Consider the following 56,668-nt stretch of genomic DNA (forward strand, 5'->3'; position numbering starts at 1 on the left):
ACAAATTCTGCACCTGCTTCTTTAATAGTAGGAAGCAATGATTGATAGAAATCAGTTGGAAGGCTTGGAGTAAGAGAACCGCTCATTACTACAATGTCGCCCTTCTTTAAATCGTTTAAACGATCCTTAAAAGCAGTGATTTCTTGGTCGGTAATGTTAGGACCAGCCGCGTTAATTTCAGTTTCCTTTTCAGCGTGGATCTTAACATTCACACGAGTGTTATCTGAAATAGTAACGAAGTCACTTTCAATTCTCTTTTGATTCAATTGACGAACCAATTCCTTACCAGTGAAGCCACCTACGAAGCCCCATGCCGTATTATCAACATTTAATTGGTTAAGGATTTGAGAAACATTAATTCCCTTACCCCCTGCTAAAAATGAATCATTGTTAGTTCTGTTAACTTCTCCGCGGTTAACTTTTTCTAATTGAAGAACATAGTCAAGCGCTGGATTAACAGTTACTGTATAAATCATCCTATTTTGCCTCCTCTAATTCAATACCGACTGGTAATGACCGTTTTTGACCTGGTTTTAGTTGATCAGTTACCACAATCACGTCACTTGTATTGGCAAACACAGCAAAGTTACGCTCACCGATTTTACTATTATCAGTTAATACATAAGCGTGTCTTGCCTGTTTGATTTCGGCTGCCTTAACCGCAGCTTCCTCTGGATCAGGTGTAGTTAGATTGCCATTTTTTTCAATTCCATTAGCACCAACGAAGCTAGCTGAAAAATTCATTGCCTTAATCTGACTTAAGGCGGTCTGACCTATAACAGCATGCGTATCGTCCTTAACTTCACCGCCAATTAGAATTGTGTTAATCCCGTGATTTAAACTGCATAAAGCAGTCTCTACACCATTAGTAATAATCTTGACGTTAGCAACTTCTGCTAAAAATGGTACCATCTCATAAGTTGTTGTTCCTGCATCAATGAAGACATTGTCACCTGGACGAACAAAATTCTGCACGGCATATCTAGCAATAGTGATTTTTGCGTCATGATTCAAACTGAAGCGAACGTTTTGTGATACATCACGAGAAAAATGTTTAACTGATTGGGCACCGCCATGAACACGCTTAAGGATCCCATTTTTTTCCATCTGAATTAGATCTCGACGGATAGTTGATTCAGATGTTGCGGTTAAGTCACATAATTCACTTACGCGACATAACTCGTGTTGATTAACATAGTCTTCGATTAAGCTTTGGCGCTCCTGAGTCAGCATCATTTCTCACCTCGATAAATATTGTATTCGCTTTCTCCTCCAAAATCAATCATTTTTCTTCAAAAAGTGTCATTTTTATTTATTATCGTTCAATAAAATTCATTTATATGCAAAAAAGATGCCGTTTTTTGATTGAAACGACATCTTTTCTTCATCATTTTGAATTATTCTTAGTCATTTTACCCCATTTGACTAAGAATCAGCAAAGATGACTAAGAAAGAGAACCCAAGATCTATTAACCTTGCTAAAACAAAACACGCCGAATCATTATTGATTCAGCGCGTTTTACTATTAAATATATTTTGTCTAGCCTTTCAAGCTACGCTTAAAGTTTTGCCATGGGCCGACATCATCTGTTTGCAAAATCAAGTTTGGATAGATTTTTCTAATCCAGATAAATGACGCTACTGTAGCGGCTAAAGCAATTAAAGCAGAGATAGCTGCCTCTAAATTAGTTGCGTTACCCATAATTACTCTAGCTGGCATTACAAATGATGATAGAAACGGGATGTACGATAATACTTTAGTAAAAATCGTATCCCCACCTGATTGCATATTGACTGTGAACAAGAACCCGATCAACATCAATGTAGATAGTGGTCCCACCGCTTTGTTGGCATTCTCGCTTTTAGCAACCAAAGCGCCACAGAAAGCTGCAAAGATAATAAACAATACCAAGCCGATTATCGTAAACACCAATCCCCAAGAAGCCAGATTGCCAATTGCTTGATCAATCATCGGCTTATACTGTCCAAATAAATCGCTAAAGCCATCGATGTATGGGGCCGCGCAATAAACTGCCACAAAACCAACAACATAAATTAACACTTGGGTAATAATTTCACCAAAAATACCTAAAATTTTCCCAGTGAAATAATCGCCACCTGGCATACTCGAAAAGATTACTTCCATTATCTTGGTACCCTTCTCCGTAGCGATATCTTGTGCTGTTACTTGCGTATAAGTGATCACAAGCATGTACAAGATAATCAGCAAAGTCCAGAAGGAAATTTGCTTAACAGGATCATTGTCAAAGCTCTTCTTCTCAACATGCTTAACTTGTTGCTTAAATTGCGCCCGCGTAGCTAAAGTCTGAGTCTGTTTTGTCGTTAGCTTGGCCTTACTTAAATTCAATTGTTGCTGGGCGGTGTTTAGGCTCGTTAGCAGCTCTGATTTTAGATCACTGTCCATTTTTTCATCACTATAGTAAGTTGCAGCTAATTGATTATTCTTTTGTTCAATTAAAACATAGCCATCGATATCTTCATCTTTATACGCCTTTTTAGCCTTAGCTTCAGTGCTATAGTTGTCAAAGTCTTCTGACTTTTTAATTGCTTGCTTTAAGGCAGAATTAGAAGTAACTACCCCGACATAGTTGTCATCACTACCGCCAGCTGATACCATTCCGATAACAAATGAAAAGAAGACGAGCAGAAACGGTGCTAAAATCATCAACAAATATGACCAAGTTTTCACTTCTCTACGGTAGGTTTCTTTAGCGACAAGCCAGATCTTATTCATGACGAGCACCTGCTTTCATCTTGAAAATTTCGTCTAAAGTTGGAGGTTCCTGGTCAAAAGTCTGGATATATTGACCGGCCGAAAGTTGGTTAAAAATATCCTTACCATATTTTTCGTCTGCAAGAATAAGCAGCTTCATTCCATTGTTTTGCAAAATTACATCTTTTACACCTGGCAAGGCTGATAATTCAGCAGCACTTTTGTCTGTCCTGACAAAAATTCGAGTTAAACCAAAGCTGTTCTTAATTTCATTTACTGGGCCATTCAAGACGATATGCCCATCATTGATCATTACGACGTCATCGCACAATTCTTCCACGTTACGCATATCATGATCAGAAAAAATGATTGTAGCGCCTTTTCTTTTTTCTTCCAAAATCAGCTGCTTCAGTAGATCGACATTAACAGGATCTAGTCCACTGAATGGTTCATCTAAAATAATCAATTTAGGTTGATGAATTAAAGTCGCAATCATCTGTACTTTTTGTTGGTTACCTTTAGACAAAGACTTAATCTTATCCATGGGGATCCCTTTAACAGCCAAACGTGATAACCAATCAGGTAATTCTTCTTTTACCTTTTTAGCCGGCATCCCTTTAAGGCTAGCTAAAAACACTACCTGATCTTCAATGGTTAACTTAGGCATCAAACTTCGCTCTTCAGGCAGATAGCCAATATTGTCATAATCTTTAGCGTTGAAAGAATGTCCATCAATACTAATCTGACCGTCATAATCAACGAATTTCAAAATACTATGAAAGATCGTCGACTTACCCGACCCATTTTTACCAACCAGTCCAAGAATACGCCCATCTGACACATTGAAACTAACATCAAACAAAACCTGTGTTGACCCGAAGCTTTTATTTAGGTGTTCTATTTTTAACATAATTTTTCCTCAACTTTTCTATGTTATTGATCGAATATCTAAGAATAATTATCGCCAAAGAATGCAAGCACATCCAAAATATTCAGCAACAATTGACGCCAATATGCTTGCCAAAAATGAGGATATACCTTAGTAGATTTCCTAATAAATCTTAGTTGATAACCATCTGATGTTTTGTTCCGCATTACCTGGGGAATAGTAACTAACCAACATAGTGTAATTACTATAACAATTATCATAATTATAGAAATAACTGTATTTTTCATGGCATTCATTCCTTTTTAACTTCTGCTATGGGAATTATGTGGTACATATACTAATAATTGTCGCTATCATTTTCTGCTTTAAGCTTAAAATATCCGATACTTGTATAGCCTAACCAGATCAACAAGATAACAATAACGGTACATAATTTTCAAGTTGTACCATTACCAGTAATACTAAAAATTGCGACAATTAGTGCAATAACAGAGAAAATCACAGCACCAGTGAATTGTTTTTTAGCTTTTTCCAACATTATCTATCCCCTCGGCTTTTTATCTAATGGTTATTAGACCTAGAAGTACACCGTCAAAGAACTGCCATAAAGTATCGGTTGAAAAAATTGTTTTTACAATATCAACTGACCCCCAATTGGTTACTAAAGTAATCACTACACTAGCTGCAGCAACCACTACTCCTGTACCAATAACTTGAGGAGCAAGTTTCAACACTTTCTTCTGCCATGGAATCTTTGATGTGACCGTTTTATTAAGGACTAAACTTGCGGACATAATGCCACCAATCATTAGACCGAAAGCCAATCCAGCTCCCATCGACATAATAATTTGAAAAGGTTGAGGCGAACCAGCGGTCTTAACATACATCATCACAAGAGCTAATATTGGTCCAACAAGTGCTCCAATTCCCATGCCTTCAATAATTCGTTTGTTTTCACGGGCAAATTTTTCGTTATTCATTGTTCTTACCTCAAGGAAATTTGTTTTTCATTTTTAATTAAACAAATCCGAAAACTTAGTCGGAATGTTGTTGTTCTTGGCGAAGTATTTTTTGAATGCATCCGTAAAGCTTAATTGATCTTTTTCTCTATTTTCAAGCAAATCATGAACAGCTAAGAATGCTGTAACGGCATAATTAACAGCTAAAACAATCAGTAAGCCGAGCACAATATAAATTAGGTACAGCATTTTTCTTTCCTCCAATTCAGCGATTATCTCCCAGGAAATAATCTTTTATCCTTTTAAATTAATCATATCCCCATCATTTATGTAAAAGGTAAAACCGTCCAATTCTGTCATTTTTCGGACTGATTTTGCATTTTATTCTTCATCTTTTTTATAAACTAATAAATCCCCTGGTTGACAATCCAAGACTTCACAGATCTTGCTCAACGTGTCGAAGCGAACGCCATGCGCCTTTCCTGTCTTTAGGATTGACAGGTTAGCCGGCGTGATGCCAACCTTCTCTGCCAACTCCTTTGAAGACATCTTTCGCTTCAAGAGCATAAAATCTAGTGTCACTTCAATCATCTATATCAACCTTTCTAAATAATCGAGTCTGCATCCTCCTGAACCTTCGTTCCGTACTTGAATACCAAGTAAACTACGTACAATACTGCTAGGAAAAGCAAGCCGGTTCTCACACCACTTGGATAAAGTACATTATTCGCATATTTAATGAACCAAGCGCGGTGAGTCATGAGCATAATGAAATCTATTATTGAAATGATGGTATATCCAGCAACTGAAATTAGTAACTTCTTGAGTAAATTCAAATTACTATCAGCAAAGTAAACTTCTTGCTTGATATTCTTAACAATTAATCTGGCATATCGACAGATTAAAAAGGCCGCAATGCTCATAAGGATCATTAACAGCAACATAACTATTAATACTCCAACATAGCTATCAACTGATACGCCTTTTACATACATACTACTTTCAAATCCAGCACGAAAATCTGGATTTTTTATGCCAAATAATATAACACCGCCCATAACGATCCACATAATTATTCCTATTACACAGATTATCTGGTAGATCCAAGCAAAAACTGTCAATAAATTCAAAATAAACTTTTTCATTTTTTTATCCTCTCAAAATCTGGATGATTCTGTATATAGCACTGCCAACTACACCCGTTACTCCAATTACTAATAATGTAATTCTAAGAACACTCCACGTTCCGCCAAAGTTAGCAAACACTAAGATTGTCATTATTATCAGCATTCCAACAATTGAGCCTACCTGTCTTTTCTGGAAGCATATCTATCCCTCTCTTCCATGAAACTATCTATCTATCTCTTTCTTATTCCTTTTTATAATTATTGTATTACGATAATTTATAATTGCAATACAGAAATAAAATATTTTTTTAGGATAATAAAAAATACCAGGTCAGTCATTAAACCAACTTGGTATTATGTTTTATCTTCCAAGCTACTGCTTTTTACTTTTCTTCTTATAGTAAGAGTTCATGAAAATATTCATAAAGATAACAAAGGCTACACTTTCAACTATATTCCAAAATACTGTTCCAAAGCTTAATGTTTTGTACTGAAAATAGTCCCATACCAATCCTATTAACAGGGCCAAAATACCAGCGATGATACTTCTGTTTCTAACTTGGCGCTCGGTTAAAATTTTATTTTTCATAATTTTTACCCCATTATTATCATATCGAAAAATAGGAAATCTATTAACCGAATTTTCTATTTTTTAATATTATCTATGTTTATGTTTTTTATGTCTATTTTGTTTGGCGAAATCTTTAACAGCGCCTTCTACACATCCTTTTATCATACCACTTCCGCTAGGGAGCGCGTCAATGAAACCCGATAAACATGATCCACCTACACCAAGCCAGTTAGTGCCACCACTTACTTTTTCTAATTCTTTATAATTCATTTCTTTCATCATAAAAGTTACCTCCTTTTTTACAAATGTGATACACAAGAAACTGATCCGCTAATAATACCCACATTAGCACCAAATATAGCTCCACCTACTGTACCAATTGGAGTACCAAATGCAGTGCCTGCAATGCCATATTTTAGTCCATCCTTCAACGCTCCCATTCCAATAGCTTTAGCACAATTTGTGATTTTTCTACGGCGTCTTGCTTTACCACCGTTACCACCGAAAACAGCTGACAGTTATTCATAAGTTAAAGTTTCAAATTTGTTCATGTTTTTCGCCTTTATAAAACTTCTAATTACAATTTTCATAAGTGAATTAAGTTTTACCTCTCTTCAACTTACACACTAATAATACAAAACAATTTACCTTCATTGGCGTATAATACAGATTTAGCACGAAACAAGATCTATTTGGAAAATATTTACCAAATCGGCCAAGTTTTCGTATATTAGTAATTTACAAAGGGTTCTTATTAATTGTTACGCTAACTTGATATTCTGTTTTATAAATCCGAAAACTAGTAAAAACATAGACACAATGCACTTATTATGAGAATGGCTAACAAAAAAATCTTCTCATAGCCAAGGCTACAAGAAGATTGCCATCACATTAATGCATAAACTGATACGCACGCTCTTTACTTTAATAAAACATGATCAATTATACGACTATAACATAGCCACTCAAAACCAAAAACTTGAGTCGAAATCAAATAATCATTTTTAGCATAGTAACCTACGAAAAAAATCACAAGTTTCATAGGTTTCTTTGCGTTATCTTCTAAGTATTACGATATTTTCTATTGGAGATATTTCTAGCCTATTCGCATCAGTATTTTTTTCAATACTTATCTACTAGTTATTATCTACCTCTATGAAAAGAACTTTGGAAAAACTTAGGATTTTCCAAATAAACGTCTCGTTTATGATTACCACCTTTCTTACTGTATAAAGGTAGCATGTGTTCAGTATCAGTTAGACCAATATCATCTACAGAACCTGACCCACCTAAAATTCCGCTTAAAAGTACTTCATCTTTAGAAATAATGATTCGTTTCATCTACTTTTCCTCCTTAGTTTTCTTTCCTAATGAAATGCCCAAAACTAAACTGATTAAGATACTAATCATTCCAATTAATTGACCCCAGATATTATCCTTCTCACCTGTAGATGGTAAAGACTGAGTAGAACCATTTTTAATAGTGTCATTTTCCAATCGCTTTAACTTAGTAATTCTATTTTGATTGTTCTTAACGGCACTATAAGGCTTGCTTTGCACTTTTACTGAATCAAATTGTTTATTTTCTTTCACACTTCCGTGTTTTTCACTAACTGCTGCTAGAATAATATTCTTTTTATGCGATTTAGCTGTTTTCTTGACCTTAGTGGCTACGATTTTAGGTTTTACTGGCTTCTTCACAGTTTTCTTCTTAGTTTCAGCTCTAGGAGCCGCATACTCTTGATTACCTGTCGTAACTTTAGTCAGATCTGCAGTAGAGCTAGCAACATTTGCAGCATTCTCAAATACGCTATTTTCAACAAAGTCAGTAATAGCAACGTCATTGCTAGACTGTGTTTGATCATCTTCAGCTACAGTCACTTCAGGTATTTCATTACTTTCAGATTCAGTAGTATTATCATCCTTCGGTTGATCCTTAATTACTGCCTGTTCCACTAATTTATTAGCTGCATCAGAATACAAAAAGTTATATAACTCTTGTCCCGTCTTTTCTCCACCGACCCATGCACTAATAATTTTTCCATTAATAAATCTCATTGTAGTTGGAGTACCTGGAATACCAATTTCTTTGAAGGCATACTCATGTGCTCCTTCTTCAGCATCAATATTGAAATAAAGCCGCTTACCTTTAACGATTTCATTGAAATCTTTTAAATCAGGTGAAAATTGTCGACAGTAGTAACATGTTGGACGACCGATATACATAAGATGTTCTTGATTATTTTTCTCTGCTAGAAGATCTTTTACTTCTTGCATTTTTACTCTATGAAAACCTTTTACATTGTTCTCATAATCTTCAACAGATACCTCATCTTCATCATCTTCACTATCTTCCTCATTTGCATTATTAGGATCTTGATTATTAGTATTCTGTGACTGATTATTTTGATCTTCAGAAGCTGCTGGCTCTTCTTCCTGCTTATTTTGAGTTTGAGCTGCTTCGTTCTTACTACTAGTTTTCTGCTCAGATTCGGAAACATTTTTATCATCATTTTCTGTTTTAGATACTACTTCACTTTTATTCTCTTGAGAAGTATTACCTTCATCCGCATGCACAATAGTACTATTCATCATCAATAAGACTGCTGGGCTCAACATTAACATTAATATTTTTTTCTTATTCATAGATCTTCCTCCGTATTTTTTATAACTAAGAAAAATATATCAATTATCAGCTATCTTTTTGGTTATCAGACTTATTCAGTACACTTTTTGACCAAATCAGTTATCAAAACAATTGGAATTTGATTCTAACTAAAAAAGAGCTTTTCAGCTCCTTTTAATTTTGGTTAAGAATTTTATCCTTAAAATATTCAAAATATGTACTCTTACCTGTAATAATAGTTGCGTTGCCTTCCATCCCATATTTCAAATTTTTCTTGGACTTGGCCTTACAGATTACTTCATAGACATTATTTCCACGTAGATTAATGGGGTATACTCCAATTTCTTTCACTTTTCCTACTAATCTATCCATTGTTCCACTAGCATTAGCTACCTGAAAATACAGTGTTTGGCCTTTTTTTATTGCCCCAATTTTATTACCTGGGAAATAAGTAACTACATTGACCGTTCTTTTAGCCTTAATCATCGGAAACAAGTGAACTGTATTCTCCTGTTTATCATCAAGATGAACTAGCCATTTTTCTCTATTTCTTCTAACAATTTGTCCTTCATGATAGTTTCTATTGGCAATATTAAGTGTATTTTGTGGTTCTACAATTCCGGTAGATGTAACTGTACTTTGTCTAGTTGCAAAGAAAGAACCGACTATTAAGATCAGAACTAAAATTGCCATAGGAATAATAATCATAGTTGAAAAATTCTTGAATTTATAGGAATAGTATTCGGTACTCTCATAGTCTTTATTATTCATAACGTTGCTCCTAATTCTCAACTAAGTTATAGTAAAAGCCATGTTTCTGCATTAATTCCTCATGACTTCCTTGCTCAACAATTTGACCATGATCTACAACCACAATATTGTTAGTCCTTTGTGCAATTGCTAAACGATGAGCAATAAAAATAATCGTTTTATCTTTTAATTTCATTAAATTATCTACTACTTTTTTCTCTGTAATCGTATCAAGCCCGCTAGTGGCTTCATCAAAAATTAAAATTTTAGCCGGTGACAATAATGCACGTGCAATAGTTAGCCTTTGCTTTTGCCCACCGGATAAAATCTTGGCATTTTCATCCATCTTGGTTTCAAACTGCAGTGGTAATTGTTCGATTTCAGACTCAATTTCTGCTATCTGACAGGCTTTCAATATATCTTTTTCTGTAATATCTGGTCGACTACCTAAAAGCAGATTTTCTTTGATTGTTCCTGAGAAGATGTATGGTGTTTGGGGAACATAGTTTACGTATGACCGTAAGACATGCTTATCTACTTTAGTAGAATCAAAACCATTAAAAGTTAACTTGCCTTTGCTTGGAGAGAAGAAATCAACTAAAAGTTTGACCATAGTAGACTTACCTGAGCCACTCATCCCTACGATTGCCAACTTATCATTGGGTTCGATTTTTAAATTAATATCTTTTAATACATCAACTCCATAGCCATAATGGTAGTCAACATGATGATATTCAATCTCACCTGCTAATTGCTTGGCATCCCTAATCTGAGCATCTTTCTGGAACTCACTCTTAACCATGTATACTTCATTCAATCGATTTTGTGCTACATTAGCTGATTGTAAAGTTGGTTGAAGATTAATAATGCTCTGAAGTGGATCTACAAAATACGATAGTAATGCGTTGAAGCTCATTAATTGACCAATGCTCATCTGCCCGTTCATTACAACCTTAGCCCCTACCCAGAGGATAATTACATTGAGAGATAACTGAATGAAGGTCTTTAAAGCTGACTGCAAAGATTCAGTTTTACTGTAACGAAAAGATTTCTTGAGGTAATCGACGAATTGACTATCAATCTTACGATAACGTGTTTGTTCGCTATTTAAAGCTTTGATTGTTTCAATTCCCTGAATATCTTCAATTACTGATGAACTTAATACAGCGTTACTCTCCATCTGATCATTGTTCATCTTATCGAATTTCTTAGTAAAGCCAAGAATCACAATCGCATAAAAAGGCAAGGCCAGCAATGTTACTACAAATAAAGTGGAGTTCTGAATCGCCAGCACAATTCCCATCACAATTACAATCGAAAGATCAAGAAATAATGAAATCACCGTACTAGCCAAGGCATCAATTATTCGACTTGCATCTGAAAAACGCGAGGTGATTTCACCAGTTCTGCGAGTGACGAAGAACTCCATAGGTAATTCAAAAAGATGACGAATATACTGCAAGTTAAGGTCAATGCTTAATCTTTGACCTAGAACATTAAGTAAGAGGCTCTGACCATAAGAAAAGATGGAATTAAATACGTAGGCTACCAGTAAACCAATTGCCAGGATAGAAAGAGTCTGATATGTGCCATTAGGAATATATGTATCAATAACCCCTTGTAAAAAATATGAACTACAGATACTAATAATTGTCATTAACAAAGAAGCTAGAATAATATTCGTAAGCAAGCTTTTCTGCTTAAACATATAAGGAAACAATGACCATAAATTACGTTTTTTCTCTTTGATTGGCTCAAATTTATCGTTAGGTGCCATCAGCAAAGCGATTCCTGTCCATTCTTGAGCAAACTTATCCTTTGTCATTTTGGTTAAGCCGACACTAGGATCTGGGTCAGCTATAATCAAGTATTTTTGAGTAGCTTTTAATACCACGTAATAGTGTAATAATTCACCTTGCTTTAGGACATGAACAATGAACGGATATTGAACATCTGTATCTGAATCAAACAATGACATATCAGCTTTAACGGCTTGAGTATTTAAATTAAAAGCTTGAGCCGTCTTTACTAAGCCTAAAGCAGTAGTTCCCTCCAAGTTGGTTCGTGCGCTATGACGCAAATGTGCTAATGATACTCTAGAATGGTACTTCTTTAAAATCATTGCTAAACAAGCAACACCACAATCTGATTCATCTACTTGTGGCACATAGATTGATTTATATTGTATTAACATATTTATCCCACCTCTTTCAGTTCTATAAGCCAATTATGACAGGATTAGTAATCTAAAAGTAAAAAAATACCGAATCAGTCGTTTTTTAGACTGATTCGGTATTTATATTCATAACTAAAATCTAGAAGAGAGGGGAAGCATATTCATTATGTAATACAAATCAACTTTTAGATGCTTTGCGAAAGACGATATATAATGCAAGCCCACAAAAGATTCCTACAATTAAATACATTCCAATTAACAATGCTGTATTTTCAACCATAACTTTACTCATTCGGTTACCTACTTGTAAGATCAGCATCACAGTAAGAATTATCCAGCTACCTATCATGCCAATCAAAAAGTATTTTAAGAAACCGCCATTACCAGTACTCTTTTTAGTACTCTTTTTAGTATTCTTATTAATACTAAGTAGCCAAATCATAAATGCTGTAAATACGATACTTTCAAATATAGTTTCAATAACATAAATAATTGTTATCGGTTCTTTTAGAACTACATTTAATACAATATCTAAAACAAAATATAAACCACCTGCAATAATGCTTCTAGTCATTATTTGTTTTTGTGACATAATGTTATCCCTCCTCATACCATTTTTTATCTATGAGTGGCTAAGTAACCTACACAAGAAGCTGAGCCTTTAATAATCCCAATACTTCCACCAAACATCGCTCCACCAAAAGCACCTACTGCTGCGCCTGCGGCGGTACCAGTTAAAGCACCAGTTAGAGCACCAGTCCCTGCACCTCTTAAAATATAGCCTCCACATTTAGCTACCTTACCATTATGACCATGCGTTCCACCAACTACATCAGTCAACTCTTCTTCGTTTAAAACTTCAGCTTTACTCATTTTTATTACCTCCGGTAATGCACATCTATCTTGTTTTCACAATTTACCAAAACATAGCATTATTTATCTATATTCTAATCAAAAGGTAAGATTACCGATAGCCAACTTAAAACATTTAATTCAATATATTTAAAATACGCTTTAAGAAAACTATCATATTTAAGTTTTACTTTTTTACCTTTATTAAAGCTATTAACTAGATAATAATTATTCGTTTTACTTTTCAGCGTTTGGAGACTGTAAAATAGTTTGTGTAAGGATGAATGATTCCTTAAATTTATTTCTTTAAACATTAGAAAAAGGAGTTCCTTTCTCGTATGATTGGTTTGAACAAAAAAACACATACAGAAAGAAGAACTCCTTCATGAATGATTTTACCAAAGATTTTGCTCAAGCTCTATTCAATCCAGACAAAATAAATGATTTATTGCGCAAAGAGCTACAACAGGCTGTTAATAACTTGCTAGAAGCTGAGTTGACTGCCTTTCTAGGCTATGATCCCTATGCCAGAAATGGCTGGAATACTGGCAATTCTAGAAATGGTGCTTATTTCCGCAAGGTTGATACCCAGTTTGGACCAATTGAAGTGCAAGTGCCTCGAGACCGCAACGGTCAGTTTCATCAGCACACGCTGCCTGACTACAAGCAGCACTCTGATGTTTTGGAAAGCACGATTATCAAGCTATACTCCAAAGGCGTAACTACCAGAGAAATCGCTGACTTGATTGAGAAAATGTATGGCAGTCATTATAGTCCAGCTCAAGTATCAAATATTTCCAAGCAGATGCTCCCCAAGATTGAGGCTTATCACAAGCGCAAGCTAAGCGACAAGTTTTTCTGTGTCTATTTGGATGCGACATACCTTCCTTTGCGCCGAGAAACGTTTGAGCGTGAAGCAGTATATATTGCCATTGGCATTAAACCTAATGGACATAAGGAAGTCATTGACTACTGCATTGCTCCTAGTGAGAACATTGAAGTTTGGACAGAGATGCTTCAAAACATGAAGTCCAGAGGCTTGAAGCAAGTTGAGCTTTTTCTTTCTGATGGTGTTGTTGGCATGAAAACAGCCTTGGCCAGGACTTATCCTAAAGCTCATTTTCAACGCTGCCTGGTTCATGTCATGCGCAATATCTGCGCTAAAGTACGCGTCGACGATCGTGAAAAGATCATGAACGAATTCAAGCAGATACATCAACAGACAAGCAAAAAAGAAGCTGCAGCTGTCTTGCACAAATTCTATGCCAAATGGAATAAAGCTTATAGCCATGTCATCAAAGGTTTGAAGGAAATTGAGCCCGATCTGCTAGTCTTCTACAATTATCCCAAACAAATCAGAGCTTCAATTTATTCAACCAATATGATTGAATCCTTTAACAACGTCATCAAGCGTAAAGCTAAGCCTAAGGCAGAATTTCCAACTGAACAGTCGCTTGATGCATTTATTGGCATCCAGGCAATGAGCTACAATGACCGTTATTTCAATCGAATTCATAAAGGCTTTGGTCAGGTTCAGGACACCTTAGAATCCTACTTTGATTAAATAAATAATTAAAAAATCAATTTACGAGAAAGATCTATTTACACAAAAGATTTGACAGTTTCAGCGTTTGAGCTAATGGTATTAATAATAAAACAATTAATATTATTAATATGTAAATCCATATTTTCATTTTATCTATGACTGGCTACATAGCCAACGCATACCGCTGAGCCAGCAATTACTCCTAAACTTCCACCTAATAAAGCTCCACCTAAGCCTCCAACAACTGCTCCGGCACCACCTACAGAACTGGCACCCATACGAATGTAATTAACACAATTACTAATTTTTCTCTGCCGTGCCCTTTTACCACCTGTTCCACCAACTACGGCACTCAATTCTTCTTCATTTAGCACTTCAACTCTACTCATTTTTATTACCTCCTACAATGAGTAATCAAGAGAAATTCATCTCTTATTTCTTTCTACATTATTAAAGTACCATAAATGGCTTTATTTTCAGGACGCATGATCGATTTAACTTTTTTTCTGACTGATTTAGCACTTGCATCCCGATTCAGTACAGTTTTTGTAAAATCTAGCACTGTTTTACAACTTTAATAGTCTCTTTACTACACTCTGATATATAGTCTTTATATAAAAAATACCAAATTAGCCGTTTTCAGACTGATTCGGTATTTTAGTATATTGCTAAATATTTGAATTTTCATTTCTTATTTTTCCGATGATAAAGAGTGAATGCTTTACCTAAGAAATAAACTGGTATAAAAATACCAACTGCAATGGTAGCAAGATTAGAATAACCTATTGAATTATTATTTGTAACATAAGCCGAAGCCATTACCAATGGTAAAAAAACTCCTAGAGAATCACTTTCAAAGTTTGTTTTCTTTTTTATACTCAAAATCATCCACAATATAAATCCTATAAAAGATGCTACCAATGGAATATACGAAAATACGATATATACTTGAGAAATCATATTTAACAATCTTTCATTCATTAGATAACTATCTAAAACTTTTCATTAATTAGAAAAGTTAGCCTTTACGAACATAACCCGCCAAGCCACAGACTGCTGCACCGCCTACGCCACCAATTACAGCACCCCATACGCCACCAAGTTTTTTTCCATATTTAACTCCAGGGACAGCGCATCCCAAAGCTGCGCTGTATGCATTAGTCCATCTATTTCCACCGATAATATTTTGTAATTGTTCTGAATTCAATTGTTTCATCTTAAATCCCTACTTTCTAATCTTACCAAACGCGCCTGAAAAGCTAGCAACCGCTGTCCAACCAACTGCGCCCCAGTGTGCTCCAACAAATCCACAACCGGGACCACAAATGGCTGAACCTAATGCAGCTCCAGTTGCAGCTGAACTTACTATACCTATGGTATTGCCTGCCCAATTGTTTCTTCCCTTTCCTTTACTACCACCAACAACAGTAGTCAATTCTTCTTCATTTAAAACTTCAACTTTACTCATTTTAAATACATCCTATAATGAGTATTCAAGAGAAATTCATCTCTTATTTCTTTCTACATCATTAAAGTACCATGAATTACTTCATTTTTTTGGTGCATGACCGATTTAACCTTGTTTTAGACCAATTCTGCACTTGCGTTCCAATTCAGTATATTTTTAGTGAAATTTAGTATTAACTTCATATACCAAAATACTAAGCCGGCACCCTCATTCACACCAGCTTAGTATTTTCTCTTTATTTAAAATAGTGAAACTAAGATAAGGATCACACCAATCAAGGTCAGAATACCTGCTCCAATGTAACCAAACCATAAAGCAAAACCACGCCATTGATTATCCTGAACAGTCTTAGAAGTTGTATTTAACTTCAAATAGCCTTGCGTATGACGAAAAGTAAATACTCCACCGATAATCAACAGGATGCCAATTACTAAATAAATTAAATGATACATAATCTTTACCTCGTTTTTTTCATTCTAAAATATCTAAGTTCATCATATACTATTTGCTTAGCTTTAGAATTATCAATTTGATTTAAAATTTCTGATGCTTGATCATACTTACCTTCAGTTATCAATAATTTAGCAAGCATCGGCTTAATTGAATATATTGTTCCTTGTGATTCTTCTTGAACTTCATCCCAATTTTGGGATCCTTGTTTAAGATAATGCTTAATGTAATTAACCGCTTGATCAGCAAGAATTGAATTAATAGCATTAATGGAACTAGCATACAAAGTCAAAAAGTTAACATCATTAGGGAACAATTTTATAGCCGTTTTTGCACATTGGCTTGCTTTATCAAAATCACCTAATGAAAGCCAAACTAAAATATACCTAGCTAATAAATACTTAGACCATTCATTAAATTGAATATTTTTAACCGAAAAGTCATCGACTTTTTCCTTAAATATAAACTTTCTTAATTTCTCAATATATTGTTCTTTAGAAATTAATCCTAAATCAATGTAATCCTGTGATATCATCGCTAGCCATCTCGGATTATTTGGTTCTAGATTCATTTGCTTTATCAATAATCTAGAGTATCTTTCTGGCTTTTTGAATTTTTGGATTTCTGACAGCACTACCCCTTTATTAATTACACTCAAATTTGTATCAATAACGGTCAATGCAGTCTTATCAACTGAAATTAATTCTTCGTGAACTAATCCATGATAACAAATGCTAGAAGATTTTCTGAACAGTACTCTTTTTCTAGTAAAAGCAGTATCATCATAATTAATTGTTTTTACAGTACATACAGGATTATTTTTCTGATTTAACAGCCCCAAAAAATTCTTTAACTCTGTGGCATCACATATTTTGCTGTCGAATTCTTCATCTGAATCTAAAACCAAAATCCAGCCATCTGGAACTAACGACAAGCACTTATTACGCATATAAGCGTAATTTTCTACCCAAGTCATTTTATACAATTTCAAATTTTTTAAAGCTAAACTTTCAATATTTTCTACGGTCTTATCTGTAGAACCTGTATCTACTATCACCAATAGGTCGCAATACTTTTGAATAGATTTTATTGCATTAATAATATTCTTCTCTTGATTTTTGACCATAATTAGTCCTGTAAGAAAAACATCATTTTTATTACTATTCATTTTGTACCGCTGAAAATGTTTAGCACTATGAAACTTGTATTCAATCATTTTACTTATACAAATTCCAATTAATAGAGCCAGGTTCAGCAGCTGACCCAATTAAACCACCAATTCCATTCACCCACTTTACCCAACCAGGTAACTTACGCTTACCACCTACAACGTCACTTAAGTCATCCTCACTAACTACTTTATACAACTTATCAAAATCATTAGAAATTTTCATTTCTATTACCTCCATAATAACTAATAAGAGAAACTCATCTCTCATTTCTTTTTACATTATTAAAATATCATATATGGTATCGCTTTCATTGAAAGAGACTGATTTAGTTAATTTTTAGATCAATTTGGTATCTGTAAACCAATTTAGTCCTTCTTTATAAATTTTTCTGTCAACCCCAATAATCCAGCAACAATCGAGATCATTGTCCCCAAAATAATCAAAATATGGTTATTTTCACTATTTGTCTGAGGTAATTGAGAATATCTAGTTTCAATATGATTAATAGTATTCTTTTTCGCTTCTAATTTAGTAGTATCCCAATTTATGGTTTCTTCATGAGTATCTTTAGTGTACTTACCTTCATAGTTAATCATCAATTTCTTTTTAGCAACTTTTGGTTTTGAACTAGCATTCATTGGTTTTGCTTTATGAGAAATCTTTTTTGATTCTGTATTCTCACTCTTAACAGAAGACGGTTCATCTTCTCTATTCACAACTTGGTTTAAATCATTATTACTACTTGCTACATTATTTGCTTCTGCAAAAATTGTCCCAGGTATAAAATCAGTTAAATTATTATCTTCTTGCATATTATCAGCGACAGGTTGTTCTACTTGTTGATCATCTACTTCATCTAAATTTGAATTAGTTTCTGAATTTTGTTGCGCATCATCTTTGACAGTTACACTCTCTACCAGCTTATTTGCTTCAGAAGAATACAAGAAGTCATACAATTCCTGTCCTGTTTTCTCCCCGCCAATCCATGCACTGACAATCTTGCCATTTATGAATCGCATCGTAGTTGGTGTACCAGGAATACCAATAACTTTAAAAGCATATTCATGAGCACCCTTTTCAGCATCAATATTAAAGTACAATAACTTTCCTTTATCAATCTTATTAAAATCCTTTAAATCTGGAGAGAATTGTCGACAATAGTAACAGGTTGGACGACCAATGTACATTACTCGGTCTTGATTATCTTGCTTAGCTATTAGATCTTTAACCTGTGCCATATCAACACGTTTAAAATCTTTGACGTTATTTTCATATTCTTCAACAGTTACGTCATCCTCATCAGATTCTTCGTCTTCTACTTGATCTTTTTTAGAATTTGAATTATTTGACTGCTTTTGTGAATTAACTGCATCAGGAGAAGTGTCTTCTGTTTCCTTGGATGAATCATTTTCTTTCGTTTGATCATTTTCAGTAGACTCTGCAGTTTGCTTTTCTCCATTATTTGGCTGCTGTTCTACTTGTTGATTAGTTTTAGGTTCTACCTCATCAGCATGAACTACAGCAGAATTCAACATAAGCAATACCACCGGACTGGCCATTAAAGTTAATATTTTCTTTTTATTCATTATTGTCATACTCCTTTTCTTATTTGACCCAAGCATATCATTTAAATATATGAAGTAGGACAAACCTACCAAAGCAAACAAAAAAATGACGGATTCGGTACATGAATAACCAAATTCGTCATTTTTACTCTAAATTGCTTCAATATTCTCAAATCTAGCCATTAACTGCTTAATTACTTTCTTGTAGGCTCTTGAATAGCTGACTTCATTTTTGTTTTCCAATATAATTACCTGATGATGAGTATCAATGGCTCTAATATTATTGGGATTGACTAACGTAGATTGTGAGACTTTAACCAAAAAATCTGCATCCTTAGCTACTTGACTTATATTACCTTTAAATTCCACATCTCCATGATCCGTCACCATATGCACCTTATGCTGCATGGTACCATTCTCAATATAAATAACTTCATTTTCACTAACCTTAAATACATTGCGACCAATCTTGTATTTAAAGTTTCGATTACCATACTTAATCATATTAGTTAGATTATCGATAGCACCACGGAGTGTTTCTTCAAGACGTTGAATAATCTCATCCGAAGACAAGTTTTTACTAATATAGTCAATCGCTCCAATTCGTCTACGATATGTCAGCGGCGCATACTTCTCATATGCAGTAACAAAGATAATCTGCGCATTCTCATCCTGTTTCTTGATGAACTCTGCTAAGTCTACCCCGTTTTTCGCTTCAGATTGCTGACTCAATTCAATATCAAGAAAGTAAATGCCATTCTTAATATCATTAGCTACAATATAGCCAACTGCTTGAGCAAAATCATTAGCTACAAAAGTCACTCTTTCCTTTAATTCACTGTAGCTCGAATTATCATCTGATAAATTTTGGATTGAACTATTAATATTAGTAGCTAATTGATTAGCCAAATCATGATCATCATCACAAACGATAATAGGATAATTAGCCATTATCTTCATCACCATCTTCCATATCAATCACCATGTAGAAGTCAAACCAGCCATCTTGAACCATGTATGAAACTGACATATCAGGATACTTTTCTTCTAGTTTTCTAATATTGGCTAGACCATAGCCCTGATGTCCTTTTTTAGTTGTAAAACCTTGTTCTTGTATTTTGCTAGTAGAGATCTTTTGATCTTTACGCACTCTATTACGAATTTCGAATTCAAAGTTATCCGGTCCATCTGAATAAGCCATAATTTGAATCTCTTCATACTCCGAAGATTTATTCTTTTCAGCCATATCCTTTATAATCTTGCTTTCTTCAATTGCATTATCGAAGGCAATTCCTAGGATTCTAACAAGATCCAATTCATCAATATTAGCCGGCAGTTTTTTTACACTGCCTCTACATTCAAAATTATAAGGAATTTTAAGATTATACATCTCTGCTAACTTGGTAATAATGATGCTTTTAATCGATTTTACATGAACATGATTTACATCCTTATACTTTGATAGCGCCGCAGGATCTAAACTTGAGTTAGTCTCTTTATCCAATTTGTGAATTACTGCTTGAACATCACCCTCTTGGGCATACAATTTTAATGAGTTTAAAACATTTTGGTAGTCATGTTTAAATTGTCGAAGATCATCCTCACTATCTTCAAGATATTTGGTATATTCTTCGAGCTGTCTTTGTTTATCTAGTTTATTTAATTGCTTTTCCCTATTAATAAGTTGCGCTTGCATTCTTAAAATAAAAACATAAGCAACACCCACAAATAGCAACTGCAAAATTAATAATAGCGAAAAAATAGCAGTAGTTAGATAACTTTGCTTTATAAAAATCTTGACTTCCAGAATAATAAGAATTGAGATATAAAAGTAAATTAATAATCCAACTATTATTTTATTATTTTTGCTTTCTAATTGATAACGTATTTTATCACTTAACTTAATTACAAAATAGAAAACAAGAATATAAAATAAGAGAACTACTACTTCCATCCATAAAATTTGTGTAGATGCTATATTAAATATTTGATTTAACACATCCACCATTAAATCAAATATTAGTGGTACAATTCCTGCTCCTGCAAGCACAAAAGGATTCCTAATTTCTTTCCAAAAAAATAAAAATATTAGAGCAAGATAAATTAAATTAGATACCAATACACCTGCATCTAATAAAAATTTTTCTGCAATAAAGCTACTTATAAAGCCAGTAATTACAAATAATAGCGATCTAGTTCTAATAGGCTTTATGTTTGCGATTTTAAAGAAACAAATAGGATCAAAAAGATATGAAACTAAATATAAAACAATAATTATATATTCCATACTATCTATCTTCTAATGCCACTTGACCTTGCCCCAAATTTGCCATACCCATCCCAAGCCGGCATGTCCTGCGACTGTACTGCTACCACCAACAACTTTACTCAATTCTTCTTCCTTCAATTCAATCTTTTTAACATTTTTCTTTTCCATAATTAATCCATCCTTTCATGAATCATTCATTACTCCTTAAATATAGCATGATTTGCCTTCCGATATACAAAAGATACCAAATTGGTCATTTTTTAGACTGATTTGGTATTTTGGTGCCAAAGCATTATTCAATAAATTCTTATCTAACTAACAGCAATAATCCTGCCCACGTTCTCTCCCATGAACGTCTTCCTTTTACCTGTCATCATTAATAAGGCAACTACCAATGGAATTAACAGTATAATAATCGCACTTATCCAGCCATCAGTGATCAGTGGACTAACTATTCTCGTTAATGGCGTTTCGCTTAAAGCGATTAGATCGACTAGACCGTGAATCGATATACTCAACCATAGTTTGCCTGTATATAGATAGATCACTGCAAATAGCATCCCCGCACCAAATGTATAAACTACCTGCTGCAATGTCGTTTCTAAATCAAACTTAATAAGAAAGGTACTTATTCCCAAATTTCCTAAATGGCTTAAACTAAAAAGAATAGAACTAATCACTATTGCAAAAATCATCCTATACTTAAAATTCCGCATAGCAACAAGCAAAATCACTAAATTCAGGTAACGCAACGTTTCTTCAAATATTCCTGCTTCTATTGCTGCCAACACAGAATTTAAAGTCACTTCAAATGTACTAAAATCCCACTGCCAAAAACACAACAAATCAGCCAAGGACGGTGCTAGAGTTACAAAAGAATTGAAAAAAGCAAACCAAACAGAAAAAGTTAACAAGAGAATTAACGCTAGCCATTGAAAGTTTTTACTTTTGCCCAATTTTAGATTCCATTGAAATTTAAGCTGCCATGCCCTAGTTATGAAAAATGCCAAAATAAAAGTAGCAAGGGCAATTATTACACCAGACCTAATAATTGCTTTAATTACACCAGATGTACCTAGAAACCTGTTAACATTGTAGCTATAGTTTAGATACAAAATGAAAATCATGAATAGTCGCATGAACCAATTTTTCACTACTGGAAAGTTAACCACTACTACTGGAATATCAACCAATAAAAGTAACACTATGCCCACAATTGAACTAACCAATACTAGTGGTTTAACCATCAAATTGAGCATAGAAGTAGTCGTGTAAATCAAAAAGTTAAATATCAGGATTAAAGTTAAGCTACCCAGCCATTGACTTGCTATTTTGATAGAATGCTTGTTTTTGCCCCATATTTTCAAAATGAAATTAAGCAACAAAATGGTTAATGCAATCCAACACATTCTAGACCAATAAAGTCGCGGCAAACTTTCACCAACTATTCCAATAATAATTGAAACTACCATGCCGATAATTAATTCTATGTCTAACAGTTTATTCCACACTTTGCTTGTCATTTCGGTCATTCCCTTTTACTACACAATGAAAAATATTTTATGCTAATTCTAACAGTTTTCAAAAAATGAGGTAAAAAGATACCGAATTAGTCATATTTCTGACTGATTCGGTATCTTTTGCTATCTAACTAAAATGAATTGATTGCTTTATCTGCCTAATGGGCTGGATGATAATACGTATGACCAATAGGAGCGCCAGTTCCACCACTGCCTGTCATCCCATCCGGTCCCATTTGCTTCGGACCAATGATTTTCATTCCAACTAGTGAACCACCAATAACTTTTTCTAACTCAACATCTTTCACTTCTCTAATCTTTTTCATTGTTCTTTTCTCCTTTCAAAAGATTACAATCAAATAATACCTTAAATCTCTATTTCAAAGTTAAAGCTGACCAATTTAGCCTTTTTTATACTAAATTAGTTGTACCAATACCAAATTCGTCTTAAAACTCAATCAACAGCAATAATTCTATCCACATTATCCTCCATGAATTTTCGTCTCTTACCTGTTAACATCCACCCGAAAATCAACACAGAAACAACCAATATAATTATTGCAGCCGGCCAACCCGTAAACATAGTTATCGATTCATCAGAGCTTGTCGTTTCCAAGTCGATTAGAAAATGGATTAACATCCCTAACCATAATTTACCAGTATATAAATAAAACACACCAAATATTAAACCAAAGCCCAAAGCATATGTAAGCTGCTGTGCTATCATGTCGATAGAATAATATGTACCATTTGTAATAGTATTCAAGCCACTTAAATGGATTAAACTAAACAAAATTGCTGATATTATCACTGCTGACGTGATTCTGCTTTTAAAGTTACGCATAGCATAAAGCAAAGCTATTATTTCTAATCCACGAATTGTTTCTTCACCAATACCAGCTGTAGCTGAAAAAGCTAATATATCTGCAGTAAAATGATATGAAATTTCATAATTATTCCAATGCCAAAAACTGAGCAATTCTGGCCACGTATCTACAATATTGAGATACGTATTAAAGAAAATAAGCCAGATCATTAGCCCCAAAAGCAACAGCCAAGATCCTAATTGAAAATTACTTGTTTTGACAAACTTTAAATTCCAACTAAATTTTAGTCCCCATGCCTTAGTTATAAAGAAAGCTAACACAAAGCTTTCCAGGGCAACTATCAAGGCATCATATACTAGAAAGTGAAGTGATTCTGGTAGATTAACAAAATTATTGATATTGAATGTCCAACTCACATCAATAATTGCAATACTTAGTACTCGGAAAAAGCCGTTCTTCAATATCGGCATTGCGACCATTACCCAGGGAATATTCACTACAAGTAAAAGAATGCATCCCATAATTGAGAAAAGTATTGCCTCATTCGGAAAGACTTGATTAAAGAAAGAGACACCATTATAAACTAAAAAATTAAACACATATGGTAATACTAAAATACTCAAGCCTTTAGCCATTACTTGGAAATAATGATTTTTGTTCTGCAACAAAGTAAAAACAAAAATCACCACTAACGAACATAATATGATCGGACTCTCTTGTTTTAAGAAAATAAATTTATGACCAATATGCAAACTAAAGCATAATGTCAGCAATATTCCGATCAATAGTTGAACTTTCAAAATCAACTCATACTGTTTGTTTTTCATAATATCCTCTTGCGTTTATACATTATCAATACTCATATTATTTTTACTTGATTTTAGCAAAAATAATACATACAGTGTTAAAAAGTACCGAATCAGTCATATTTCTGACTGATTCGGTACTTTTTTGATTGATTTTTTAACAATGGCAAAATAATGACAATCCAGTCAACCATATTCAGCCAACCATGATACCAGTAGGCTTGCCAGAATGACATGTAAGTTAATTTTTTTCTTTTTCCTCTCCAAAGATAAGTAACAACATATTTGTTATCCTTTTTACCACGTAAAGTCTGAGAAATTGCGATCAGCCAACATAATACAATCAGCAGCAAAATGATTAACAGTATAACCTTCATATCCATCCCTCAGTTCTACTTTTTCCTTAAGAAAATTGCACCCATTGCCATGCCAAACGCTAATGCCCATAACGTGTCATTAGAAAAAATCATGGTTTTTAGACTGCCATTATTCGACTTGGTAATCCAATCAAAGATGAGATCAAGCAGTACAAACACAAGCCCTGTAGCAAGACACTGGAACCAAATATTCCATGAGGAAAGCTCACCCTTATTTGAAATCAAGCTTACAGCAATCAAACCTCCAAATAATGTTCCCATTACCAATCCCAGCGCTAAAGCAATAATGATCTGCATTATGTCTAAATGCCAACCAGATCCACTGCCTATATACCATAATAATAAGGCTACGCTTACGACTGTGCCGATAACCATTCCTAAGATGATTTTCTTATTTTCACGTTCAAATTTTTGATTTTTCATTTAAGTCAACTCCATTTATCTCAAATCACAATTATTTACATTGTATTTTACATTATTGACATGCAAAAAAACTAGCATGGAATATTTTCCATGCTAGCTCTCTTAGTTGATTGATAATGCGATGTGACTTACTACTGCATCGTAGTTAGATTTTTTCTTATTTTGACTCTTAGTTTTCTTTCCAACCTAAATCTTCAAGCATTGATGCCATTGCGTTAGCTGAGATCTTGTTTTCTGCAAAATGCATTGATTCTTGCTTCCAACCGTCTTCTTCAAGCATGTTAATCATGTTTTCAGTTGAAATAGTCTTTACGTTAAATCTTAATTCAGTTTCAGTAGTTAATTCAGTCATCATCGTTATTACCTCTCAATCACTTATTTCTCTCTTCACGTATTATAATAACACCTGTTATTATAAAATTACAGTCTTTTTCGAAAATAATTTTGTTTTTTCTAAATAATATTCGTCACAAAGCTTGATAGATCAACGTTTTCTCCAATAAAGATATTTTTTAAATAATACAATAAAAAACAAAAATAACAGGAATAACCCTGTTATTTGGGGTTATTCCTGTCATTTAAATTATGCTTCTGTATATTCGCCTTCGCAGTAGTTAAATACTACTTTACGATCAGCTAATTCAACTATAATTCGTTGATATTCATGTGCATAGCCATGATGCGCTAATTTGACCGTCACTTGATCATGATCAACTTCAATATCGTACAAGTTATACTCGCCTTTTTGATACTCAAAGTCAACGCCGTTATCCTGATAGTGTCTATACTTGCCGCCATTACCAAATACTCTGAATGTCATATCTTTATCTGGTTCATCAGAAATATAGTCGACTTCCTTACCCCACGGTAGAATCGTATCTTTTTTAATAAATAGCGGTAATTTATCAATTGGAGCATCAACTAAAATTGTATTCCCACCTGAATACTCTACACCGTTCCAGAAGTCAATCCATTCACCTTTAGGTAAGTACACCGCACGCTTAGTTTGACCTTGCTGGACAACTGGAGCTATCAAAATGTCCTCGCCTACCATATACTCATCGTTTAAGTTATACACATGTGGATCATTTTCATAATTTAAGACCAACGGCCGCATAACTGGTAGCCCAGTTTGAGTTTCACGGTAAAATTCATCATATAAATAAGGAATAAAGCGGTAGCGTAACTTCAAATACTTACGGTATATCGATAAGGTTGGTTCACCAAAGACCCATGGTTCTTGTGAGCGCGTACCAAGTGCCGCATGGTTTCTATAAAGCGGACTAAACAATGCTCCCTCAATCCAACGTGTTAATAATTCTGGCGTGGTATCAGCTCCAAAGCCACCAATATCAGTACCAGCAAAGCTGAAGCCACTCAGACCCAAATTACATAATTGCGGAATCATCATTTGCACATGTGGCCACAAACTTTGGTTATCACCCGTCCAGACTGTGGAAAACTTTTGAGTTCCGGCATATGCTGCACGCGTGATTACAAATGGCCGCTTACCTGAATACTTTTTCAAACCCTCATAAGTTGCCTTAGCCATGTTGTGACCATAAACATTGTGCATCTTGTTATGCGTTGAAGCTTCTTCTTCATTATGGAAAACAACATCGCCTGGAATTTCACCTCTAAATGAAGCAGGTTCATTCATATCATCCCAAATGCCACTAACGCCCAAGTCAACTAAGTATTTGCAATTTTTAGCCCACCATTGGCGAACTTTCTGGCGACCGAAATCTGGAAATACCGCATCCCCTGGTCAAACCTCATTTACATAAACAGTACCATCTGCTGCCTTAACGAAATAGCCCTTTTCAATACCTTCTTGATAAATTTTATAATCAGCATCATCTTTTTTTACGCCCGGATCAATAATAGTAATAATCCTGAAGCCCAATTTACGCATTTTTTTAATAAACTCTTCTGGAGCTTCATAAGTATCCTTGCGCCAAGTAAAGACACGATAGCCCTTCATGTAATCAATATCAAGATGCAAGACATCACAAGGCAAATCATATTTACGCAGATTTTCCGCAATTTTTTCTACCTGCTTTTGGCTAACACTATAGCCCCAGCGCGATTGCTGATAGCCCAGAGTCCACTTCTGTGGCATTGGTACACGGCCTGTTAAGTAGGTATAATTCGTGACAACCGCCTTGAGTGAGGCCCCACCAATAACATAATAATCTAAATTACCATTATCAGCTGAATAGTAATAATAATTGTTGCTTTCCTTACCTAAGTCAATATGATTACGGTAAGTATTGTCAAAAAAGATACCGTAAGGATGACCATTTTTTAATCCTAATAAAATTGGAATCGACTTATACAAACGGGTAAAGCTCTCTACTTGCGGATCAGGATTGTCAGTATTCCAATTATCATAAGCATAGTGGCGTTTGTTCAAATAGCCGGTTTTATCACCCAAGCCATAAAATTCTTCGTCATCTGCTAGTGATTTGACCACTTCATAATAATCGCCGTCATGCTTCCCCAGCAATTTATCCACATCATGGCCTTCAGATTCAGCCAACTTCAAATGTTCCTCATCCATCTGTCGGTCAATTGGGGTTCTTTTCCCCCGATAATCTACGACCAATGGATTGCCTTGTTCATCAAAGACGTCAATTTTTTCATCATCATAAGCTTTTACTATCAACTTAGCCGTAGCTATTTCAATATGATCGCCTTTATTTTTAACTGTAAAATCAGTTTTAATTTCTTTATCGCCTTCGATAGCATAAGAATTGCTAGCATTACCTCGATCTTGAAAGAATCGCATAATTTCCGGTGTTAACACGGTCAAAATCATTGGTCCATTCTCATAGTTTAAGGTAATTTTTTGTCCATCTTTAGTAAAATCAGTAAGTTGATTAATCATAATTTACCTCTAAAAAATCAAAAGTTATGTATTCGCTTTCAATTTTAGCACAATAAGCTAATCAATTGGGTAATACCAGAAAAAACACCTTCAGAAATTTTTGTATTTAAATACAAAAAAACTGCCTTACGGCAGTTTTATTTAATTTATTCCATTGGAAAAATCTTATCTGGATTCAAAACATAATTTGGATCAAAAATATGCTTGATCTTTCTCAAAAGTTCAGTGTAATCATGACCATAGAAATCCTCAAACCAATCTTTGCGGGCATAACCAATACCATGCTCGCCAGACATATTTCCATCCAAAGCTTTAGCTGTCTTATAAAGTTCGGTAATCACATAATGACTCTTTTGCTCAAACTCTTCGTCACTCATTGCATCTGAGCAAAGATAAATATGTAAATTACCATCGCCGGCATGACCAAAGTTAGGAATTCGCATACCAACCTCTTGTTCCAATTCATCAACTCTATGCAAAACATCAGGAATATGATTAATTGGCACACAAATATCAACTTCATCCATCTTTGGCGTAGACTTTTGAATAGCCAAAAGCAATGCTTCCCGACAAGTCCAAATCTTCTTTGCTTCCTCTGAATTAGCATCTAAAATTACCGCATCAGCTGCTTTAAACTTCTTCGTTGCTGCAAGGGCAAGCTTTAATTCCGCATCCAATTCCTCTTTAGTTAAAGAATCAAGCCCTAGAATAATGAAGCCATCGCCATTTGCAATCGGGAATTTTTCATCGTAATACTTTTCCCAGAGACTAATGACCTTTCTACCCATGAATTCAACAGTAGTTGGCACTACACCTGAAGCTAAAATTGCTGGCACTGATTTAATCGCATCATCCAAAGTAGGGAACGGGATAATAGCGTTAATTGATTGCTTCGGACGTGGATATAAACGCATGGTAACTTCAGTTACTACACCTAAAGTCCCTTCTGAGCCAATGATCAGGTCTTTTAACGAATAACCTGATGAGGACTTAACTGCCTTAGCACCAAATTTATAGAGCTTACCATCGGTTAAAACAACCTTCAATTCGCGGATATGTTCTCGAGTAACGCCATATTTAATTGCTTTCAACCCACCGGCGTTAGTATCCACATTACCACCAATTGTAGCCCAATGCATTGCTGGAGCTGGCATATAAGTAAATGGTTTATTGGCTAAATATTCTTCAATATCTTTCAACCGAATACCTGCTTGCACAGTCATCGTTAGACTTTCTGGCTCGTATTCCAAAACCTTATTCATTTTCACCATATCCAGTGAAATGCCACCTTCAACGGTTAAATTGCCACCCATTAGACCAGTCGAATTACCACGCGGAACGATAGGAATATGATGATCGCTTGCATATTTAACAACGTTTTCGACTTCTTCATTAGTTTCAGGTTGAATTACCAAGTAAGGCATTGCTCTAACCGTCTTAAATTGGTCATGATCCCAATGAACAGTTGGCTTAGTAATGAATCGCTCTGGATCTGAGATAAATTTACTCAAATTATCTATATCTGTTGCAGTTAATTTTTTAAAGTCCATCTTTGACACTTCTTTCCAAATTGAAACATCCTATATTAACTAATGTATCCGCTTTTGTAAGCGGTGTCAAAAACAAGAACTAAAGATTTTTTTATCTAAAAAAGCAAATTTCCATACTACCTCACTTTAAAATGCGATAGTATCGACTTTCATTTAAATAACTATTACACAAAATATGAAAACAAAAAAACTGCCTTACGGCAGTTTCTAGTTAAATAAATCCGACATCTTAGTTGGAATATTATTGTTTTTCACAAAATACTTTTTAAAAGTAGGTAAATCTGCATTTTCTTTTTTCACATACATATCATGTAAAGCCCAAAATGCAGTGATTAACAAATTAACACCCAAGACAATTAACATACCGATTAAAATATATACTAAGTAAAGCATTGATCTATCCCCCGCTATATCGTCACTTGACCCAGAGTCGCATCTTCAATGAAGTATCTGACGAAAGCTTGATTGAAGCTCATGCCCTGGCCGTTGTAAACATGCCACTCTTCGCGTTTGGCACCTACAGTTCTAATGATTGAAATTACTGTGCAAATTACCAAATATGCGATTAGCACGTTAAAAATTATTTTCATTACCAGCATGTCTACACGTCCTCTCTGTACTACTCAACTAATACACTAATATTTATTAGTCAATTTGTCAACATCTTTTAGTATTTACTTTTTTCTCCCCAGGTATAAAAAGCCATAGATAGCTGGTCCGATCACTACCGCCCCAGCTATAGAAACTATAATCACTGCAATAAAGCGAGGCATAGCAAAAAATTCCGAGCTAAATTTCATACAGGCCCAGGCCCCAAAGAAAAAAATCGCCCAGCCAATTAAAATTGAAATTAGCATATTTAAACCTGAAAATTTAGGTTTAGAGTTTTTATTGTTCATCAAGTTTTCTCTTTCATAAAAATATTGTGCCACAAATTGAAGGTCAATAAACAAAAGTGACAGATTCGGTCGTTTTTTAGACTTATTTGGTAAAAAATAAGGGAGATTAAGCAAAATATGGCGCTTAATCTCCCTTTTGAATCAATAATTATTTGCCCATAAGACCTGAAAAAGCCATTCCTAAGGCAGCACCACCACATGCACCTGCTTTAGCTGATACGGGACGAGCATCACTAGTAATTGCATAATGAAACTTCATCACATCATGTGACAATTTACTTTGCCAGCTTAATGGATCAAGACCAACTCGAATTAAGTTGCAGACATAATTAGCTGATTCACCATTTTCTAACTCATGCTTTGCATCAAGTAGGATTTTTCTTTCTTCTGGCTTAGTATCTTCATTTACTAGTAGGTCAGTAATATTACTTAGTAGCCATTGTTTTAAATCATCTTTATTTTCTTGATACATTTTTATCCCTCTTTTTCGACTTTTTCATTAATATCAGGATGCATCCCTACAACCATTTTAGAATCTTTCATGTTCTTCATCGATTCATTTATTTTAATAAAAAGCTCTGCAAGTAGCAGAGCTTTTTACCTCATTGCAGAGTTACTTATACATATACTTAGCACATGCTTTTTTAGAATCCATACCATTACGAATCTTCAAAGCTAATTCAATCGATACATCCGCAATAATTGATTGTGGGTCAATCACATTGTAAGGATGATCTGGTGCCTTTTCCTGAGCTAACGACAATTCTGTACATCCCAGCAAGATTACGTTGCAGCCATAATCATCATGCATTTTTTGCAAGATCTGGTGGTACAATTTACCATCAACCATTCCCTTTTCTTTAATATCGGAATAAATGAGCTTATTAACCATCGGTTGAATTTCCGGACCACCTAATTCTGCCTCACGGTGAACCGCATGAATTTCATCCACATACAAATGATCATAGATTGACCCTTCAGTCGCAATCAAGCCAATTTTCTTTTCTTGTGGGTATTTTTCAATAAATTGATGCACTGCTATTCTCATCATATGTAAAAATGGAATATCAGTCAATGCAGCCAAATCATCATAAAAATAGTGAGCGGTATTGCATGGCATCACATAGAAGTCTGGTCCCAATTTGGCTTGGCCCAGCACATCGTCACGTAAATCATAGAAAAAGTTTGGTTTAGTATGATCTTTAATATAAGCCGTTCTATCAGGAATTTGTGCATCATTAACCAAAATATAATTTAAATAATCTTGGTCCTTAGCTATTTTTACACGGTGATTAATTAAACGAACGTAGCTTTCTGTGGCAATAGTTCCCATGCCGCCAATAATACTAAAGAAGTGTTTCACTATTTTCACTTACTTTCTAAAGTGTTCTTCTTGACCTTCCAACTCATTAATTACCTGCTGTGCAACCACAATATCAGATGGATATGGGGTATTTACTCCGCGAATCTTTTGGAAAGCGTCAGCCCCCTTACCACAGATTAGCACAACATCATCTGGCGTAGCCATGGCAATCGCATCATGAATGGCCTTCTTACGATCTAACTCAATAGTAACGTCGCACTTAGAGTGATCTATTCCTGAATCAATTTCTTCGGCAATACTCTTTGGATCTTCAAAGCCTGGATCGTCTGTAGTTAAAAATGCTTTATCTGCGTATGCAGTCAAACTTTCACTAAAACCGGGACGACGTGACACGCCTTTATCACCAGGAGCTCCAACAACAACAATAATCTTAGGATCGTTGAATTCGTTACGCATAAATCTCATTAAAGCCATCATTGAGGCCTTATTATGAGCGTAGTCAACTACAACCATGCCGTGCTTCTTTGTTCTTTCGGTTTGCATCCGGCCTGGAATAGTAACATCGCGAATACCCTTCGCACATTGATCATGGTTAAGTCCAGCCAAGCCTGCTCCAATAATTGCGGCAGTACCATTTGACTCGTTGAAATCACCCAGCATCTTTAAAGTATAATCACCATTAATTGGCAATTTACGTGCCTTATCACTAGCACAAACTAAATTGAACCGAGTTTCTTTCATATCTAATTGTTCAGAAGAGAATCTGAAATCAATTGGCTGCTTCAAGTCTGGATTTTCAAAATTATCGCGGGCAAACAAATAAATACTATCGGGGTTGGTAGTAGTTGTTGCGGCAGCGTAGACTTCATCAAAGTGTGCAGTTTCAGCGTTGATAATACATTTACGTGAGTTAACAAGCAATTGTAATTTGCAGTGCAAATAATCTGCAAAATTAGGGTGTTCGTTAGGACCAATATGGTCTGGACTAATATTCAGGAAAAAGCCTAAATCATAAGTTAAACCGAAGACACGATTTTTCTTATATGCTTGACTAGAAACTTCCATTACCAAGTGAGTCATGCCATTATCAACAGCCGTTCTCATGTCTCGGAATAAGTCCAAACTCTCTGGTGTGGTCAAGCTTGACTTAAAGCTATCTTCAGGCTTAGGACCGACCACATCATTAACTGAAGAAATCAGAGCTGTCTTACCACCATTTGCTTGATCAAGCATCCCTTTCAAAAAGTATGCTGATGTAGTCTTTCCCTTTGTACCAGTGAAAGCTACAACAAACAAGTCATCTTGTGGAAAACGGAAGAAAGCAGCTGACAAAAGAGCCATTGCCTTAGAAACATCGCGCACAATTAAAGCGTGCATTCCTTTTCCTTCTGGATATGGTTGTTCAGCTACATAACAAATGGCCCCATTGTCTTTAGCCATTGACAAATAAGTTGGTCTAAAGCCTGCTCCCTTGCAGAAGAACAATGTATTAGTTTGAATATCGCGTGAGTCATAAGACACATAGTCCATTTTAGTAGCTACTGTATCTTGCACTGCGCTTGACTTGAGCAAGTGATGCTCTTTTAAGATTAATATACAGGTATTTAAGGAAATACTCATTAGCTTTTCTCCTCGTTGTATTTAAAACATTTCAGTCAAAATTATAACACAGCTAGTGTGTTGGTGACGCTTTCTTCGGATCAAGTGGCAAACGAATAATAAAACTAGTCCACTTTTCGTTTGATTCACAGCGAATTGTACCATGGTGTAAATCAACCACACCTTTGGTGATAGATAATCCCAGACCAGTTCCGCCTGTCTTAGTATTTCGCGAAGTTTCTACCCGGTAAAAACGCTCAAAGATTTTATTTAATGATTTCTTCGGAATTGGTGCCCCATTATTTTCAACGCGCAACTCTACTTCACGTTTGTTGACTAAATTGGCTACCAATTTAATTTTAGTTGCCCCTGTACCATACTTGAAAGCATTAGAAATCAAATTATTGTAAACGCGGACCAGCTTTTCCGCATCAGCCTTAATCGTTAGATTCTTTGGCCGCGCTTCAATCTCTATTTCAATGCCATTTTTTTCTGCTTCTAATTCAAAGCCGGCCGCTACCTGCTCCAACATTGAATAAATATGCAAATCATTCAGATTTAACTTAGTATTGGTCGACTTTAAAGTAGTATATTCAAACAGATCGTTAGCCAGTGCTTTCATTTGTTCTGCCTTAGTATAGGCAATATTGACATACTTTTTCTGATCTTCTGGCGAAGTCACTCCTGCTTTTAACAAACCAAGATAACCAATAATTGATGTTAGCGGCGTTCTGATATCGTGCGAAACATTAGTGATCAATTCATCCTTAGATTGCTCAATTGCCCGTTCTTCATTAATCGAATTTACAGTACTATCAACCAACGAATTAATCGAATCCACTACTCGTTGCAATTCTGGTCGTACCTGAAAATTAATCCGATGATCAAAATGACCATTAGCAATATAGTGAAGTTCCAAAATAATGTGACGTAGCTGCATTTGGTGATAGCGTCGAATCAAGCGCCAGTACAAAACAACCAAGTCGCCCACTCCCATTAAGACGATGAATACGTTTTGCCAGGACCAGAGATGATAGCCACCTGCAAAAGTGATCGTCTTTTTTAGAAAGTAGATTCCGTTGACCAGGCTTTCATCCTGCAAAATAGCTAAGTGAATCAGAATGATAATTGATAAATTTAATAAAAGCAGAAGGACGACCGTTACGACCCCTTCTGCAAACAATTCGCTCTTTTCGGCGCCAGTTAGCTTGACGCGTTCTTTTTTCATCTTATGCCTCGACCTTGTAACCTACGCCCCAAACAGTTTGGATGACATCCTCACCATCAGTGGCTTTTTGAATTTTATCACGAAGGTGTGACACGTGTACCATGACAGTTTTAGCTGAAACAATTGATTCTTGTTGCCAAACACGTTCAAAGATTTCATCAGCTGAAAAAACACGGTTAGGGTGACTAGCAAGTAAGTATAAGATACCGAATTCTAAGGCAGTTAATTGGATAGTCTTACCATCAATAGTCTTAACTTCATGTGAATCACGGTTAATTACCAATGGTCCTACTTCCAAAATATCTGGTTTTTCATTCTTAACTTGCTTTTGACTTCTTCTCAAAAGTGAACGTACACGAGCCATTACTTCAAGTGGATTGAATGGCTTAGAAACATAGTCATCGGCACCAGTGATTAATCCTTGAATCTTGTCCATATCACCGGTTTTAGCAGAAACAATAATAATTGGAATATCGGAGTCTTTTCTAACTTCCTTAATTACATCGATTCCTGACATATTTGGCATCATCACATCCAAAATCATCAAAACGATATCTGGCGTAGTGGTCAATTTAGTAATTGCTTCCTTACCACTATATGCCGCAACAGGTTCATATCCTTCATTTTTAAGGTAGATACTTAATAGTTCTACGATTTCTTTGTCATCATCAACAACTAAAATTTTCACGAGGAATGTTCCCCCTTCTTGTTTATTATTCTCTGTTTTTCTATCTACAGTTTAGCAGATATCATATAGAATATTTTACACATTTTAGAAAAATATACTGCTTTCATTATCCTTTTTAAACAAAAGCTAAAAAAATACACGTTTCTCCATCATGAAAAACGTGTATTCATTCTATTTGCTTTACCTTATCATCATGCAATCTAGTTTCGACATAAACGCAGACGATAAATAGCAAAGCAAAACAGCAGATCTTAGGTGCTGTTGCATAATCAAGCATGCTAGCAAAACCGAATAAGATACCATCTGGAACAACCCACCAGGAGCCGATCCAAGAATTAAAGGTATCACTAACTGTCGCAAAGAATGCAATTAAAATCGCTAAAACAAGTAAAACTGAAGTTAAGATCATTCCCGGCCGACCAAAATCTTTAAAACCATGATCCCAGTAGACCATCACTCCAAGCAGTACCAATAAGATTGATACCAGCCATAGACTACCCTTTTTCATAATAAAGGCCTTCTTTCTGCCCTTATCCTAACACGATTAAGTAGCAGCTGCCTTGTTTAACGCTTATTGAATTTCCTTCTTGCCAGTGTAGAGTTTGCTTGATTAATTCATCGTGGTTACCATGTTCAATAATATGACCATGATCAAGTACCAAGATTAAATCTGAGTTAACAATCGTTGACAGACGGTGAGCAATAACAAAACTAGTTCTACCAGTAAGCAAGTTGTCCATCCCGGCTTGAACCATTTTTTCAGTTCGAGTATCAATACTTGAGGTAGCTTCATCAAGAATCATTACTGGCTCATCAGCAATCATTGCCCGCGCAATTGACAACAGCTGTATTTGCCCTTGTGAAAGGTCGCCGCCATCACCATCAATCACAGTTTCATAACCGTGATCAAGGTCATGGATAAATTCATCTGCGTGTGATAACTTGGCTGCTTGATAAACATCGTCATCACTGGCATCTGGATTACCAAAGCGGATATTGTCCATAATTGTGCCAGTAAAGAGATGGGTTTCCTGTAAAACAATTGAAAGTGATTTTCTCAAATCATCTTTTTTAATGTTTTTAATTGGAATACCGTCATAAGTAATCGTTCCTGAATCAATATCGTAGAAACGGTTAAGCATGTTAGAGATGGTTGTCTTACCTGCACCGGTTTCACCAACTAAAGCTACCTTCATTCCCGGTTTGGCATTAATGGAAATGTCATGCAAGATCTGATGATCTGGTACGTAGCTAAAGTTAACATGATCAAAAATAATATGACCACGTACTTGAACCTTCTTGGTTGAGCCATCTTTTTGTGGTACATTCCAGTACCACTTACTGCCGACTTCATCGTTTTTCTTAGAAAGAGTAACTGTACCTTGGTCAGCTTCTGACTTTTGATCTTCCAAGTTGAAAATTCTTTCTGCACCAGCTAAAGCCATTACAATAGAGTTTAATTGTTGCGAAATTTGGGCAATTGGCATACTGAATTGCTTAGATAACTGTAAGAATGAACCAATGGCACCAAGTGAAAGCGGAGCCCAACTATTAATTGCGGCAGCACCACCAACAAAGGCGATCAAAACGTAAAGCAAGTTACCCATGTTACCCATAATTGGGAATAAAATTGTAGCGTAAGTGTTAGCCTTACCTGAGGCTTGACGCAACTCATCATTATATTTGTCAAAGCCTTCCTTAGATTGTGGCTCATGGCTGAAGACCTTGATGACCTTCAAACCATTAAGCATTTCTTCGTTATAACCGTTGATTTGACCCAGCTTCTTCTGTTGAACTTGGAAGAAGTGACTTGATCTAACTGTTAAGTAACGCACAATTCCAAATGATAAAGCAAAGATAATGAAGGAGAAGACCGTCAATTGCCAACTAAGTGAGAACATAGCGACAACCACGAATAACAAACTCAAAGCTGAGTTAGTAAACTGTGGGATTGACTGTGAAATCATCTGCATCAAGGTATCAATATCGTTAGTATAACGCGACATGATATCGCCAAATTCATTTTGGTCAAAGTATGAAATTGGCAAGCTTTCCATGTGGGTAAACATTTCGTTACGAACACGGTATTGGACCTTTTGTGCCAAAACACCCATTAACATGTTAAAGAGGTAGTTGGATAAAAAGCCAATAGCATAGATCCCAAACATTACCGCAATTGCAGTAGCTAGAGGGCCATAGTTAGGAACTTTTTCTTTAGTTAAAGGCACAATATAATTATTGATCAAACGTTCAATGAATAACGAGCCAATAACGTTGCTGGCAGCTGCTAGTACAATAGTGATCATGGAAACGATGAGCATCCATGGACTCGTACTATTAACCAGTTTCAATAGGCGCAATAATATTTTGGTTCTGCTACCCTTTGTTTGATTTTTACTTTTTTCCATTGCTTGATCCAAATTGCTCACCTACTTTCCTTGTTCTTCCTGGAATTTAGCGATTGAACTATAAAGTTCGTTAGTCTTCATCAATTCATCGTGGGTTCCAATAGCTTGAATTTGACCATGATCCATGACGATAATCCGATCAGCATCCTTAATTGAAACAATTCTTTGTGAAATAATGATTTTAGTAGTTTCTGGCATATCTTTAGCCAAAGACGTTCTAATTTGTCGTTCAGTACTGGTATCAACAGCTGAGGTGGAGTCATCTAAGATCAAGATCTTCGGATTCTTAAGCAAGGCTCTGGCAATAGTAATTCTTTGCTTTTGCCCACCAGAAACGTTGTTACCGCCTTGTTCCACCATTGTGTCATAACCATCTGGCATTTCACGAATAAAACCATCAGCATGGGCGATTTTAGCAGCGGCAACAACTTGTTCATCGGTTGCATTTTCGTTACCCCACTTGAGGTTATCCTTAATCGTTCCTGTGAACAGCACATTCTTTTGTAAAACCATCGCAACGTTATCACGCAAGGTCTTCAAGTCATATGACTTAACGTTGTGTCCTGCAACCCGAACGGCACCAGAAGTAACATCATAAAGACGCGGAATCATTGAAACCAAGGTTGACTTCGATGAACCTGTTTCACCAATAATCCCGATTGTTTCACCTGGCCTAATGTGCAAATTGATATCTTTTAAAGCATCAGCCTTGTCCGCAGGTTCGTACTTAAAGCTAACGTGATCAAAGATAATTTCACCATTGGTCAAACGTTTCAATGGCTTCTTAGGATCTTCAATTGTTGGTTCTTCCGTAATCACTGAAGCAATACGACGACCACTGGCACCTGAGATAACCAATTGCGTAGTAATCATAGCTAAAATGTTTAAACTAAACAAAACTGAGTTTGAATAAGTAAACATTGAAATTAATTGACCAGTTTGTAAACTACCGCCAACCACTTCTTTTGCACCGAACCAGCAGATTGACAGCGTTGAAATATTCAAAACAGCTGCAACTACTAATGCGTTCAAAGACATAATCTTTTGTGCAGTCGCAAATAACTTGTAAATAAAACCTGATGACTTCTTGAATTCTTTAATCTGCGGTTGTTCTTGGACGTAAGTCTTAACTTCACGAATACCACGTACATTTTCACGCACAACTTGGTTCATTCGGTCATACCCTCTAAAAATCTTAGGGAAGTATGGATAAGCTGTTTTAATAATCAAGCCCAAAGCAATTGCAAAAACCGGTCCTAAAACTGCAAAGATTAATGATAAACGCGGACTAATAATAATTGACATAATAATTGAAACGATGAACATCATTGGTGCTCTAACAGCAATTCTGATGATCATTTGATATGCCATTTGCACGTTGTTAACGTCAGTAGTCAAACGTGTAACTAAACTGGCACTTGAAAAGTGATCAATATTTTCAAAAGAATAGTCCTGCATATGGTAGAACATGTCTTGGCGCAAGTTTGCGGCAAAACCAGCAGCTGCATGAGCTGAGACATAACTCGCACTAGCGCCTAAAATTAGCGAAATAATGGTTAACACTAATAGCAATAGCCCCATTTTACTAATATAGGACATATCCCCCTTCATAATTCCGTTATCAATCAAAATTCCGACCAAATATGGTATCAGCATTTCAATGATAACTTCACCAATAACAAACATTGGTGAGAGCAAAGACAATTTTTTATATTGCCTAATTGATTTGCTCAATGTTTTGATCATAGAGACCCACCCTTCTATTCTTTTATTCAATCTCGCAAATAAAAAGATAAATGGATCATCTCCATTTATCTTTTTTATCTATATTAAGTTTAAGTATGTGCTTATTTTTACGGAAATTCAATTAACATGCTTGCAAAACAGGTAAATTATTTACGTTGTTGTGGCCTTGGTGCAAATGCGGAACCAACAATATTGTAGTGCTTTCTGAATAAATAACGTACACCATAGGCAGCCGCCGCGATAACGATGTCAGCTACTGCTGGTAAAACTGGGTTGATTACGCGCAATGCTGGGATTTGCAAAATCCACATCCAGACAAACAAAACAACTGCTATAGCCAACATTCTTAAGATCAGCTTAACCAATGAAGGACGTTTACCTTGCTGAGGCATTAGCCAATCATTGTATTTAACCATGAAGATCCCCATTAAAATACCTACACTGGCAATTGTCAGAATCCCCATTTGTGAATTATACGGTTGGTTCTTAGTTTGGAATAATGCAAGGATACCACATAAACCAACAAAAATTGCTAAATAAAGCAATGCGCCATCAACCATCAACTGCCAAGTTGGTATATCCACTGGTTTTTTCTTAGGATGAAGCATTTGTTCAGCCTTAATTGCTGGTGAAGCCAGGTAAAGCCCATTGGCTGGTTGCCCATGACGTTGGGCAATAATAATTTCACTGAGCAAGCCATTAGTCATCGCAACTGCATCAGCACGTGACATTGAACCTTGTTTTTGCAGTTCTTTTTCTAGACGAAAAACATAGTCACTGTTCTTGTTACTCAACTTTTCACGCAAAGCTTTTGGATCTTCCTGCTTAATTTTTTCATCCTGAGTATCAAGCTCAGCTTGCTTCTTTAATTTAGCTTGTTTTTCAGTGTTAATTTTTGTTTGATCTTGTTCTCTCTTTGTCTCTTCAGCCATTCTTACTCCTAGACGTTAAATCTAAATTCAATAATGTCACCGTCTTGAACTTCGTAATCTTTACCTTCAAGACGCAGCTTACCAGCTTCTTTAACCTTTTGCATAGTTTCAAGCTTGTCTAAATCATCAAATGAAACAACTTCAGCCCGAATAAAACCACGCTCAAAGTCTGAGTGAATAACACCAGCAACTTGTGGAGCTTTCATTCCCTTGTGGAAAGTCCAGGCACGGGTTTCAGGACCACCAGCGGTAAAGAAAGTTCTAAGGCCTAAAATATGATATGCAGCACGAATCAACCGATCCAAACCTGATTCTTCTACGCCTTCCATCTCAAGGAATTCTTTCTTTTCATCATCAGCCATACCAGCGATTTCTTCTTCAGTTGCAGCAGAAATACCTAAGCATTCTGCACCTTCGCTTTCGGCATGCTTCTTAACGATTTGGTAATACTTGTCGCTTTCTGGATCAGCCATTGAATCTTCAGCGATGTTAGCAACGTAGATAACTGGCTTGGAAGTTAACAAGAACAAGCCCTTAACAATCTTTTGTTCATCTTCATTAAAGTCAATTGAACGGGCAGCATTACCTTCTTCAAGTACTGGCTGCAATTTATTCAAAACAGCCATTTCAGCCTTGGCTTCCTTATCGCCTTGTTGAGCAACCTTCTTTACCTTATTGATTCTGCGGTTAACAGCATCGAGGTCCGCAATAGCAAGTTCCAAGTTAATAGTATTAATATCTTCTTCTGGATCAACCTTACCAGTAACTGAGGTAATATTGTCATCATCAAAGGCACGAACAACGTGAACGATGGCATCAGTTTGACGGATGTTTTCAAGGAACTTGTTACCAAGACCTTCACCTTTTGAAGCACCCTTAACCAATCCAGCAATATCGGTAAATTCAAAAGTTGTGTGCACAATCTTCTTAGCAGGAATCAATTCTTGAATTCTTGCCAAACGCTTGTCAGGAACTTCAACCATTCCGACATTTGGTTCAATGGTGGCAAATGGATAGTTAGCCATTTCGGCACCAGCCTTAGTAATCGCATTAAACAAAGTTGACTTACCAACGTTTGGTAAACCAACAATACCAGCAGTTAATGACATTTGTTGTCCTCTTTTTCTAAAATCAATTTTTTATTTTTACTTACTTGTCTATTTTATCCAAAATTTGGCCGAGCGATACGATCTTTTGGCACATATTGCTCTTTTTTTGCGTTAACCGGATCATTCGCCTTAGTTAATAGCTTTTTTAGCTTCCGGTTAAACTCGCTGCGCGGCATCATGACTATGTGCCCACAATCCATACATTTTAATTTGATATCAGCACCCATGCGCAGGATTTCCCAATCATTAGTCTGACAAGCATGAGGCTTTTTCATTTGAACTGTATCAGCCAAATTATAAACAATTTCTTTAGCCATCTAAATCAACACCTAACAAATCAAGAATGCGGTTCAATTCATCAGTTGAAGCAAAATCAATTGACAAATGTCCTTTTCCTTTTTGTGTTTCTGAAATATTGACGCTAGAGCCAAACTTATTAGCCAATTGGCTTTCGCTAGCCCGGATAAAGGCCGATTTCTTGACGGTCTTTTTGCTGCGAGGTTTTTTAGCGTTCAATTCACTGACTACCGCTTCAACCTTACGCACCGGCATCCCTTCCTTGACTACTCGCTTAGCCAGCGCATCAATCTTTTCCTTATCTTTCAAACTTAAAAGCGTTCTAGCTTGTCCCATCGACAGTTCACCATGTTGGAGTAAACGCTTAGTCTTGCTAGGTAAAGTGAGCAAACGCAAATAATTAGCAATATATGGTCGCGACTTGCCCATCCGCTTCGAAACTTCTTCTTGCGTTAAGCCAAGATTCTTCTGCAGCATTTCATAAGCTTGAGCCTCTTCAAGTGGAGTTAAATCTTCACGCTGCAAGTTTTCTAGAACTGCCACTTCCATCATTTGGCTTTCGTTAAACTTGCGAATAATTGCTGGAATAGTCTTCTTCTTAGCCAATTTAGAAGCACGGAAACGACGCTCACCAGCAATGATCTCATATCCATTAACTGATTCGCGCACGATAATTGGCTGGAAAACACCATTTTCCTTAATAGAATCCGACAGTTCTTTTAAGCTCTTATCATCAAATCTTTTTCTAGGCTGATAAGGATTCGGCCGAATATCGCCCAAATCGAGTTCTTGGACTTCTTCTGCCTCTTGAACTTGAGGCTCATCCTCAAATAAGGCTTCAAGACCACGACCTAGGCCGCCCTTTTTTCTTGGCTCTTTACTTCTTGAGTCTCTTGTCATGAGCTTTTAACACCTCTTTTGCTAAATCATCATATACCTTGGCACCACGAGATTTTGGTGCATATTCTGTAATTGGCTGACCATAACTTGGGGCCTCAGCTAATTTAGTAATTCGAGGAATGATGGTCTTATAAACTTTCTTGCTAAAGTAGGACTGCACTTCTTTAACCACTTCAGCACCCAAGTTAGTTCTGGCATCAAGCATTGTTAACAAAACGCCTTCTACGCCAAGATCTTTATTAAAATGCTTTTGGACTAAACGAATTGTGTTCAAAAGTTGGCTAAGTCCTTCCATAGCATAATATTCACTCTGAACTGGAATCAAAATTGAATCAGATGCAGTAAAAGCATTAATTGAAAGTTGCCCTAATGATGGCGGACAGTCAATAAAGACAAAATCATATTGATCGCTAATTGCATCTAAAGCTGACTTTAAGCGTGTCTCCCGAGCCATCATTGAAATTAGTTCCGTTTCAGCACCAGACAAGTTGATTGTGGCTGGAACCATATCTAGCTTTGGCGTTGAAGTATGGTGAATAGTATCTTGAATAGGAATTTCGTCAATCAAAACATTGTAAATGTCCTGGTCAATCTCTGATTTTTCAATTCCTAAACCAGAGGTGGCGTTACCTTGCGGATCAATATCCACAATTAAAACGCGATAACCACGGTCGGCAATTGAGGCTGCTAAATTGATGGTCGTAGTGGTTTTACCTACGCCACCTTTTTGGTTTGCAACCGAAATTACATTTACCATATTGTTCATCCTTCCCTATTACTTCCTTTTCAATTCAATTGTGATCTTATAATCATCCGGATCTTTATTTTCTGTTACTTTGACTTTAATTCCTGAGTCTTCGGCTAACTTAACCGCCTTCTTAATGGTGTTAATTTGTACCTTTAAGTCTTTAGGAACTCGGCTAACGACCCGCTTAGCTTCTTTTTTAGCCTTAGGCTTAGGGTTAAAGTAAACATCCACATCTTGCACAATCTCTTCAGTTTGTTTAACGTTTAAGCCTTTTGCTTCAATTTCTGTCAAAACGCGATCTTGATCTGCATTACTTAAGCCGATCATTGCACGACCATGACGAGCGGTAATTTTGCCAGCAATCAAAGCTTGCTGCACATTATCATCCAGCTTCAATAAGCGCAATTTGTTAGCCACATAAGATTGAGACTTACCCATATTTTTAGCCAAAGCAGTTTGAGTCAAATCATTCAATTCCATTAAATTGGTATAAGCTTTTGCCTCATCAATTGGATTTAAGTCTTCACGCTGTAAGTTTTCAATCAAAGCTAATGAAGCAGCTTGATCATCACTCATATTCTTGACGATCGCAGGAATAGTCTGCCAGCCCAAGCTTTTAGCTGCACGATAACGTCTTTCACCTGCAATAATCTCATATTGCTCGTCATCGCCATCTTCACGAACTACGATAGGTTGGAGCAAGCCATCCTTATCAAGTGTTTCAGCTAATTCTTTAATTGAATCATCAGAAAATTCACGCCGTGGTTGATAGCGGTTAGGAACAATCTTGCTCAATTCAAGATCTTGAACCTGTTTATTCTTAGGAATTTCATCATCATGATGCATAAAAGAAAATAATGACATAATATACCCCTTTCTGTTTAATGAATCGGTTTGCGCCGCGGCGTGCCTGCTTGACGTGGATACTTTTTAGGTGTTGCTTTGACTTTTTGAACTAAGATTAGAGTTCGTTCTTCTTCGCTCTCAGGTAGAGTCAATTTTTCTTCCTTAATCAGCTTACCGCCCAGCAATTCAAGAGCTTTTTGACCATCATCCAATTCATCTTCGGCTTTTGGTCCCTTGAGGGCAATAAAGTAACCATCTTTTTTCACCAAAGGCAAGCAATATTCACTCAAAACACTCATCCGCGCAACCGCACGAGCAGTAACGAGATCGAACTTTTCTCGATAAAGCTTATTTTGACCAACGTCTTCAGCGCGGCCATGAACTAATTCGACGTCCTTCAAGTCTAACTTAGTAATTAAGTTCTTTAAAAAAGTCAATCGTTTTGCCAAAGAATCAACAATAGTAATCTTCAATTCTGGCTGCAAAATCTTGAGCGGAATTGATGGAAAACCAGCACCAGCACCAACATCACAAAGAGTAGCACCATCTTTAAAAACATCGCCAAAAGTAAACAGCGGCGTAATACTGTCATAAAAGTGCTTAAGGTAAACCTCATCTTCTTCGGTAATTCGTGTCAAATTGACATGCTCATTAACTTCGATCAAATAATTAAAATATATTTTAAATTGTTCAATTTGTTGGTCAGTTAATTTAAAATTGTGTTTTGATAGTTCTAAAATAAATTTTTCAGGATTCATTTTTCACCCGTGAAACCTTGTTTCACACCTCTAAATTTAACGCAAAATGCATTGATTAGTAAAGATATTTCATCTTATCAATTATGAAGTATTTTTACTCAATCGTCAAAGTTTTGCCGCCCGCAAAATAGGGTATAATAAGGCGCAAAGGAGTTAAAAATATGATTGTTACTTTAATTGTTTTAGCTTACTTAGCATATAAAACATATTTAGGCTATAAAACAGGCTTTACACGCTATATCATCGGTTTAATCTGTTCCGCCATTGTCTTTATGGTTGCCATTTTCATGCAAAATCCATTCGGTAATTGGCTATACACACAATACACTGGAGAAATGATTAAGACTAACTCCACTAACAACGTGGAATTAATGATTGCACGCTTTGTCGCTTTCTTTATTGTTTTCTTCGTGGGCAAAATGATCATGAAGATTGTCAAAAGCTGGATTCCTAACAAAAATCCACATGCGACTAACTTAGGCAGTATTCTCGACAATGTCTTGGGTGCTCTAGCCTCCCTAATTGCTAGTTATTTTGTTGTTTACGTGGTCTTGTCCATGTTCAATGCACTACAAAATCCATGGTTTATGCAGCAAACAATTGATTCTAGCTTTTTGAGGTTTATCATTTACAACACACCGGGGCTTTCAAACGGTGTCTTCAATAATATCTTTAATATTGGCAAAACTGTGGGATAAAATATATCAAAAAAGATCTGCTTGTATCATAATGAGCAGGTCTTTCTTGATATGTTTTAACTAAATTAATACTACATTTATGAACCAACATTCGATATACTTATTAGCGCAGGAAGTTTTATGAGCGGCGGCTGTTTTTCCCCCGGAGGTGAGGCCTATGGGCTACATTGATGAAAGGGTTCCAGCCATGTCGGTTTACGAGAGTATCTCCTTGATGCTTTTGTTCGGTACATTTTTGTTGGCTTTGCTGACATATATTGACCACCACAAAAAATAAAAAACGCCGCTCAAACATACTTTGGCCAGTTATTGAGTAGCGTTTAACGTAAAATTTAACATTTGAAGCCGCCGCTCTTAAAGCGGGCTGCTTGGAGTCCCTAGGACTCCTTTTTCTTTAGTTATTATAGCATATTTCACTAATCACCGAAATTATCATATTCAATATGTTCATCATTATAAACAAAGATTGCACCAATTCGATCAGAGTTATCATGCCAACCCTTTAGTGGCTTGCCAGCAAAGAATAATCGTTTGCATTCAATTTCTGCTTCAACCGATGTTTTGGTAAAAGTAGTAACACCAGCTAAATCAGTCTTTACAGGATACCCGGTTCTAGGATCAATCAAATGGTGATACTTTTTACCGTTAACTACTAAGTAGCGCTCATATGTCCCACTAGTAACGGCTGAGCATTCAGGCACCATAACTGACGTAATATTGTCGCCTCGCGGCTGTTTAGGATCTTGCACACCAATTGACCACTGGCCACTAATTCTTTTAGGCGAATCACCAACTAACAAGATATTACCGCCCAGATTAATAATTCCTGCTTCAACGCCATATGCACGCCACAAGTCACGAATTCGGTCGGCAATCCAGCCCTTAGCAATTCCACCTAGGTCCAGCTCCATGCCCTTCATTTTAAGAAAAACAGATTGGTCACTGTCATTTAAAACCACCTTAAATGGGTCAGTTAACAGCATTCTATCTTTAATTTCTTCATCTTTAGGAACATGTGCGCCTTTAAAACCGATATGCCAAAGCTTAACAACTGGTCCAATCAGAGCATTAAAGCCAAAATTCTCACGGCTCTTTTCTACTGCCAATTTAACCAAACCATACACAGCACTAGAGACCTGTACCGGATGTTCTCCAGCAGCATGATTGATATCCATTACTTCAGATTCATCTCGATTAACGGTAAAAATATCTTCGTAATGATCAATTAAATCAAATGATTTTTGTAATAGATCACGATTTTGAGTACCAAAAATCTGCAATGTAATTGAAGTTCCTAAAGCATGATGATCACCAACCACCTGCTCTAATGCTAAATCTTTAATCATAATTATTTCTCTTCCAAATATAAATCACGCAACGCTTCACGTAGTTCTGTCGTTACGCCAATTTTTTCTTGTAAAAAGTTATCGAAACTACCAAAATTCTGCTCAATAGCGATTAATGAAGTATCCAAAAAAGCATCAGAAACTGAACCTAAAATTCGCATATTAGCGCGAAAACAAAGATTCTCGCCCTCTTCTTGCATTTTTTTATCTCTTTTGGCCCGATAGTTATTAAGCATATAATTTGAGTACAAATAGTCCTGTCTAATTGTTTCCATATCTACGCCAAGCAGATATAACAAGACTACAGTTACCAATCCAGTTCTGTCTTTTCCTTCTGAACAATGATAAAGTACAGCACCTTTTTCAGTATTGGCCAACAGCTCTAAAATTTTATGCAAGCTATGTTGAGCGTGTTCTTTCAATACATGTGACTTGTAACGCTCACACATCATTCTAAAGCCAGCATACTGATCTTGACGATAAGTTGCGAATACTTGGGTTAAGTCTTTCTTACCGCCTTTGGTGTTGTCATCAACAGAAATTGGAATACAGAAATGCTCTACGCCAGGGATTTTGCTGTCTGGACAATGGTCACATTCAGTTGGTGAACGCAAATCAATAATCTTAGTCAAGCCATAATTGAGCAAAAACTCTTGATCATGTCTCGTTATGTTGCTAATCTTGCCCGTTCTTAATAACCGATGCATCTTGACCTTACGTCCCTGATAGCCAACATATCCCCCTAAATCACGCGGATTACAAACTTTTTCTAATGGCAAAATATTTGGTTTCATTAATTTCATCTCTTTATTAAGTATTTTGATAAAAAAGCCGGATAGTGTCCCTATCCGGTAATTTTACTATCACGTGGCAAGTCACGCAAAATTATTTGTTAGCTTGTTCAACAAATTTAATAAAGTTAGCCATCATAGCATCTAGTTGCTTAATGTAATCTTCATTGGTCAAATCGCCAGTTTCTTTATCAAAATTGCTTGCAGCACCGCCAATTAAGATTTCATTGCCTGGCAAAACATTGGCACTCATGTCTGGTGAAAGCAAGATTTCACGAGCATCTTCTTGCGCACGACTAGATCCTTGAATACCGTATGAAGTACCAACAACTGCAGCCGGCTTCATCTTCATCACATTAGGACCAGCATGTGAACCTAACCATTCAAGCGCACTCTTTAAGGCAGCTGGAATTGAGTGATCATATTCTGGTGTAGCCAAAATTACACCATCCGCATTCTTAACATCCTCGATCCACTTCTTAGTAACATCATCTGGCTCATCAGTTCTACAGAAAGGCTTAAGTTGATCGATTTCTTTAACTTCAATATCAGCTTGCTCACCATAACGCTTAGCAATAAATTTTGCTAAAAAACGATTGAAAGAAAATGGAGCGTTTGTACCAACAATTGCTAAAATTTTCATTTAAATAAGCCCCCTACTTAGTAAGTTGTGCATACCAATCATCAACTTCATCAAAGAAGTGATTCAAAAACTTAAGTGTACCTGCATCGGTCAAGTCGCCTTTATCATCAAATTGTTTTGGTGCCAAACCCATCATAAATTCGTCACCAGCAAAGACATGAGCACTAAAACCAGGTGCGCCCAAAATGCTCTTCAAGCGAGTTTGCGAACGAGACGCACCTTGAGGCATTGGTGAAGTTGACACAATAACTACTGGCTTATCATGGAATGGGTGAACAGAACTAGAAAGCCATTCAAGTGCACTCTTTAAGGCACTTGAAACTGAGTGTTGCTGTTCTGGTGAAGCGATCAAAACCATATCTGCATCAGCAATTTTTTTACCTAAAGCTAATACGCTAGCAGGAGCATCAACGCCTTCTTTATACATAGGCAAGCCCTTAACAGTCGCAAAGTCAAAATCATACTTATCGCCTAAGTCCTTAATAATGACTTTAAGTAATTTTTCGTTAAATGAGTTATCGGCATTGGAGCCCGATAAAGCTAATACCTTCATAAAAACCACCTTTCAAAAATCCTCTTAGTTATCATTATAGACTAATGTAGCTTAATTTATGTCATTTTAATTTTAATAACAACAAGAAAAAACGCCTTCGATAATGAAGGCGCCCTCTACTGAATGAAAAGCACAAATGATTGGTGAAATTTCTATGCCAAGTTATCCTTAAGCGAAGCTTCTTCGTCGGCAGCAAACATTGGGTTTTCTTGAGTTTCGCTGAGACGATTGTTAAGCATAGCATCGTGGATTTGAGCATTCAACACATTGACGATTTGAGTTTGGCTGAAGCTTGCAATCTCATTAACAATCAATGCAGCCATACCTGTAGTAGAAATCCAGTTAGCAATTACGATGTCATGAATCTTTTGATCATCGTAATCAACATCAGGATATTGTTCCTTGAACTTTTCAGTTCCAAGTTCCATCAAAGTGTCAGCGATGATCTTGCTACCAAACTTGCCATCAACGAACATTGCTCTAAACAAGTTAACATGAGCTTGAGCAAAATCAATGTATGACAAATCCAAGTCAATCAAAGGTTCACCAACGTACTTTTGTTGTAAAGTATGAGTTCTCAAGTCATTAGAGATTCTTCTCAAAACTTGATTGCGAAGATCATCCATGTTGTTAAATTCTAGATACAAAGGTTGGGTTGAGAAGTGTCCTGCTTTAGCAATGCCACGAGCAGTCAAACCTTCAATACCATCCTTGATTGCCATCTTGTAGGCTGTATCTAAAATTTTGTCTTTACTAATTTCTTTTTTTCTTGCCATTTTAATGCACCTCAATCATTGTATAAAACATGTGCTTTTCAATACACTTGTTTTCTTTTCTTCATCAATATAATATATCCAAAAAAATAACAATTGCAAGTCTTATACACTAACTTATTAAAAAATATTATAATCGCTTAAATAGCGATGAGCCGTTGTCTCCTGTAAATTGATCATAATGTGAAGAAGCCATTTCAATAACTGCTTGCTTGTCCAATCCTTGTGCAGCACAAAACGAAAAGAATGCAGCAGATAAAATATAGCCGCGTTCACGATCATCTGTCAGGTTATCTGAGAACTTCATATTAATCGAATGATTTGCATAATCCGTTGTCAATTCAATCGATTTATTTTCTGGTTTACTACTCATTCTATTGCAACCTCTTTTTTGTTCTAAAACAAATAAAATTAAAAATTCCCGGATTTAAAATTGAAGTGCAACACCAAGTGTTAAACAAAAAGGCCATGAAGACCTAAACTTGAAGTGACGAAAAATCAAGAAAGGAAGATCTTCATGACCAATTCAAATTCTAGCATTTCTAAGCACTATCATCAATTAACCAGCGTACAACGTGGACAAATTCAAGCAATGCTGGATTCCGGCATAACTTCCCGTACTGTTATCGCTCAAGAAGTCGGCTGCCATAAGTCGACAATCAGTCGCGAAATCAAACGCGGAAGCGTCCTGCAAAGAGACAGCAGCTATTTATTGTATGAGCACTATTACGCTGATACTGCACAGCTTTATTATGAGAAGCGTCGCAAAAACTGCTATCAGCGCAATCCATTGAAGCATTATGCTGTCTTTTTGAGAATGCTCTCCAGACGCTTCAAAGCTAAATTTGATGCCACCAGCATCGATGAATTCGTTGGTGAATTCAAAAGGACTATGCCAGGCTACCCTTGTCCCAGCACACCAACTGTCTATCGCTATATTGATCAGGGCTTGCTGGACATAAGCAATATTGATCTGCCTATGAAGCTCAAAAGACGCAGGAACAAGCGTCATCACGGCCAGAGCGGTCATGCTTTGCACAAGAAGAATCTTGGCAATTCCATTGAACAGCGTCCTAAAGAGATTGAAGACAGAAAAACGCCGCTGCACTGGGAAGGAGATCTGGTTAAAGGCGTCAGACGCAAGAATCAGCCTGCTTTAATGACTTTGACCGAAAGAACCACACGCTTTGAAGTAGTTATCAAGATTCCTGACTATCGGGCAAGCACATGCCAAAGGCTGCTTCAAAATGAGATTGACAGACATCCTGCCTGGTTTAAATCGATCACGTTTGACAATGGCTCTGAGTTTGCGGATATGACCAAGATCAAAGGCTGCCAGATCTACTTCGCCCACCCATATTCTCCATGGGAAAGAGGCACCAATGAGAACTGCAATGGACTTCTGCGTCAATTCTTCCCTAAAGGCAAAAGCATGAAAGATAAGTCAGCTGCTTATGTTCAACAGGCAACTGATGCCATTAACCGCAAACATCGTCGAATCCTTCAATATCACACAGCAGAAGAACTCTTCAAGCAATATATTTCCTCATAGCCTAACTGTTGCACTTAATTTGACAATTCAGGAAAATTAAAAATTTAAAAATTTCTATTATAATTATATTACAAAATCAAAAGAATTAGAAAGCGTGTTTTTATCAATGAAAGTTTCAGCTTGGCGCTCATCATGCACCTCAATTTTAATCGGGAAAAAGGCCTCTCTTTCTGGCAGTATCATCATCGGTCGTAATGAAGATGCTAAGACTGCTTGGCCTAAGCATTTAGCCTTTAACCCACATCAAGATAATGTACAGAAAAACCATTTTAAATCCAAAGACAATAAGTTTGAAATGGATTTACCAACAGCTAGCTACTCTTATTCTTCAACCCCAGAATGGACAGATAAGTACGGAGTGTTCGAAGAAGACGGAATTAATGAATATCATGTAGCAATGAGCGCCACCGAAAGTGCCTACGCAAATGACCGCGTTTTAGCTGTTGACCCCTTTGATACTGACAAAGGAATCTTAGAAGAAGCAATGGTCACCGTAGTTTTACCTTATGTTAAATCCGCACGTGAAGGCGTTCAGCGCTTAGGAGAAATTGTAGAAAAATATGGTGCAGCAGAAGCTGACGGAATTCTCTTTGGCGATCGTGATGAAGCCTGGTACATGGAAATCGGTTCTGGCCATCATTGGGTTGCACAACGAATCCCAGATGATTCCTACGCTGTTGTCGCCAATCAACTAGCTATTCAAGAAATTGATTTTGCCAGTGACGACTTCATGTATTCTCAAGACCTGCAAAAATTTGTCTACGACAATAAACTCTGGCCTAAAAATCAGCCATTCATTTGGCGTGATATTTTTGGCACTCATGACGATAGTGACTTACACTACAACACACCACGAGTATGGAGCGGTCAACGTCTGCTTACTCCATCTGTAGCACAAGAACCCGAAAGCTTTAACCTGCCATTTATTCGCAAGCCTGATGCACCAATTTCTGCGCAAGACGCTCAACGCGTTTTAAGCGATCACTACAACAACACCGCCTATGATTTAACCAATCAGAAAAACAGAAATAATGCCACTTTCAGACCTATCTCTGTGGCTACTACTCAGGAATCACACTTGCTTGAGTTAAACGGTGAAAACATGATTCACTGGCTAGCTATGGGTGTGGCTGCGCAAAGTGTTTATGTGCCATTCTATCCTCAAGGCACTAAGGTACCAAATACCTGGAAAAATGGAAAAGAAACCTACTCACCAAATTCAGCTTACTGGGTCTTTAAACTGGCTAGCGTCCTGGTTGATCGTAATTGGGGTAAGTACGGCACCGCTTTAAGCAATACGCAAAGTACTACTAACGAAAAATTGCTTCAAATTAGACATCAGTATGATGAAAAATTAACCCAAGAAAAGGATCAAGAACAACAAATTAAATTAGTGGATGAAGCCAATGCCAAATTAGCTAAAACTGCTACTGATGCTTATAAAGAATTGATTGCTAAACTAATCACCGAACAAACTGGTGACTCACCGCTGCGTTTCCAAATGGATCCTAACTTATAAAAAAGCTCAAAATCAAAGAAGGCTGATACCATCATTTTGAAGCGGTACCAACCTTCTTTTTATTTTTCAACGATCTAAGGCTTGCTTTAGATCGTTGATTAAATCTGTTGGATCTTCAAGTCCTACCGATAATCTAAGCAAAGTTGGAGTGATGCCTAACCGTTTTCTCTGTTCTTCAGCCACATCTGCATGGGTCTGATAATAAGGAATAGTAATTAAACTTTCTACGCCACCTAAACTTTCCGCAAAAGTAATCACCTTTACGTTATTGAGCACGGCCTCAACTTGTTGCTCATTTTGCAAATAAAAGCTAACCATGCCGCCTTGACTAGGATACAAAACTTTAGTCACCCTAGAATCCTGCTTTAAAAATTCAACAATCTTTTTAGCATTGGCAGTGTGTTGTTTCATTCTTACCTTCAGAGTCTTTAGACTACGCAAAAGCAACCAAGAATCAAAACTATCCAAGGTATCTCCGGTTGTGATGTAATAATCATAATATTGACTAGCCAATTGCGGATCTTTAACTACCAAAATTCCACCTAATAAATCATTATGTCCCGACAGATACTTAGTAGCTGAATGAACCACGATATCTGCCCCTAGCTCTAGTGGGCGTTGATAAACAGGTGTTAAAAAAGTATTGTCAACTGCCAATAAAACATCAGGGGACTTCTGGTGAACAGCCTGGGCTATTTTTTCAATATCAAGAGTTTTCATCATTGGATTTGATGGTGTTTCCAGCCAAATCAACCTAGTTTTAGCAGTAATTTTAGCCAGCAATTCATTAATACTTTTTCCATTCCACTGTGAAAAATCAATCCCATAATGATTTTGTAAATATCTAAAATAGCGAAAATCTCCACCATACAAGTCGTCTAAAGAAATGACGTGATCACCAGTTTTTAGAAAAGACAAAGCTAATTGAATAGCTGCCATCCCTGAACTGACAGCAAATGCGGCATTACCGTCTTCAAGTTGAGTCATTGTCTTCTCAACTGCTTGACGATTAGGAGTCGCAATCCTGGAATAAGTGTATTCTTTCTTAGGATCATAATTTCTAGCCTGTTCTAGCGTTGGGTGGCGATAATTCGATGAAAGATATAATGGCAGTGCAACTGCGTTTTTATCATCTAAGTGATTTCCTGCTTGAGCTAAAATAGTAGCAAGTTCATTTTTATTTTTACACATAACCTATTCCTTTCTAGCAGCTGCTAAAGCTTGCTTAAAATCAGTAATTAAATCTTTAATATCTTCAATACCTACTGAAATTCTGATCAACCCGGGCTTAATACCAGCAGCAAGTTGTTCTTCTGGTGATAGTTCTGCGTGACTCATTTTGCTCGGTAATTCAACCAGACTTTCAACTGAGCCTAAGCTGACTGCCAAAGCAAATAAATGTAAATTATCAACAAACTTCACAGGATCAATTTGTTGACTATTAAGTTCAAAGGAAAAAACCGCGCCAGCTTCTGCGGCTTCTTGGTGAAGTTCTCGATAGCCCTCCAGATTTTGAATACCCGGATAATAAACCTTATCTACTGCCGCAACAGTTTGTAAAAATTGGATTAGCCGTTTAGTATTTTCAACCTGCCGATCCAACCTTACACTTAATGTCTTAATTCCACGCATTAATTCATTACTGTCTTCAGGAGAAAGAACCGCACCCAAAGCATTTTGGATAAAATAGATCCGCTCACTTAATTTTTTATTCGCGGTTATCACTGCCCCAGCAGAAACATCAGAATGACCTGACAAATACTTAGTAGCAGAATGAACCACAATATCAGCACCTAAAGGAATCGGCTTCAGGTAATATGGACTGAGGAAAGTATTATCAACAATTGTCAATAAGTCATGCTTTTGAGCAATTTGCGCTACATTTTCAACACTTGTAACTCGCAGTAATGGATTAGTGATTGGTTCAAAATAAATAGCTTTAGTATTAGGCTGAATAGCACTTTCTATTGCGCTTGAATCTCGCGTATCAACAGCCGTAATCTCCAATCCCCATTGCTTAAAAAATTGGTACAGCAATCTAAAAGTGCCGCCATAAATTTGATCACCCACAACTAAATGATCACCAGCCTTAAAAATAGCAAGGGCTGCGTGAATAGCTGCCATACCAGATGAAAAAGCAAAACCACGGTCACCTTCTTCCAACTCAGCTAACTGCTGTTCTAACGCAAAACGAGTTGGGTTGCCACTTCTTGAATAGTCAAATCTAACTGATCTTTCTACACTCGGATACTGATAGGTCGTAGCCTTGTAGATCGGCACTGTTACACTGCCATCAAACTTTTCACCATCAGGAACATGAATCAATTTAGTATTAAATTCTGTCATTTTTATCCCTCTCTCACTTCAAAGTGGTATCCCAAGCCGGAATTTGGCTCTTGCCAAAATACTTTCTAAATAATTGTTTAGTTTTAGCAGTTTGATATGCTTTAACAACTTCACGATAGATCTTTTTATGTTGTGATCCCCTTTTAACCGCAATCACATTGATCCATTTTTCTGAATCTTTATTCAAAGGTTCTGTATAAATAGTCTCTTTAGCAGTTAAACCTGCTGGTTCCACAAAATCATTATTAACAATGGTGGCATCAACTGATGAAATTACTCTTGCAGTTTGAGCAGCTTCTAGTTCTTTAATCTTAAGGTGTCTAGGATTGGCACTAATATCATTAACTGTCGCTAAAACTGTATTTCTCTTCAACTTAATGAGACCTGCATTTTTTAACACAAACAAAGCACGTGATTCATTAGTTGCATCATTAGCAACTGCAATAGTACTTCCGTCTGGTAGTTGATTTAAGCTTTTGTATTTTTTGGAAAAGACTCTGTTGGGAGCTATATAAGTTTTAGCAATCGGTACAATTGCATTCCCATTGGTCTTATTCCATTGATTAAGAAAGGCATAATGTTGATAAGAATTTAAATCAATTTCACCATTTTTTAGAGCCTTATTTGGCATATTGTAGTCAGTAAATGTTTTGATCTTAATTGTGATATTGTATTTTTTCTTTGCCGTTTGAGCTACACTATGCCAAATTGCGCTTTCACCTTTAGATGGACTAGATAAACCCACAGTTACTACTTTAGTATTTGCGGCTTGCCCCGAAATCGGTGGGCCAAAACTGAACCAGCCTAAAATCAAAATAATACAGATACATGATGTAGCTATTAATCTAGCTTTAAGTTTTCTTTTTCTCATTCTCATTTTCTCCTATAAACAAAAAGCACCCATCCAAAAAGGACGAGTGCTTCGTGATGCCACCTTTACTTCATCATTTGCTCACGCAAAAGATCTTACTAACTATCTAACAATAGTTTACTTTAGTAACGAGAGTAACCCCGATGCCAACTAACTATCGCTGACATTGATCATTCTAAGCCCATCTTCGTCAACCTTGTCTTGTTGTTTTTCACCATCCAACAACTCTCTGTCAAAAACACTAATTGATTACTCTGCTTTTCAAGATCACTTTTATTAATAATTGCAATTAATTTATCATCTTATTTTAACTTTGTCAAATATAATCAGCAAAATAAATTTTGGGCTATTTTTTCTTAGTCATTAAGCCGTCCATCATTTCATAAATATGGTCGGCGTATTTTTCTAGCCGCGGATCATGCGTTACTAGAATAACGGCCTTGTCACGCTTTTTCGCTAGATCCTTAAACAATTGTCCTACTTCTTCCACATTTTGCGTATCTAGCGAAGCAGTCGGCTCATCGGCTAACAAAATATCTGGGTTAGC

Annotated in this window: 66 protein-coding genes and 2 pseudogenes (2 of these 68 only partly in view); 5 read left to right on the plus strand and 63 right to left on the minus strand. The window is 36.3% G+C overall.

What is annotated here, in order from left to right; translation table 11 throughout:
- The 17 genes from pfkB to J6L97_RS09920 all read right to left on the minus strand — a co-directional run.
- A protein-coding gene (gene pfkB, locus J6L97_RS09835; RefSeq protein ID WP_005721020.1) for a 1-phosphofructokinase crosses the window boundary here: on the minus strand, window positions 1–476 show its 5' portion. Its footprint begins 439 nt before the window's first position; the window shows 476 of its 915 coding nt (coding positions 1–476); its start codon is at window positions 474–476; its stop codon lies off the left edge, out of view.
- Window position 477: 1 nt separating this feature from the next.
- The gene (locus tag J6L97_RS09840; RefSeq protein ID WP_005721017.1) at window positions 478–1,233 is read right to left on the minus strand and encodes a DeoR/GlpR family DNA-binding transcription regulator; all 756 of its coding nucleotides are present in this window, start codon (window positions 1,231–1,233) and stop codon (window positions 478–480) included.
- Window positions 1,234–1,540: 307 nt separating this feature from the next.
- Complete coding sequence (locus J6L97_RS09845) at window positions 1,541–2,755, minus strand: ABC transporter permease (RefSeq protein ID WP_023488211.1); 1,215 nt, start codon at window positions 2,753–2,755, stop codon at window positions 1,541–1,543.
- Complete coding sequence (locus J6L97_RS09850; RefSeq protein ID WP_023488212.1) at window positions 2,748–3,644, minus strand: ABC transporter ATP-binding protein; 897 nt, start codon at window positions 3,642–3,644, stop codon at window positions 2,748–2,750. The genes J6L97_RS09845 and J6L97_RS09850 overlap by 8 nt, the downstream gene beginning before the upstream one ends.
- 536 nt (window positions 3,645–4,180) lie before the next feature.
- Window positions 4,181–4,603 carry a hypothetical protein gene (locus tag J6L97_RS09860; RefSeq protein WP_013086932.1) on the minus strand — a complete coding sequence of 141 codons (423 nt, stop codon included), beginning with the start codon at window positions 4,601–4,603 and terminating at the stop codon, window positions 4,181–4,183.
- A 33-nt stretch (window positions 4,604–4,636) separates the two neighbouring features.
- Entirely contained in the window at window positions 4,637–4,831 is a 195-nt protein-coding gene (locus J6L97_RS09865) for a hypothetical protein (protein ID WP_013086933.1), read from the minus strand.
- 132 nt (window positions 4,832–4,963) lie between these two features.
- Complete coding sequence (locus J6L97_RS09870; protein WP_003549779.1) at window positions 4,964–5,173, minus strand: helix-turn-helix domain-containing protein; 210 nt, start codon at window positions 5,171–5,173, stop codon at window positions 4,964–4,966.
- 14 nt (window positions 5,174–5,187) lie between these two features.
- Window positions 5,188–5,727, minus strand: a complete 540-nt coding sequence (locus J6L97_RS09875; RefSeq protein WP_054832731.1) for a DUF2975 domain-containing protein — start codon at window positions 5,725–5,727, stop codon at window positions 5,188–5,190.
- Between the two features lie 355 nt (window positions 5,728–6,082).
- Window positions 6,083–6,298, minus strand: a complete 216-nt coding sequence (locus J6L97_RS09880; RefSeq protein ID WP_005721007.1) for a hypothetical protein — start codon at window positions 6,296–6,298, stop codon at window positions 6,083–6,085.
- A gap of 69 nt (window positions 6,299–6,367) precedes the next feature.
- The gene (locus J6L97_RS09885) at window positions 6,368–6,562 is read right to left on the minus strand and encodes a bacteriocin (protein WP_005721006.1); all 195 of its coding nucleotides are present in this window, start codon (window positions 6,560–6,562) and stop codon (window positions 6,368–6,370) included.
- Between the two features lie 17 nt (window positions 6,563–6,579).
- Complete coding sequence (locus J6L97_RS11160; RefSeq protein ID WP_223876340.1) at window positions 6,580–6,720, minus strand: hypothetical protein; 141 nt, start codon at window positions 6,718–6,720, stop codon at window positions 6,580–6,582.
- Between the two features lie 703 nt (window positions 6,721–7,423).
- The gene (locus J6L97_RS09895) at window positions 7,424–7,621 is read right to left on the minus strand and encodes a hypothetical protein (protein WP_005721002.1); all 198 of its coding nucleotides are present in this window, start codon (window positions 7,619–7,621) and stop codon (window positions 7,424–7,426) included.
- Window positions 7,622–8,926, minus strand: a complete 1,305-nt coding sequence (locus tag J6L97_RS09900; RefSeq protein ID WP_057726335.1) for a DUF6568 family protein — start codon at window positions 8,924–8,926, stop codon at window positions 7,622–7,624.
- Window positions 8,927–9,080: 154 nt separating this feature from the next.
- On the minus strand, window positions 9,081–9,677 hold the full coding sequence (locus J6L97_RS09905; RefSeq protein WP_005720997.1) for a hypothetical protein: 597 nt from the start codon (window positions 9,675–9,677) through the stop codon (window positions 9,081–9,083).
- Window positions 9,678–9,687: 10 nt separating this feature from the next.
- On the minus strand, window positions 9,688–11,850 hold the full coding sequence (locus J6L97_RS09910) for a peptide cleavage/export ABC transporter (protein ID WP_057726331.1): 2,163 nt from the start codon (window positions 11,848–11,850) through the stop codon (window positions 9,688–9,690).
- Window positions 11,851–12,010: 160 nt separating this feature from the next.
- The gene (locus tag J6L97_RS09915; protein ID WP_054832730.1) at window positions 12,011–12,424 is read right to left on the minus strand and encodes a hypothetical protein; all 414 of its coding nucleotides are present in this window, start codon (window positions 12,422–12,424) and stop codon (window positions 12,011–12,013) included.
- Between the two features lie 26 nt (window positions 12,425–12,450).
- Window positions 12,451–12,705: a Blp family class II bacteriocin gene (locus J6L97_RS09920; RefSeq protein ID WP_013642493.1), complete on the minus strand. Its 255-nt coding sequence runs from the start codon at window positions 12,703–12,705 to the stop codon at window positions 12,451–12,453.
- A 364-nt stretch (window positions 12,706–13,069) separates the two neighbouring features.
- On the opposite strand from J6L97_RS09920, the gene J6L97_RS09925 reads away from it, so the two are divergent.
- On the plus strand, window positions 13,070–14,248 hold the full coding sequence (locus J6L97_RS09925; RefSeq protein ID WP_005728142.1) for an IS256 family transposase: 1,179 nt from the start codon (window positions 13,070–13,072) through the stop codon (window positions 14,246–14,248).
- 131 nt (window positions 14,249–14,379) lie between these two features.
- Here the strand turns inward: J6L97_RS09925 and J6L97_RS09930 are convergent, their stop codons facing one another.
- The 36 genes and pseudogenes from J6L97_RS09930 to rsmG form a co-directional block, all read right to left on the minus strand.
- A complete protein-coding gene (locus J6L97_RS09930; protein WP_013642495.1) occupies window positions 14,380–14,619 on the minus strand; it encodes a Blp family class II bacteriocin in 240 nt (79 codons plus the stop codon).
- A gap of 295 nt (window positions 14,620–14,914) precedes the next feature.
- Window positions 14,915–15,211, minus strand: coding sequence for a hypothetical protein (locus J6L97_RS09935; protein WP_223876349.1), 297 nt, complete (start codon window positions 15,209–15,211; stop codon window positions 14,915–14,917).
- 37 nt (window positions 15,212–15,248) lie between these two features.
- Window positions 15,249–15,446, minus strand: coding sequence for a Blp family class II bacteriocin (locus J6L97_RS09940; protein WP_013642497.1), 198 nt, complete (start codon window positions 15,444–15,446; stop codon window positions 15,249–15,251).
- A gap of 9 nt (window positions 15,447–15,455) precedes the next feature.
- On the minus strand, window positions 15,456–15,698 hold the full coding sequence (locus tag J6L97_RS09945; protein WP_054832766.1) for a Blp family class II bacteriocin: 243 nt from the start codon (window positions 15,696–15,698) through the stop codon (window positions 15,456–15,458).
- Between the two features lie 239 nt (window positions 15,699–15,937).
- Window positions 15,938–16,150 carry a hypothetical protein gene (locus tag J6L97_RS09950; RefSeq protein WP_013642499.1) on the minus strand — a complete coding sequence of 71 codons (213 nt, stop codon included), beginning with the start codon at window positions 16,148–16,150 and terminating at the stop codon, window positions 15,938–15,940.
- 5 nt (window positions 16,151–16,155) lie between these two features.
- A complete protein-coding gene (locus J6L97_RS09955; protein WP_158083624.1) occupies window positions 16,156–17,316 on the minus strand; it encodes a glycosyltransferase in 1,161 nt (386 codons plus the stop codon).
- A 49-nt stretch (window positions 17,317–17,365) separates the two neighbouring features.
- Window positions 17,366–17,542, minus strand: a complete 177-nt coding sequence (locus tag J6L97_RS09960) for a hypothetical protein (RefSeq protein ID WP_013642501.1) — start codon at window positions 17,540–17,542, stop codon at window positions 17,366–17,368.
- Between the two features lie 143 nt (window positions 17,543–17,685).
- Entirely contained in the window at window positions 17,686–18,906 is a 1,221-nt protein-coding gene (locus tag J6L97_RS09965) for a DUF6568 family protein (protein ID WP_057726576.1), read from the minus strand.
- 129 nt (window positions 18,907–19,035) lie between these two features.
- Window positions 19,036–19,836 carry a LytR/AlgR family response regulator transcription factor gene (locus tag J6L97_RS09970; RefSeq protein ID WP_057726588.1) on the minus strand — a complete coding sequence of 267 codons (801 nt, stop codon included), beginning with the start codon at window positions 19,834–19,836 and terminating at the stop codon, window positions 19,036–19,038.
- Window positions 19,829–21,172: a sensor histidine kinase gene (locus J6L97_RS09975; RefSeq protein ID WP_081036407.1), complete on the minus strand. Its 1,344-nt coding sequence runs from the start codon at window positions 21,170–21,172 to the stop codon at window positions 19,829–19,831. The genes J6L97_RS09970 and J6L97_RS09975 overlap by 8 nt, the downstream gene beginning before the upstream one ends.
- Before the next feature lie 12 nt (window positions 21,173–21,184).
- Window positions 21,185–21,322: a hypothetical protein gene (locus J6L97_RS09980; protein ID WP_155515505.1), complete on the minus strand. Its 138-nt coding sequence runs from the start codon at window positions 21,320–21,322 to the stop codon at window positions 21,185–21,187.
- A 143-nt stretch (window positions 21,323–21,465) separates the two neighbouring features.
- Window positions 21,466–22,677 carry a CPBP family intramembrane glutamic endopeptidase gene (locus J6L97_RS09985; protein WP_057726577.1) on the minus strand — a complete coding sequence of 404 codons (1,212 nt, stop codon included), beginning with the start codon at window positions 22,675–22,677 and terminating at the stop codon, window positions 21,466–21,468.
- Window positions 22,678–22,832: 155 nt separating this feature from the next.
- The gene (locus J6L97_RS09990; protein ID WP_013086945.1) at window positions 22,833–23,000 is read right to left on the minus strand and encodes a hypothetical protein; all 168 of its coding nucleotides are present in this window, start codon (window positions 22,998–23,000) and stop codon (window positions 22,833–22,835) included.
- 128 nt (window positions 23,001–23,128) lie between these two features.
- Window positions 23,129–24,328: a CPBP family intramembrane glutamic endopeptidase gene (locus tag J6L97_RS09995; protein WP_013086946.1), complete on the minus strand. Its 1,200-nt coding sequence runs from the start codon at window positions 24,326–24,328 to the stop codon at window positions 23,129–23,131.
- Between the two features lie 92 nt (window positions 24,329–24,420).
- The gene (locus J6L97_RS10000; RefSeq protein WP_216786109.1) at window positions 24,421–24,690 is read right to left on the minus strand and encodes a hypothetical protein; all 270 of its coding nucleotides are present in this window, start codon (window positions 24,688–24,690) and stop codon (window positions 24,421–24,423) included.
- Between the two features lie 9 nt (window positions 24,691–24,699).
- Complete coding sequence (locus J6L97_RS10005) at window positions 24,700–25,107, minus strand: hypothetical protein (protein WP_054832759.1); 408 nt, start codon at window positions 25,105–25,107, stop codon at window positions 24,700–24,702.
- Between the two features lie 169 nt (window positions 25,108–25,276).
- The gene (locus J6L97_RS10010; protein ID WP_013086948.1) at window positions 25,277–25,462 is read right to left on the minus strand and encodes a hypothetical protein; all 186 of its coding nucleotides are present in this window, start codon (window positions 25,460–25,462) and stop codon (window positions 25,277–25,279) included.
- Between the two features lie 228 nt (window positions 25,463–25,690).
- Window positions 25,691–27,997: pseudogene (locus J6L97_RS10015) on the minus strand (glycoside hydrolase family 31 protein).
- A 146-nt stretch (window positions 27,998–28,143) separates the two neighbouring features.
- Complete coding sequence (locus J6L97_RS10020; RefSeq protein ID WP_057726579.1) at window positions 28,144–29,547, minus strand: FAD-binding oxidoreductase; 1,404 nt, start codon at window positions 29,545–29,547, stop codon at window positions 28,144–28,146.
- A 207-nt stretch (window positions 29,548–29,754) separates the two neighbouring features.
- The gene (locus tag J6L97_RS10025) at window positions 29,755–29,940 is read right to left on the minus strand and encodes a hypothetical protein (protein WP_005720986.1); all 186 of its coding nucleotides are present in this window, start codon (window positions 29,938–29,940) and stop codon (window positions 29,755–29,757) included.
- Window positions 29,941–30,221: 281 nt separating this feature from the next.
- A complete protein-coding gene (locus J6L97_RS10030; protein WP_005726533.1) occupies window positions 30,222–30,446 on the minus strand; it encodes a hypothetical protein in 225 nt (74 codons plus the stop codon).
- Between the two features lie 148 nt (window positions 30,447–30,594).
- Window positions 30,595–30,918: a bacteriocin immunity family protein gene (locus J6L97_RS10035; protein ID WP_054832757.1), complete on the minus strand. Its 324-nt coding sequence runs from the start codon at window positions 30,916–30,918 to the stop codon at window positions 30,595–30,597.
- Between the two features lie 141 nt (window positions 30,919–31,059).
- The gene (locus tag J6L97_RS10040) at window positions 31,060–31,809 is read right to left on the minus strand and encodes an aspartate/glutamate racemase family protein (RefSeq protein WP_005721782.1); all 750 of its coding nucleotides are present in this window, start codon (window positions 31,807–31,809) and stop codon (window positions 31,060–31,062) included.
- Between the two features lie 9 nt (window positions 31,810–31,818).
- A complete protein-coding gene (locus tag J6L97_RS10045) occupies window positions 31,819–33,390 on the minus strand; it encodes a UDP-N-acetylmuramoyl-L-alanyl-D-glutamate--2,6-diaminopimelate ligase (RefSeq protein WP_005720979.1) in 1,572 nt (523 codons plus the stop codon).
- A 52-nt stretch (window positions 33,391–33,442) separates the two neighbouring features.
- Entirely contained in the window at window positions 33,443–34,597 is a 1,155-nt protein-coding gene (locus J6L97_RS10050; RefSeq protein WP_057726580.1) for a sensor histidine kinase, read from the minus strand.
- Window position 34,598: 1 nt separating this feature from the next.
- Window positions 34,599–35,285, minus strand: a complete 687-nt coding sequence (gene croR / locus J6L97_RS10055) for a response regulator transcription factor CroR (protein WP_005720977.1) — start codon at window positions 35,283–35,285, stop codon at window positions 34,599–34,601.
- 166 nt (window positions 35,286–35,451) lie between these two features.
- Window positions 35,452–35,793, minus strand: a complete 342-nt coding sequence (locus tag J6L97_RS10060) for a hypothetical protein (protein WP_054832756.1) — start codon at window positions 35,791–35,793, stop codon at window positions 35,452–35,454.
- A gap of 63 nt (window positions 35,794–35,856) precedes the next feature.
- Window positions 35,857–37,693: pseudogene (locus tag J6L97_RS10065) on the minus strand (ABC transporter ATP-binding protein).
- A 21-nt stretch (window positions 37,694–37,714) separates the two neighbouring features.
- On the minus strand, window positions 37,715–39,439 hold the full coding sequence (locus J6L97_RS10070; protein WP_057726581.1) for an ABC transporter ATP-binding protein: 1,725 nt from the start codon (window positions 39,437–39,439) through the stop codon (window positions 37,715–37,717).
- 146 nt (window positions 39,440–39,585) lie between these two features.
- The gene (locus J6L97_RS10075) at window positions 39,586–40,371 is read right to left on the minus strand and encodes a DUF1129 family protein (protein WP_057726582.1); all 786 of its coding nucleotides are present in this window, start codon (window positions 40,369–40,371) and stop codon (window positions 39,586–39,588) included.
- 8 nt (window positions 40,372–40,379) lie between these two features.
- Complete coding sequence (gene ychF / locus J6L97_RS10080; RefSeq protein WP_005720971.1) at window positions 40,380–41,480, minus strand: redox-regulated ATPase YchF; 1,101 nt, start codon at window positions 41,478–41,480, stop codon at window positions 40,380–40,382.
- A 53-nt stretch (window positions 41,481–41,533) separates the two neighbouring features.
- On the minus strand, window positions 41,534–41,797 hold the full coding sequence (locus J6L97_RS10085; RefSeq protein ID WP_057726583.1) for a DUF951 domain-containing protein: 264 nt from the start codon (window positions 41,795–41,797) through the stop codon (window positions 41,534–41,536).
- Entirely contained in the window at window positions 41,790–42,677 is an 888-nt protein-coding gene (locus J6L97_RS10090) for a ParB/RepB/Spo0J family partition protein (RefSeq protein WP_057726584.1), read from the minus strand. The genes J6L97_RS10085 and J6L97_RS10090 overlap by 8 nt, the downstream gene beginning before the upstream one ends.
- Window positions 42,655–43,434 carry a ParA family protein gene (locus tag J6L97_RS10095; protein ID WP_005721788.1) on the minus strand — a complete coding sequence of 260 codons (780 nt, stop codon included), beginning with the start codon at window positions 43,432–43,434 and terminating at the stop codon, window positions 42,655–42,657. The genes J6L97_RS10090 and J6L97_RS10095 overlap by 23 nt, the downstream gene beginning before the upstream one ends.
- An 18-nt stretch (window positions 43,435–43,452) precedes the next feature.
- On the minus strand, window positions 43,453–44,289 hold the full coding sequence (noc, locus tag J6L97_RS10100; RefSeq protein WP_057726585.1) for a nucleoid occlusion protein: 837 nt from the start codon (window positions 44,287–44,289) through the stop codon (window positions 43,453–43,455).
- Between the two features lie 17 nt (window positions 44,290–44,306).
- Window positions 44,307–45,029, minus strand: coding sequence for a 16S rRNA (guanine(527)-N(7))-methyltransferase RsmG (gene rsmG / locus J6L97_RS10105; RefSeq protein ID WP_057726586.1), 723 nt, complete (start codon window positions 45,027–45,029; stop codon window positions 44,307–44,309).
- A gap of 161 nt (window positions 45,030–45,190) precedes the next feature.
- Here rsmG and J6L97_RS10110 point away from each other — a divergent pair, with 161 nt between their 5' ends.
- Both J6L97_RS10110 and J6L97_RS11305 read left to right on the plus strand, forming a co-directional pair.
- Window positions 45,191–45,727 (plus strand): CvpA family protein, encoded by a 537-nt coding sequence (locus J6L97_RS10110; protein ID WP_005720964.1) that lies wholly within the window; start codon window positions 45,191–45,193, stop codon window positions 45,725–45,727.
- Between the two features lie 214 nt (window positions 45,728–45,941).
- Window positions 45,942–46,004 (plus strand): putative holin-like toxin, encoded by a 63-nt coding sequence (locus tag J6L97_RS11305; RefSeq protein WP_229036319.1) that lies wholly within the window; start codon window positions 45,942–45,944, stop codon window positions 46,002–46,004.
- Window positions 46,005–46,143: 139 nt separating this feature from the next.
- Here the strand turns inward: J6L97_RS11305 and J6L97_RS10120 are convergent, their stop codons facing one another.
- From J6L97_RS10120 to J6L97_RS10145, 6 genes are all read right to left on the minus strand, one after another.
- Window positions 46,144–47,073, minus strand: coding sequence for an FAD:protein FMN transferase (locus J6L97_RS10120; protein WP_057726587.1), 930 nt, complete (start codon window positions 47,071–47,073; stop codon window positions 46,144–46,146).
- A gap of 2 nt (window positions 47,074–47,075) precedes the next feature.
- Complete coding sequence (locus J6L97_RS10125; protein ID WP_005721790.1) at window positions 47,076–47,867, minus strand: tyrosine-protein phosphatase; 792 nt, start codon at window positions 47,865–47,867, stop codon at window positions 47,076–47,078.
- Window positions 47,868–47,958: 91 nt separating this feature from the next.
- Window positions 47,959–48,507 (minus strand): NADPH-dependent FMN reductase, encoded by a 549-nt coding sequence (locus J6L97_RS10130; RefSeq protein WP_005720960.1) that lies wholly within the window; start codon window positions 48,505–48,507, stop codon window positions 47,959–47,961.
- 13 nt (window positions 48,508–48,520) lie between these two features.
- The gene (locus tag J6L97_RS10135; RefSeq protein ID WP_005720958.1) at window positions 48,521–49,060 is read right to left on the minus strand and encodes an NADPH-dependent FMN reductase; all 540 of its coding nucleotides are present in this window, start codon (window positions 49,058–49,060) and stop codon (window positions 48,521–48,523) included.
- 152 nt (window positions 49,061–49,212) lie between these two features.
- Window positions 49,213–49,836, minus strand: a complete 624-nt coding sequence (locus tag J6L97_RS10140) for a TetR/AcrR family transcriptional regulator (protein WP_005720956.1) — start codon at window positions 49,834–49,836, stop codon at window positions 49,213–49,215.
- A gap of 127 nt (window positions 49,837–49,963) precedes the next feature.
- A complete protein-coding gene (locus tag J6L97_RS10145) occupies window positions 49,964–50,206 on the minus strand; it encodes a hypothetical protein (protein ID WP_005721791.1) in 243 nt (80 codons plus the stop codon).
- 144 nt (window positions 50,207–50,350) lie between these two features.
- Between J6L97_RS10145 and J6L97_RS10150 the strand changes: the two genes are divergently transcribed.
- Together J6L97_RS10150 and J6L97_RS10155 are read left to right on the plus strand one after the other, a co-directional pair.
- Window positions 50,351–51,385: an IS30 family transposase gene (locus tag J6L97_RS10150; protein WP_123811765.1), complete on the plus strand. Its 1,035-nt coding sequence runs from the start codon at window positions 50,351–50,353 to the stop codon at window positions 51,383–51,385.
- Between the two features lie 106 nt (window positions 51,386–51,491).
- Window positions 51,492–52,904: a C69 family dipeptidase gene (locus J6L97_RS10155; protein ID WP_035443404.1), complete on the plus strand. Its 1,413-nt coding sequence runs from the start codon at window positions 51,492–51,494 to the stop codon at window positions 52,902–52,904.
- A 66-nt stretch (window positions 52,905–52,970) separates the two neighbouring features.
- On the opposite strand, the gene J6L97_RS10160 is transcribed toward J6L97_RS10155, so the two are convergent.
- The 4 genes from J6L97_RS10160 to J6L97_RS10175 all read right to left on the minus strand — a co-directional run.
- On the minus strand, window positions 52,971–54,095 hold the full coding sequence (locus tag J6L97_RS10160) for a trans-sulfuration enzyme family protein (RefSeq protein ID WP_057726791.1): 1,125 nt from the start codon (window positions 54,093–54,095) through the stop codon (window positions 52,971–52,973).
- A 3-nt stretch (window positions 54,096–54,098) separates the two neighbouring features.
- Window positions 54,099–55,250, minus strand: a complete 1,152-nt coding sequence (locus J6L97_RS10165; RefSeq protein ID WP_057726790.1) for a trans-sulfuration enzyme family protein — start codon at window positions 55,248–55,250, stop codon at window positions 54,099–54,101.
- 13 nt (window positions 55,251–55,263) lie between these two features.
- On the minus strand, window positions 55,264–56,121 hold the full coding sequence (locus J6L97_RS10170; RefSeq protein ID WP_057726789.1) for a MetQ/NlpA family ABC transporter substrate-binding protein: 858 nt from the start codon (window positions 56,119–56,121) through the stop codon (window positions 55,264–55,266).
- 346 nt (window positions 56,122–56,467) lie between these two features.
- Window positions 56,468–56,668: the final stretch of an ABC transporter ATP-binding protein gene (locus tag J6L97_RS10175; protein ID WP_005721793.1), read on the minus strand. Its footprint extends 474 nt past the window's final position; 201 of the gene's 675 nt are visible here — the last part of the coding sequence; the start codon falls outside the window, past its right edge — the gene reads right to left on this strand; the stop codon is at window positions 56,468–56,470.

Origin of the sequence: Lactobacillus crispatus, assembly GCF_018987235.1 — a bacterium.
Classification (GTDB): domain Bacteria; phylum Bacillota; class Bacilli; order Lactobacillales; family Lactobacillaceae; genus Lactobacillus; species Lactobacillus crispatus.

What these genes read in the sequence shown, in the direction of transcription:
- J6L97_RS10135 (WP_005720958.1), bottom strand. Translation starts at nt 49,060, where the DNA reads ATGAAGGTATTAGCTTTATCGGGCTCCAATGCCGATAACTCATTTAAC.
- J6L97_RS09955 (WP_158083624.1), bottom strand. Translation starts at nt 17,316, where the DNA reads ATGAATAGTAATAAAAATGATGTTTTTCTTACAGGACTAATTATGGTC.
- J6L97_RS09915 (WP_054832730.1), bottom strand. Translation starts at nt 12,424, where the DNA reads ATGTCACAAAAACAAATAATGACTAGAAGCATTATTGCAGGTGGTTTA.
- J6L97_RS09945 (WP_054832766.1), bottom strand. Translation starts at nt 15,698, where the DNA reads ATGAGTAAAGTTGAAGTTTTAAATGAAGAAGAATTGACTACTGTTGTT.
- J6L97_RS09950 (WP_013642499.1), bottom strand. Translation starts at nt 16,150, where the DNA reads ATGTATCATTTAATTTATTTAGTAATTGGCATCCTGTTGATTATCGGT.
- J6L97_RS10170 (WP_057726789.1), bottom strand. Translation starts at nt 56,121, where the DNA reads ATGAGAAAAAGAAAACTTAAAGCTAGATTAATAGCTACATCATGTATC.
- J6L97_RS10045 (WP_005720979.1), bottom strand. Translation starts at nt 33,390, where the DNA reads ATGAGTATTTCCTTAAATACCTGTATATTAATCTTAAAAGAGCATCAC.
- J6L97_RS10005 (WP_054832759.1), bottom strand. Translation starts at nt 25,107, where the DNA reads ATGAAAAATCAAAAATTTGAACGTGAAAATAAGAAAATCATCTTAGGA.
- J6L97_RS10025 (WP_005720986.1), bottom strand. Translation starts at nt 29,940, where the DNA reads ATGCTTTACTTAGTATATATTTTAATCGGTATGTTAATTGTCTTGGGT.
- J6L97_RS09860 (WP_013086932.1), bottom strand. Translation starts at nt 4,603, where the DNA reads ATGAATAACGAAAAATTTGCCCGTGAAAACAAACGAATTATTGAAGGC.
- rsmG (WP_057726586.1), bottom strand. Translation starts at nt 45,029, where the DNA reads ATGAATCCTGAAAAATTTATTTTAGAACTATCAAAACACAATTTTAAA.
- noc (WP_057726585.1), bottom strand. Translation starts at nt 44,289, where the DNA reads ATGTCATTATTTTCTTTTATGCATCATGATGATGAAATTCCTAAGAAT.
- J6L97_RS10075 (WP_057726582.1), bottom strand. Translation starts at nt 40,371, where the DNA reads ATGGCTGAAGAGACAAAGAGAGAACAAGATCAAACAAAAATTAACACT.
- J6L97_RS09910 (WP_057726331.1), bottom strand. Translation starts at nt 11,850, where the DNA reads ATGTTAATACAATATAAATCAATCTATGTGCCACAAGTAGATGAATCA.
- J6L97_RS10150 (WP_123811765.1), top strand. Translation starts at nt 50,351, where the DNA reads ATGACCAATTCAAATTCTAGCATTTCTAAGCACTATCATCAATTAACC.
- J6L97_RS11160 (WP_223876340.1), bottom strand. Translation starts at nt 6,720, where the DNA reads ATGGGAGCGTTGAAGGATGGACTAAAATATGGCATTGCAGGCACTGCA.
- J6L97_RS09970 (WP_057726588.1), bottom strand. Translation starts at nt 19,836, where the DNA reads ATGGCTAATTATCCTATTATCGTTTGTGATGATGATCATGATTTGGCT.
- J6L97_RS09940 (WP_013642497.1), bottom strand. Translation starts at nt 15,446, where the DNA reads ATGAAACAATTGAATTCAGAACAATTACAAAATATTATCGGTGGAAAT.
- J6L97_RS09865 (WP_013086933.1), bottom strand. Translation starts at nt 4,831, where the DNA reads ATGCTGTACCTAATTTATATTGTGCTCGGCTTACTGATTGTTTTAGCT.
- J6L97_RS10035 (WP_054832757.1), bottom strand. Translation starts at nt 30,918, where the DNA reads ATGTATCAAGAAAATAAAGATGATTTAAAACAATGGCTACTAAGTAAT.
- J6L97_RS09875 (WP_054832731.1), bottom strand. Translation starts at nt 5,727, where the DNA reads ATGAAAAAGTTTATTTTGAATTTATTGACAGTTTTTGCTTGGATCTAC.
- J6L97_RS10050 (WP_057726580.1), bottom strand. Translation starts at nt 34,597, where the DNA reads ATGAAAAAAGAACGCGTCAAGCTAACTGGCGCCGAAAAGAGCGAATTG.
- J6L97_RS10030 (WP_005726533.1), bottom strand. Translation starts at nt 30,446, where the DNA reads ATGAACAATAAAAACTCTAAACCTAAATTTTCAGGTTTAAATATGCTA.
- J6L97_RS09925 (WP_005728142.1), top strand. Translation starts at nt 13,070, where the DNA reads ATGAATGATTTTACCAAAGATTTTGCTCAAGCTCTATTCAATCCAGAC.
- J6L97_RS10165 (WP_057726790.1), bottom strand. Translation starts at nt 55,250, where the DNA reads ATGACAGAATTTAATACTAAATTGATTCATGTTCCTGATGGTGAAAAG.
- J6L97_RS10000 (WP_216786109.1), bottom strand. Translation starts at nt 24,690, where the DNA reads ATGGATATGAAGGTTATACTGTTAATCATTTTGCTGCTGATTGTATTA.
- J6L97_RS10020 (WP_057726579.1), bottom strand. Translation starts at nt 29,547, where the DNA reads ATGGACTTTAAAAAATTAACTGCAACAGATATAGATAATTTGAGTAAA.
- J6L97_RS10145 (WP_005721791.1), bottom strand. Translation starts at nt 50,206, where the DNA reads ATGAGTAGTAAACCAGAAAATAAATCGATTGAATTGACAACGGATTAT.
- J6L97_RS09870 (WP_003549779.1), bottom strand. Translation starts at nt 5,173, where the DNA reads ATGATTGAAGTGACACTAGATTTTATGCTCTTGAAGCGAAAGATGTCT.
- J6L97_RS09980 (WP_155515505.1), bottom strand. Translation starts at nt 21,322, where the DNA reads ATGGAAAAGAAAAATGTTAAAAAGATTGAATTGAAGGAAGAAGAATTG.
- J6L97_RS10140 (WP_005720956.1), bottom strand. Translation starts at nt 49,836, where the DNA reads ATGGCAAGAAAAAAAGAAATTAGTAAAGACAAAATTTTAGATACAGCC.
- J6L97_RS10125 (WP_005721790.1), bottom strand. Translation starts at nt 47,867, where the DNA reads ATGAAACCAAATATTTTGCCATTAGAAAAAGTTTGTAATCCGCGTGAT.
- J6L97_RS09885 (WP_005721006.1), bottom strand. Translation starts at nt 6,562, where the DNA reads ATGATGAAAGAAATGAATTATAAAGAATTAGAAAAAGTAAGTGGTGGC.
- J6L97_RS10155 (WP_035443404.1), top strand. Translation starts at nt 51,492, where the DNA reads ATGAAAGTTTCAGCTTGGCGCTCATCATGCACCTCAATTTTAATCGGG.
- J6L97_RS10070 (WP_057726581.1), bottom strand. Translation starts at nt 39,439, where the DNA reads ATGATCAAAACATTGAGCAAATCAATTAGGCAATATAAAAAATTGTCT.
- J6L97_RS09935 (WP_223876349.1), bottom strand. Translation starts at nt 15,211, where the DNA reads ATGAATGAAAGATTGTTAAATATGATTTCTCAAGTATATATCGTATTT.
- J6L97_RS10090 (WP_057726584.1), bottom strand. Translation starts at nt 42,677, where the DNA reads ATGACAAGAGACTCAAGAAGTAAAGAGCCAAGAAAAAAGGGCGGCCTA.
- J6L97_RS10085 (WP_057726583.1), bottom strand. Translation starts at nt 41,797, where the DNA reads ATGGCTAAAGAAATTGTTTATAATTTGGCTGATACAGTTCAAATGAAA.
- J6L97_RS09840 (WP_005721017.1), bottom strand. Translation starts at nt 1,233, where the DNA reads ATGCTGACTCAGGAGCGCCAAAGCTTAATCGAAGACTATGTTAATCAA.
- J6L97_RS09990 (WP_013086945.1), bottom strand. Translation starts at nt 23,000, where the DNA reads ATGAAAAAGATTAGAGAAGTGAAAGATGTTGAGTTAGAAAAAGTTATT.
- J6L97_RS09965 (WP_057726576.1), bottom strand. Translation starts at nt 18,906, where the DNA reads ATGAATAAAAAGAAAATATTAACTTTAATGGCCAGTCCGGTGGTATTG.
- J6L97_RS09930 (WP_013642495.1), bottom strand. Translation starts at nt 14,619, where the DNA reads ATGAGTAGAGTTGAAGTGCTAAATGAAGAAGAATTGAGTGCCGTAGTT.
- J6L97_RS10060 (WP_054832756.1), bottom strand. Translation starts at nt 35,793, where the DNA reads ATGAAAAAGGGTAGTCTATGGCTGGTATCAATCTTATTGGTACTGCTT.
- J6L97_RS09975 (WP_081036407.1), bottom strand. Translation starts at nt 21,172, where the DNA reads ATGGAATATATAATTATTGTTTTATATTTAGTTTCATATCTTTTTGAT.
- J6L97_RS10110 (WP_005720964.1), top strand. Translation starts at nt 45,191, where the DNA reads ATGATTGTTACTTTAATTGTTTTAGCTTACTTAGCATATAAAACATAT.
- J6L97_RS09985 (WP_057726577.1), bottom strand. Translation starts at nt 22,677, where the DNA reads ATGACAAGCAAAGTGTGGAATAAACTGTTAGACATAGAATTAATTATC.
- J6L97_RS09920 (WP_013642493.1), bottom strand. Translation starts at nt 12,705, where the DNA reads ATGAGTAAAGCTGAAGTTTTAAACGAAGAAGAGTTGACTGATGTAGTT.
- J6L97_RS10120 (WP_057726587.1), bottom strand. Translation starts at nt 47,073, where the DNA reads ATGATTAAAGATTTAGCATTAGAGCAGGTGGTTGGTGATCATCATGCT.
- J6L97_RS09900 (WP_057726335.1), bottom strand. Translation starts at nt 8,926, where the DNA reads ATGAATAAGAAAAAAATATTAATGTTAATGTTGAGCCCAGCAGTCTTA.
- J6L97_RS09960 (WP_013642501.1), bottom strand. Translation starts at nt 17,542, where the DNA reads ATGAAAATTTCTAATGATTTTGATAAGTTGTATAAAGTAGTTAGTGAG.
- J6L97_RS10010 (WP_013086948.1), bottom strand. Translation starts at nt 25,462, where the DNA reads ATGATGACTGAATTAACTACTGAAACTGAATTAAGATTTAACGTAAAG.
- J6L97_RS09845 (WP_023488211.1), bottom strand. Translation starts at nt 2,755, where the DNA reads ATGAATAAGATCTGGCTTGTCGCTAAAGAAACCTACCGTAGAGAAGTG.
- J6L97_RS09895 (WP_005721002.1), bottom strand. Translation starts at nt 7,621, where the DNA reads ATGAAACGAATCATTATTTCTAAAGATGAAGTACTTTTAAGCGGAATT.
- J6L97_RS09850 (WP_023488212.1), bottom strand. Translation starts at nt 3,644, where the DNA reads ATGTTAAAAATAGAACACCTAAATAAAAGCTTCGGGTCAACACAGGTT.
- J6L97_RS10095 (WP_005721788.1), bottom strand. Translation starts at nt 43,434, where the DNA reads ATGGTAAATGTAATTTCGGTTGCAAACCAAAAAGGTGGCGTAGGTAAA.
- J6L97_RS09880 (WP_005721007.1), bottom strand. Translation starts at nt 6,298, where the DNA reads ATGAAAAATAAAATTTTAACCGAGCGCCAAGTTAGAAACAGAAGTATC.
- J6L97_RS10130 (WP_005720960.1), bottom strand. Translation starts at nt 48,507, where the DNA reads ATGAAAATTTTAGCAATTGTTGGTACAAACGCTCCATTTTCTTTCAAT.
- J6L97_RS09905 (WP_005720997.1), bottom strand. Translation starts at nt 9,677, where the DNA reads ATGAATAATAAAGACTATGAGAGTACCGAATACTATTCCTATAAATTC.
- J6L97_RS10160 (WP_057726791.1), bottom strand. Translation starts at nt 54,095, where the DNA reads ATGTGTAAAAATAAAAATGAACTTGCTACTATTTTAGCTCAAGCAGGA.
- ychF (WP_005720971.1), bottom strand. Translation starts at nt 41,480, where the DNA reads ATGTCATTAACTGCTGGTATTGTTGGTTTACCAAACGTTGGTAAGTCA.
- J6L97_RS09995 (WP_013086946.1), bottom strand. Translation starts at nt 24,328, where the DNA reads ATGAAAAACAAACAGTATGAGTTGATTTTGAAAGTTCAACTATTGATC.